Origin of the sequence: Lentibacillus songyuanensis, assembly GCF_039548255.1 — a bacterium.
GTDB lineage: Bacteria > Bacillota > Bacilli > Bacillales > Amphibacillaceae > Lentibacillus_C > Lentibacillus_C songyuanensis.
In genome coordinates this window covers 1-57,671 of sequence record NZ_JBCLVH010000003.1, presented here as the reverse complement: position 1 = coordinate 57,671, position 57,671 = coordinate 1, and the positions used below count along the sequence as shown (strand labels likewise).

The window sequence follows — 57,671 nt, the reverse complement described above, 5'->3', positions numbered from 1 at the left end:
TCCGATTTGCGGCTTTTCCATCAGTGAACTGGAACCGCGCTTGTTTTCGTTTAATAGTCCATATGGTGCATGTCCAACCTGTGACGGATTAGGAACCAATTTAGTAGTTGATTTAGACTTGGTGATACCGGATTGGGACAAGACATTGAATGAACATGCAATTGCAGCATGGGAGCCCATCAGTTCGCAGTATTATCCACAGTTGCTTAAGAGTGTATGTACGCATTATGGAATCGATATGGACATACCGGTTAAAAAAATACCTAAACAGCAAATAGATATTATCTTACATGGCAGTGGAAAAGAAAAAATCCATTTTCATTATGTCAATGATTTTGGGAAAGTTCGTGATAACGATATTATGTTTGAAGGGGTATTAAATAATATAGCCAGACGGTATAGGGAGACTTCCTCAGACTTTATTAGGGAAACCTTGGAAAAGTACATGGCGAATAAAAATTGCCCAACGTGTCATGGGTACCGGCTAAAGGAAGAAGCACTTGCTGTATTAATTAATGGACTGCATATCAGCAACGTTACCGATTTTTCGATTACCGAGGCCAATCACTTTTTCCGTCATCTTGAGTTGACGGAAAAAGAAGAAAAAATCGCCCGGATGATTCTTAAGGAGATTGATAACCGGCTCACGTTTTTAAATAACGTTGGATTGGAATATTTAACACTGTCACGCGCGGCTGGAACATTGTCAGGCGGGGAAGCTCAGCGGATTCGTTTGGCAACACAGATTGGTTCGGCGCTGACAGGTGTATTATATGTTCTGGACGAGCCATCCATTGGACTCCACCAGCGGGATAACGATCGGTTAATCAACACATTAAAGCAAATGCGTGATTTGGATAACACGCTGATTGTGGTAGAACACGATGAAGATACCATGCTTGCCGCTGATTGGCTGATAGACATTGGCCCTGGTGCAGGTGACCATGGCGGCACAATTGTTGCGAGCGGAACCCCGGAAAAAGTCATGGATAACGACCATTCTTTAACAGGTAATTATTTATCAGGCAAAAAATTTGTCCCTGTACCAGCTAAGCGTCGCAAGCCAACCAAAAAGAAAATCGAAGTCGTTGGTGCCGAAGCGAACAATTTAAAAAATGTAACGGCAGCATTTCCAATCGGACTAATGACCGTTGTCACCGGTGTATCTGGTTCAGGGAAAAGTACACTAGTAAACGAGATTTTGTATAAAACATTGGCGAAGCAGCTGAACAGGGCCAAGCTGCTTAAACCAGGGAAACATAAGAAGATAAATGGGATCAATAATATTGAAAAGGTAATTGATATTGATCAATCGCCAATTGGCCGAACCCCTCGTTCCAACCCGGCCACATATACGGGTGTGTTTGATAATATTCGGGATGTATTTGCCCAGACGAACGAAGCCAAAATCCGCGGCTATAAAAAAGGCCGATTCAGTTTTAACGTTAAAGGCGGGCGCTGTGAGGCATGTCACGGCGATGGTATTATTAAAATTGAAATGCACTTTTTACCGGATGTGTACGTGCCATGTGAAGTGTGTCATGGTAAACGGTATAATCGGGAAACGTTGGAAGTGAAGTATAAAGGGAAAAGCATTGCTGATGTATTGGACATGACCATTGAAGAGGCATTGGACTTTTTCGCTAATATCCCAAAAATAAAACGCAAGCTGCAAACCATTTACGATGTAGGCTTGGGCTATATTAAGCTTGGACAGCCCGCCACCACATTATCTGGTGGGGAAGCACAACGGGTAAAGCTGGCGAGTGAATTACACCGCCGCTCCAATGGGAAATCGTTCTATATCCTTGATGAACCAACAACAGGGCTGCATGTAGCTGATATTGAGCGGCTGTTAAGTGTATTACAACGGCTGGTTGATAATGGGGACACGGTACTGATTATCGAACACAATCTAGATGTGATTAAAACCGCCGATCATATTATCGATTTGGGTCCTGAGGGTGGCGACCGTGGTGGAGAAATCATTGCAAAGGGTACGCCGGAACAAATAACTGAAATAGAACAGTCCTATACTGGTCATTACTTGAAACCAGTGCTGGAACGTGACCGCGAACGAATGAAAGTCATGCTAGAAGAGAAGGAAAAGGTAGGGTCAAACTAACGATTACCGACATGAAACACGGAAAAAAGTGTTACATCCGAATGATGATTCAAATTTCCTTATGTGGAATTTGTAATCGTTCGGATTTTTCCTTTGTTCAGAGTTCCAATTAACGTGGGACGGAGTTTGTTTTTTGGCAAACCTGGGATTACCGAAAAATAAGGTGATTTTGGAAGTAAATATAATATATTCTATGGAATGGTAAAAAAATTTTGAAGGAAATTGGTTCCCCTTGGAGAATAAGTTACAGAAAGGCAGGAGATTTTATGTTTATAGGTGATGGTTATGAAGAAATTATGCCTAATCGTAACTTTATTGCTTTCTATATCAATAGGGACTATTGGATGTGGTAACAAAGCACAAGTTTATGGATTAGTGTCAGATCAAAAAGGGAAATACTCTCTTGCAGTAGTAGGTGATGATCAAATAGATAATAAATTAGAAAATGCAAATTTAATGAAATCTATATTTAGAATAGAAACTAATTCTAATTATGATGATGCAAAAGAGAGTATGCCTTTTTTAAAAATAGAAGATAATAAACCTAATTATTTTGTATTTGATACTAAAGATTTAAAATATCAAACTACATCTTTTGAAAAACTTGTAGAATATATAAAGGACAATCCAGATCCGAAATAATACGACTAAGTAAAGTGGACCCCATGTCAAAGACACTTTGAAAAAAACTACTAATTTTTTTGCTTGTTCCTCTTATGCTTGCTTCATAGGAGGAGCGGTGACAAGTCGAAGCACACGCTAAAAACTAAGAACGTGTGCTTTTGTCATCCACCAAATTTATCAAGTTTGGAAGCGTTAGAATTTTTTGTTTTCCGGGATGAACATGCGTTACGAATCTACCCCAATTGGATGGTTAGATATTTTAAATCTCTTAGAGAAGAGGAAAAATGGCAATACTTTCTAGCTATCGAAAGGTTGTCAATCAAATGCTATCCGAATCATACTTTATCGATCAATTAAAATGGATGTTAAAGTATCCATCCATCGAATTAGAATAATTAATGAAACCAGAGTCCATGGAGGAAAAAGCGGGCAAATTTTTTGACGCGCTTCTTTTCGTTCGGTAATGTTAAAGAGTAGGCTTTAGAGAGGAGCAGGTAGATGGTACCGATTGACAAAGAGGCTGTACAGCAGCAACTGGAACAGTTTATTGACAAAGATGTATATATTCATTTAGAAACGACAAATGGTGCCTATGCCAGTCATGTGAATGAAAAGGCATATACAGTTGGCGCATATATTCGCAACGCAAAAGTGAAATTCACACAGGCCAAGCTTATTGGTGATGGTAAATCATATCGTGCCGGATTAAAGATGGAAATTGGCTGGATTTATGCAGAAGGGCTGACCGACTGGACAATCCACCAGGACAACCAGTTATTGCTAGCTGGTCACGATCGAGAAGGACGTTTAATGGTATCACTGGAACTAAGTGAAACCCCATTTCGCTATTAAAATAGGTGGCAAGTATGAACGAGGTCGGTTAACACCTCACTTTGAAAATCCTCTAATGAAAGGATGAGAATGATGGAAAAACACGTGGTGGTAATCTATCCGCATCCCGATGATGAGTCGTTTGGTGCTGCAGGAACTATTACACAATTTCGTGAACAAGGAGTCCCTGTTACTTATCTATGTGGCACATTAGGTGAAATGGGCCGCAATATGGGTAACCCGACATTTGCTAACCGGGAAACATTACCGGAAATTCGTAAAGAAGAACTAATCGCCGCTTGTAACGCACTCGATGTGAATCTGCGTATGCTCGGATATCGTGACAAAACGCTTGAATTTGAAGATCGGCAGCAGGTGGCAAGTCATCTGAAGACTATATTGGAAGAAATCGAGCCGAGTCTCGTTATCACGCATTATCCTGGCTATGCTGTCCATCCTGACCATAATGCCCTGGGGGCGGCAGCTGTGGAGGCTGTCCGGCAAATGGATGAAGCAAAGCGGCCAGTTGTATGGGCCCAGGCGATTTCCAATAATTATGATGAAGACCTTGGCAAACCAGATATACGTAATGATGTAACATCTGTTTTTGCCAAAAAAATGGCGGCCATTATGTCCCATAAATCACAAGCAAATGGTGTGCTCGGTCAATTCCATCATGCTACAGGAAATGACGTTGATATAATGGAACGTGCGAAACAGTCGTTAGGAAAAGAACGATTTTTCATTTGGAATTATTAATGAATTATTAACACTGGAATATCCCTGTCAACACAAAATGGCAGGGATATTTTAAAAAAGAAGAACATTTCGCCTGCTCCAGACCGTATATATGGAGTAGAAGCATAGAGAATGAATACGGAGGAGGGAAAAGAATGTCCAAACGGTTAACTAGGTCGATTCGGAATCGAAAAGTTGCTGGTGTGCTTGGTGGACTTGCGGAATATTTTAATATCGATGCGACGATCATTAGACTGGCATTTGTCATCTTGCTTGTTTTCAGTTTTTTCTCGCTGTCATTGATTTATTTACTGGCAATTATGATTGTGCCGAATGATGGTGAGGTGTATTAATGCTTTTACGATGGCTTTTGTCCATTTTTTTAAATGCGGTGGCACTTATTGCCGTTGCCCAGTTGTTTGAATCCTTTCATTTAGAGGGGTTTGGTACTGCAATTTTAGCAAGCTTCATTCTGGCTATTTTAAATATGCTTGTTAAACCTTTGTTAATCATTTTCACCTTGCCGATTACGATTCTGTCTCTTGGGTTATTTTTGTTTATAATTAATGCGATCACGCTGATGATTGCCCAAGGACTCATGGATGCTTCATTTGTTATCGACGGATTTGGTACCGCCATCATTGCATCGATTGTCATTTCGATTTTAAATCTACTATTGAATCAGTTGATTAAAGATACGATGCGGTAACTGCTTTCCTGATTTTCGGCATCGCAGGTTTTAGCCTGCGATGTTTTGTATTTAAAGGATACAGAATAAATACTAAATGCTCACAATGGAGGGTGTCACTTTTTCGGTTACGGTATTGTAAAAATATGCTACAATGAAAAGCAGTTATCTGTTTTACAATAAGCACATTTCTATCTGAGCAAGTTAAAATAACAGGCTAAAGGCAGATCAGCTCCGTGTACAAGCTGATTTTGGCTCCCTTACGACGCAGTATGGAACCTTAACGGAATGATCACGTTTCATGGCTGCTGATTGGAGGAAGAATATATGGAAATCGTTCGGACCAAAGATTTATTAGCAAATTTTAATTTGACGCTAGTAGCGGGTGAAGATGGCATACATAGAGAAATAACGACAAGCGATATCTCACGGCCAGGCATCGAAATGACCGGCTATTTTAAGTATTATCCAAAAGAGCGCTTGCAATTAATAGGCAAAACAGAAATGGCTTATTTTTTAGATCTTACCAATAGTCAGCAAAAGGATCGAGCCGACAAATTATGTACGGACATAACACCAGGAATTGTTATTAGCCGTGGTATGGATATTCCACTACCTTTAATCGATGCTGCTAATGAGTTTGGGGTACCTATTCTGCACTCGCCTAGGAAGACAACCCGGGTAATCAGCAGGCTGACCAATTATTTAGAAGCAAAATTTGCTCCGTTTACCGCTATCCATGGTGTATTGGTTGACATATACGGAGTTGGTGTTTTAATAACCGGACAAAGTGGTGTAGGAAAAAGTGAAACAGCGCTGGAGTTGGTAAAACGCGGTCACCGACTAGTTGCCGATGATAGTGTTGAAATACGACAGGAAGATTATGATCGGTTAATCGGGAATGCCCCGTCACTCATTGAGCATCTGCTGGAAATCCGAGGCCTGGGTATCATTAATGTGATGACATTGTTTGGTGCTGGGGCCGTGCGAAGTTATAAAAAGATTTCTTTAATTATCAATTTGGAACTCTGGGATGAAAAGAAACAATATGATCGGCTTGGTCTCGATGAAGAAAAAATGAAAATTATGGATGTCGAACTTCCTAAAGCGACAGTTCCGGTTCGCCCGGGGAGAAACCTTGCTGTTATTATCGAGGTTGCTGCTATGAATTTTCGCTTGAAGAAAATGGGGGTAAATGCTGCCGAAGAGTTTTCGGAGCGGTTAACTTCCATGATTGAACAAGAAAAAGATGATCTGGAACAGGAGTGATTTTGTTGACTTGCAATGCACCTGCACTTAACCGTGTGTTTTTAGAAATCGGCTCATTAACCATTTACTGGTATGGCGTCATTATTGCGGCTGGAGCATTTATCGGTTTATATTTGGCAACGAGAGAGGCCGACCGACTTGGGCTTAAGAAGGATATCATTGTTGATTTGGTTGTCTTTGCCATTCCCATTGCCATTATTTGTGCGCGAATTTATTACGTTATTTTTGAATGGGATCAATATAAAGATGGGCCGTGGTGGGGCGTATTCGCAATTTGGAATGGCGGCATTGCGATTCATGGAGCCTTGATTGGTGCCGTATTGACCGCCATCGTATTTTCCCGAGTGAAAAAAGTATCTTTCTGGCAGCTGGCGGATATTGTAGCACCAAGCGTTATTTTAGGACAGGCGATTGGGCGCTGGGGTAACTTTATGAATCAAGAAGCACATGGTGGACCTATCTCAGAAGCTGCCTATCATAACTTCCATCAATATTTACCTGATTTTATTATGAATCAAATGTGTATTGACGGAATCATGTACCATCCGACATTCCTTTATGAATCATTCTGGGATATTCTGGTGTTTATCTTCCTGTTAGTACTCCGTAGATTCAATCCAGTTCGTGGAGAGGTATTCCTGGCCTATGTCATGACCTATTCCGTTGGCAGGTATTTTGTAGAAGGGATGCGCACCGATAGCCTGGTTTCCGGAGGACTTCGTGCGGCACAAGTCATTTCTATTGTCATCATTGTTGTCGGTATTGCCTTGATTGTCTACCGCCGTAAATCTGGAATGGCAAACCATCGTTATGACGGGACGAAATTAACGCCGAAAAAGAAGTAGTTGAACAGACATCTGCAACATGAAGAGAGGGAATGAACATATGAGTATCGAAACAATCTTGTTCGATTTAGATGGAACACTTATTGATACGAACGAATTAATTATTGCTTCCTTTGAACATACATTCGGGCATCATGGACATGCCATAACAAGAGAACAGGCAATTGAATTTATAGGGCCGCCTTTGATAGAATCCTTTGCCAGCGTGGTTCCCGAGCAGCAGGTTCCCGCCATGATTGAAACGTATCGCGAACATAATTTGTTACATCATGATTCTTATGTAACAGCATTCCCATATGTAGTTGAGACATTGGAAGAGCTGAAAAAACGTGGATTAAAATTGGGAATTGTTACAACTAAAATGCGCCCGACCGTTGATAAAGGAATCACATTAACGTCAATAGAATCATTTTTTGATACCATTATCACGCTTGATGATGTTACTCATGCTAAGCCACATCCTGAGCCGGTTGTTCAGGCGATGAAGCGGCTAGATGCACAGGCGGATTCAACGATCATGGTTGGGGATAATTCCCACGATATTGAAGCAGGTCATCATGCTGGTGTCTTAACAGCTGCTGTTGCATGGTCGTTAAAAGGAAAGGATAAATTACAAGCGTACCATCCTACTTATATGCTTGATGATATCAGAGAATTGTTAACGATTATAGAGGTGTAAACGATGCGCAGGACGAAACGGTATGCTGTTAAAAACGCCAACGCCTTATGGCAAATTTATCATACAGTGTCTTTTTGGAAGGTGATGAAAAACTTTATCATCATTCAATTAGCTCGCTATACTCCATTTTTGGCGATGAAGAACTGGTTATATCGAACATTTTTACATATGACCGTTGGCGATAAAACGGCTTTTGCTTTAATGGTCATGCCAGATATTATGTTTCCGGAAAAAATATCGGTCGGAACGAATAGTGTGATTGGCTACAATACAACGATTTTAGCACATGAATATCTAATTAAGGAATATCGAATTGGTGAGGTTGTTATTGGTAATGAAGTAATGGTCGGTGCAAATTCAACGATATTACCGGGAGTGCAAATTGGCGACAGGGCGATTGTGTCGGCTGGGACACTGGTTAACAAGGATGTGCCTGCCGGTGCGTTTGTCGGTGGAAATCCAATGCAGCTTATTTATACAAAGGATGAAATGGAACAGCTGCAGATGGATGAGTGAGTCCAAAATTCTTTTCGAATGCGCATATATATGTTACACTGTAGTTAAGTTAATAGAAGTTGGACGGAGAAACGGAGAAACCACAAATCATTAATGGCTATCATTAGTGTGATTTGTGGTTTTTTTTATGAATAGGATTCCGTCCACTGCAAATAAATTCCAGTTCCTCATAATCCGAAGATAAACGGGTAATGATATCTATAAACGGGAATGGAGTTATAGGGAGTGATGGAACATGACGAATTTTTCTAGCTTTAACCGGGAATCTATTATGGAACGTCTGACTGATAAACAACTTGACGTTTTAGTGATAGGCGGTGGGATCACTGGATCAGGTATTGCCCTGGATGCCGTAACACGAGGATTATCCACAGGTGTGATTGAAATGCAGGACTTTGCTGCAGGTACATCCAGCAGGTCCACCAAGCTTGTCCATGGAGGTTTGCGATATTTAGCACAATTTGAGGTAAAAATGGTTGCTGAGGTTGGTAAAGAACGGGCAATTGTTTATGAGAATGGTCCACATGTAACGACACCAGAATGGATGATGCTTCCATTTCATAAGGGAGGGACATTTGGCCCGTTGACAACAAATATCGGGTTGCGTGTCTATGATTTTCTTGCAGGTGTAAAAAAAGGGGAACGACGAAAAATGTTGAACCCGGATCAAGCGCTAAAGAAAGAGCCACTCATTAAACAAGATGAATTAAAAGGTGCGGGTTATTATGTGGAATATAAGACGGATGATGCACGTTTAACGATTGAAGTCATTAAAAAGGCTGTGCAAAAAGGTGCTCATGCGATTAATTATGCAAAAGCAACGGAATTCATTTATGACGATTCCGGAAAAGTAACCGGTGTACGTGTTCAGGATCAATTAACCGGGGACATGCATGAAATTTTCGCCAAAAAGGTTGTCAATGCTTGTGGCCCATGGGTGGATGATCTTCGTGAATTAGATGGTTCAAAAAAAGGTAAAACCTTACATCTGACAAAAGGCGTTCATTTAGTGTTTTCGAAACAGCGTTTTCCGTTGCAACAAGCAATTTACTTTGACGCTCCTGATGGCCGGATGATCTTTGCGATTCCACGTGATAATAAAACGTATGTTGGGACAACGGATACGAGCTATGACGGGAATATCGCCCATCCAACAATAACGGAGGCGGATCGCGATTATTTAATTGACGCGATTAATGATATGTTCCCAACCATGGATATGAAAGCAACAGACGTTGAATCAAGTTGGGCTGGTTTACGTCCATTAATCGCAGAAAATGGCAAAAATCCGGATGAGATCTCCAGAAAAGATGAAATATTTGTTTCCGATTCTGGTTTAATTTCGATGGCCGGAGGAAAATTAACCGGCTACCGCAAAATGGCCGAAGAGGCGGTAAACACGGTAGTTAAACAACTAAAAGCAGAAGAGGGAATTTTATATTCTTCATCGCAAACGCATGATTTGCCAATATCCGGAGGGGAAGTTGGTGGCTCTAAAGGATTTCAGCGGTTCAAGGAGCGGAAAGTTGAAGAAGCACAAGCGCTAGGCATGGATGAAGAAACAGCGTTAATGTTAGTGAAGAAGTACGGTGCAAATATCGATACGATTTTTGAGATATATCAAGCCAAACAAGCGGAAGCAAAGGAAGAAGCCATTGATCCAATTGTGTTTGCGCAGCTTATTTACGCACTGGAATATGAACTAACCTATAAACCAGTTGATTTTTTCATCCGTCGTACCGGAGGATTATTCTTTGAGATAAACTGGGTTCGGACGCATAAGGATAAAGTGATTTCCTATATGGCAAAGCGTCTAAACTGGACAAAGGAAACGGAAGAAGCATATCGTAATGAACTGGATGAATTACTTCATGAAGCAGTAACACCAGAAAAGTAACACGTATAGAAAAAACTCCTATTGTAAAAAGAAATAGGGGTTTTTCATTTTGTTAGGAAAACTAATCCCTTTCTATGCTTATATATGGTATACTTTGTTCGGTATGTTGTATGTCGATGAAGAATGAGGGAGTAAGTGTGCAGCAATTAAAAAGTAAAATACAAAAAAATAATAAACCAAATAACGTTCTTCCGTTTATACCTGAAGGCGATTTTTATTTTACAAAGGGTGTGGAAGCCTTCCAGAAAAGGAAATTTGATCTTTCCTTAAAATGGTTTCAAAAAGCGATTGAACAGAAACCAAACGATCCGTTATATCATTGTCAAATGTCAATTGTATATACAGAAATTGGTGCCTATCATGCGGCAAACCAGTTATTAACCGAGGTAATACAATTTACCCAAGAAGAATACATGGACTGTTATTATTTATTGGCAAATAATTATGCCCATTTAGGATTGTTACAGGATGCAAAGAAATATGCGTTATCATATCTTGATAAGGAACCAGATGGTGATTTCAGCGAGGAAGCGAAAAGTTTACTTGAGCTGATTGATATCGATGAAGATGAGGAAGAGTGGGACTTAGAGGAAGAGGACGAACTCTTGATTTATCAAGAAACCGTTTTTTATCATATGGAAAATTTGGAATGGGATAAGGCACTGCCATTAATTGAAGAAATGATGACGGTATTTCCAGAGTATACAGCGGTCAGGCATGATTATGCCGAGGCACTGTTTCATAGCGGTTTTCCTGAAAAGGCGATTCAGATCGAACATGATTTATTGAAAGAAGATCCTAACTCATTGGTAAGCCGGTCCAATCTGGCTATTTTTTGTCATGCACATAATCAGCGAGCAGAATGCGAAACATATGTGCAAGCATTGTTACATGTATATCCTATTCAAGAACAGCAAAAGTTACGTATAGCAGTAACGTTAGCAAAAATTGGGTTGCATGCTGATGCGGTACCCCGATTCCACATGCTGGCGAAAGGGATCGTGAAGAACCATCCATCGTATTATCGGTGGTACAGTCGTTCGCTATCTCAAGTAGGAAATACAGAAAAAGCCTTAAAATTGTGGGAAGAAGGCTGTAAAAAACACCCGAAGCTTGTACGTGAAGGTGACCTTGGAAATCGTAATTGAGCAGAATAATAGACGAAAGGTACCGATTCTTATACGATAAGGGTTGGCTGAATTAAATATATATAAAGGGGCTGAATTATATGTCCGAAGAACGAATTTATGATGTAATCATTGCTGGAGCTGGTCCTGCTGGTATGACTGCAGCGGTTTACGCATCGCGGGCAGATTTAGACACATTAATGATCGAACGGGGAATTCCCGGCGGCCAAATGGCTAATACGGAAGATGTGGAGAACTATCCTGGTTTTGAAAACGTGCTAGGGCCGGATTTATCTAATAAAATGTTCGAGCATGCCAAGAAATTTGGTGCGGAATATGCGTATGGTGATATTAAAGATGTAGAAGATCATGGCGAATATAAATTGATCAAAGCTGGTAAACATGAATACAAGACACGTGCCCTAATTATTACAACAGGTGCGCAATATAAAAAATTAGGAATACCTGGTGAAGAGGAACTGGGCGGCCGTGGTGTTTCATATTGTGCCGTTTGCGATGGAGCCTTTTTTAAAGGGAAAGACCTAGCAGTAGTCGGTGGCGGTGACTCGGCAGTGGAAGAGGGGATTTATTTAACCCGCTTCGCCAATAAAGTAACGGTTATCCATCGCCGCGATCAACTAAGAGCGCAAAAGATAATTCAACAGCGCGCATTCGATAATGATAAAATCGAATTCATTTGGGATACAGTTGTGGATACCATTAATGGTCCAGAAGGAAAAGTGAGCAGTTTATCGTTAAGCAATAAAGACAATCGGGAAAAAAGTGAATTCGCTGCTGACGGGGTATTTATTTATATTGGGATGGTCCCATTAAGCGAGCCATTCAAGTCGCTTGGTATAACGAATGAGGATGGCTATATTCCAACAAATGAAAACATGGAAACAAGTGTCCCGGGCGTATTTGCTGCTGGCGATATTCGTGAAAAAGAACTTCGACAAATTGTGACAGCAACCGGCGATGGCAGTATTGCAGCCCAATCGGCTCAAGGCTATATTGAAAATCTGCTGGAAGAATTAAAAACGGCAAAGTCTTAAAAAATCATAAAAAGAAGTAATTTCATTTTAACGCTGTTGTAACACGCTCGAAACATTCTAGGGGTATAATAAAATATAACTAATTGACCCCCTTTTAATAAATAAATTAGTTCTTGCACAGACACTTGTTGTCTGTGCTTTTTTTATCGTCTAGGAAATTATAAATTTTTAAGCCTGTGGTTAACTATTTATAGATAGACGACCACGTCCAGCTCCAAGCGCCAAAAAGAGGCGCCCTGCGATAAGTCAACATCGGCTCAGGGGACAAAGGAAGGCCGACTAAGAACGGGCTTGCCGCCCAAAGTCGGCATATCCCTGTTGCAGGGGCATGTTTCCTTTATCTCAATTACGCCGCTCCAATCTCTACGTTTTTAAACGGCGCTTTCCGCTTTTGTTCTGTACTTGTCCAATTATGTCGTTTTGTCCTCCTCCAGTTAATTCTGTTCTAATCATATTCTTGTTGCTCATTCATCTTTTCCTGTATAATAGAAGTGGTGTATTTAAATGATTCCCTCTAAGAAAGAGGTGTATATATGCAGCGAGTGACAAACTGTATATTAATACATGATGATCATGTATTGGTGATTAAGAAGCCAAGGCGTGGATGGTATGCGATTCCTGGAGGGAAAATGGAGCAAGGTGAATCCATTAGGGAATCGGTAACAAGAGAATTCTTGGAAGAAACGTCATTAGTCTTAGAATATCCACGCTTGACGGGAGTTTTTACATTTAATATATATGAACGGGAGAAGATCGTTCAGGAGTGGATGATGTTTACCTTTGTTTGTTATAACTATAACGGAAAGATCACCTCATACTGTCGAGAAGGTGAGCTTGAGTGGATCCCATTGCACCGGGTGCAGCAATTACCAATGGCCGAGGGAGACCACAAAATCTTTCAGCATGCACTTCGATCGAATGAATTATTATATGGTGCCTTTTCGTATACAAGCGAATATGAGTTGCTTGATATGCGGCTGGATTCAGCCAACCCGACCACATCAAGCAAGGGGGATGCGTAATGAGTGAAATGGAGCAGGAAACAAAATTAGTTGTTATTACCGGGATGTCTGGAGCGGGGAAAACGGTTGCTGTACAAAGCTTTGAGGATCTTGGCTATTATTGTGTTGATAACCTGCCACCAGCTTTACTGCCAAAATTTTTAGAGTTGATGCGGGATGCTACAAATAACATTCGTCGTGTTGCTCTTGTGATGGATTTACGGGGACGCGAATTTTTTGACTCACTATTTGAAGCACTTGATATATTGGGAGAGGCGGATTGGCTACAGGAGCATGTTATTTTTCTAGATGCCAAAGATGAAGCACTGGTGACTCGGTATAAGGAAACACGTCGTTCCCATCCATTAGCGGTTGGTGGTCTGCCGCTGAAAGGGATTAAACAGGAACGCAAGATTTTAGATGAGCTACGAGGGAGAGCGCAGCGCATTATTGATACAACCAATTTAAAGCCACGGGAACTTCGTGAAAAAATTCTTCAGGCCTATGCAGAGGATAAACAGGAGATTTTTTCTGTTCATCTGGTTTCATTTGGTTTTAAATTTGGTGTTCCAATCGATGCGGATTTAATGTTTGATGTGCGGTTTTTGCCGAATCCACACTATGTTCCACATTTACAGCCATTAACTGGACTGAATCAGGATGTAGCTTCATATGTATTTAAATGGACAGATACCCAGAAATTTAATGATAAGGTTCTCGATTTATTACAATTTATGCTGCCACAATACAAAAAGGAAGGAAAGTCACAACTAGTTGTGGCGATTGGATGTACCGGCGGGCAACATCGATCGGTGGCCTTGGCGGAGTATTTTGCCAAGCAACTATCAACTGGGTATATTACCCACATTACCCATCGGGATATTGATAAACGGAAAGGACATCATATATGAGCAGAAATAATCAGCCAAAAGTAGTGGTCATTGGCGGTGGAACAGGAATGCCGGTTATTCTGCGGGGGTTGAAGGATTTTCCAATTCAGTTAACGGCACTTGTAACGGTTGCCGATGATGGTGGTAGCACTGGCCGATTGCGCTCAGAGATGGCAATCCCGGCACCGGGAGATATTCGCAATGTTATTGCTGCCTTATCAGATGCGGAACCAATGCTGCTAGATTTGTTTCAGCACCGCTTTGCAAATGGGAATGGGTTGTCCGGTCATTCGATGGGAAATCTGCTGCTGGCCGCAATGACGTCAATTACCGGTGATTTTTATACCGGGATCAAAGAAATCTCTCGTGTTCTAAATGTGAAGGGGAAAATTTACCCAATTTCGAATGAAAGCATGTCATTGCATGCTAAAATGACCGATGGCTCGATAGTCTCTGGAGAATCTGCTATTCCACTGGCACATAAAAAAATTGAACGGGTATTTTTACAGCCCCAACCGATAAAGCCATTGCCAAATGCAGTAAAGGCTATTCACCAGGCAGATCTAATTGTCATTTCTCCAGGAAGTCTGTATACGAGTATTATGCCAAACTTGATCATTCCACAAATTGATACCGCCCTTCGGCAAGCAAAGGGCCAGGTGGTCTATGTTTGTAATGTGATGACTCAGGAAGGGGAGACAACAGGATATACGGCAAGTGACCATGTCAAAGCAATATATGAGCATGTTGGAAAAGGCTGTGTGGATTCCATCATTGTTCATAATGAACCAATTAGCGAATCGGTGCGTAACGTCTACGCGGAAGAAAACGCGAAACCGGTTATTTATGACATCGATCAGCTGTTGGCCATGAATTTGCAGGTTATTGAAGGAGATATTATCGATCATTCGCGCTTCACGTTAAGGCATGATACCCATAAGATTGCGAAACTGCTTTTTACTATCCTGGAACAATCAAAGGATGCATAGCTACCGTGTGAGGATGTACCGAAAGAGGGAGGTGAGGGGATGTCCTTTGCGTCAGAAATAAAAAAAGAACTGACTTCCATGGAAATAGATCCATGTTGTAAACTAGCTGAGCTTGCAGCATTGATTCGCATGAATGGAGCTATTTCACTTTCAAAACAGGAATATGTGCTTGATATACAAACGGAAAATGCTGCAATTGCCCGGCGGATTTATACATTAATTAAATCTTCCTATGCCCTTCCTGTAGAATTGCTTGTGCGTAAGAAAATGAAGTTAAAAAAAAATAACGTTTATATTGTCAGGTTGAAAGAGGATGTGCAGGAACTGCTGTCTGATCTGGATATCCTTGAGGGGCCATATACATTCGTACGGACGATTTCCGATCAGTTTTTAAATAAGACCTGCTGCAGGAGATCTTATCTGCGGGGAGCATTTTTAGCAGGAGGATCGATCAATAATCCAGAAACATCTTCGTATCATTTGGAAATCTTTAACTTCTATCAGGAGCATAATGATGCATTATGTGGACTGTTAAATAGTTTTGATTTGAAGGCACGTAAACTGGAGCGGAAGAATGGTTATATTACTTACATTAAGGAAGCAGAAAAAATTACCGAGTTCTTAAATTTAATTGGGGCACATAATGCGCTATTTAAGTTTGAGGATGTCCGAATTGTTCGTGATATGCGTAATTCAGTTAATCGCTTGGTAAACTGCGAGACGGCAAATTTAAATAAAACGATTGGTGCGGCATTCAGACAAATTGAAAATATTAAGTTTATTGAACAAACAGCTGGATTAGAGGTCTTACCCGAAAAACTCCGGGAAATAGCGGTTTTACGGATTCAACACGAAGACGTCTCGTTAAAAGAGCTAGGAGAATTAGTCAGGGGTGGAAAAATATCTAAATCTGGTGTCAACCATCGCTTGAAGAAAATTGATGAATATGCGGAAAAACTGCGTAGTGGAGGAAATTTGGGCATGCCAAATAGCTAAATGTCATGCACTTTTCACGTATTTCATGGTATACTATGTGATAATTCAGTAGCATCTTCTTGAAAAAGGGTGCTACGTTCAGATGATGACAGCGTTTACAAAAAAAGAGGAGATGATGGTAGTGGTTGAGAGGTCTGTGACAGTGGAGCTTGAAGCAGGATTACAGGCAAGACCGGCAGCACGTTTCGTTCAGGAGGCAAATCGATATGGCTCACATTTGTTTTTGGAAAAGGATGGAAAACGGATCAATGCCAAAAGTATTATGGGGCTTATGAGTCTGGCTGTTGGAACTGGAGAAACAATTACGTTAATTGCTGAAGGTGCTGACGAGGAATCTGCTATTAATCATTTGGCTTCGTTTGTTACAGTATCAAAATAGAAAAGCTAGGAGCCATGGCTTTTTTCTGTTATAGCGTTTATATCTACAACTATTCATAAAGAAAACAAAGGCAGACCCAATTAAGTAGTCTGCCTTCATGTTTTTATTTCGTTTATTTATCTTTATCTGTGTTTCGTTCCAGCACTTTATCGATTAAACCGTATTCGGCTGATTTCTGTGCGGACATAAAGTTATCCCGTTCTGTATCGTGTTCAATGACCTCTAATGGCTGACCTGTACGTTCGGCCATGATTCGATTCATTCGCTTCTTGATTTCAATGATGCGTTTTGCATGGATTTCAATATCTGTTGCTTGACCTTGTGTACCGCCTAATGGCTGGTGAATCATAATTTCACTATTTGGCAGTGCATAGCGTTTTCCTTTTTCGCCGGCGGTTAATAGGAATGCTCCCATTGATGCTGCCATTCCAGTGCAAATGGTTGACACATCCGACTTAATAAACTGCATAGTGTCATAGATAGCCATACCTGCTGTAATGGAGCCACCTGGTGAGTTAATGTAGATCGAAATGTCTTTTTCCGGGTCTTCAGCCTCTAAGAAGAGTAATTGGGCGACGATGGAGTTAGCTACGTTGTCATCGATGGCGCTTCCCAGCATAATGATTCGGTCTTTAAGTAGTCGTGAATAAATGTCATATGCACGTTCTCCACGATTGGTTTGTTCAATAACTGTAGGGATTAAATTCATGTGTAAATCCTCCTTCATTCAAATTGATCCATTTGGATTGGATAGTTTCATCATAACGAATAGGTCAAAAAAGGTCAAACAAAAACGATCGACTGAAATCGCATTTTTTGCTGAAGCACGTCTTTCTATCGATCTTGGTCAGTTTTACACTGGATGTATTTCTTCGCATGTGATGAACACATGCTGTTGCTGTTACAACGGAAAACTCACCCTTCCATCATTCCCTATTATATGGAATATTAAACTATTTTGGTAAAGTAAAATGTCTAACTATACTTACCTTTTTGACATGGGGGTGGATATATCCTGCATTTCTTGCAAAAAAATACTTATGCTTTTCAAGATATTGTAGGATAATTAATAATATTATTGATTTGCGTGGAATGAAAAGGAAAAGAGACAAATTTGTAAAAAAGACTTGTATCAAAGTGAAAGGGAGGTTATAATAGCAATTGTGCGTTAATTACTTTTGACATGCGCCCGTAGCTCAGCTGGATAGAGCGTTGGTTTCCGGTACCAAGTCTGTCGGGGGTTCGAATCCCTCCGGGCGCGCTTATAATTTATAAAACTGTTGATATGGCGAAAAAAGACATGCATGTTTATTTGCCAGTGTAAATCACAAAGATGGCTGTACCTCCCGATGATTCATCAGGGAGGTTTTTTAATAGGAGATTGGACCTGTCCGTAACCATTAAATGTCTGGAAGTGATTTTCATGAAAGAGCAGCAACAGCCGTACACAATACAATCACATTACTTTTGGAAGATTACTTTTTGCCTTGCTCTGGCATCTTTCTTCATTTTTGCATCGATGTATGCCGTGCAGCCACTGCTGACCGTTTTCGTGGATGAATTTGCAGTAAACGCTTCAACTGCAAGTTTGTCCATGTCGTTTACGATTGCTGGGTTAATTATCGGCTTGATCATACTTGGTTTCCTATCTGATAGAAGTGGCCGTACGATATTTATTAAGCTTTCCTTGCTTGGTTCGGTGATTCCGTTTTTTATCATGCCTTTATTTCCGTCATTTTCATTACTACTTGTTTTCCGCCTTATCCAAGGATTTGCAATGGCTGGTTTGCCTGCTGCAGCATTGGCTTATTTGAGTGAGGAAATTGAGTCACGCAGTGTCGGCGTCGCAACTGCCTTGTATATTTCAAGTAACGCCCTTGGTGGTATGGTAGGAAGGGTGGTCGCAGGGTATATTACTGATCGGTTTTCCTGGGAAGCTGCTTTTTATGTATTGGCTTTTTTGGGTCTGGTTGTATTTCTTGCTATTTTGCTGCTTTTGCCTAAATCACGTTTCTTCACTCCTAGTAATCTTCCTTTTCAACAGGATATTGCGGGATTTTTATATCATTTAAAAAATCCTTCCATGTTACTCGTTTTTGGTTTGGGAATCATATTGCAATTTTCGTTTACGGGCGTTTGGACTTATTTGCCGTTTCATTTGCAAGAAGCACCATATCATCTATCACTGCAAACGATTTCCAATATGTATTTGGCTTATGGCCTGGGTGTCGTCGGTTCACCCATTGCCGGCTGGCTGGCAGGGAGATTTAGCCTTAAAAAGCTGCGCCTTATTGGTATCGTGGTTTTGGCAATTGGTATTTTCATGACGGTTAGCACACCATTGATGATGATTGTCATCGGTTTATGTGTGGCATGCCTGGGATTTTTTACAGCCCATTCCTTGACAGCGACATCCGTCAGCGAGGCGGCGACACATCACAAAGGCAGTGCTTCGAGTCTTTACCTGGTCGCCTATTACATTGGTGTTTCTTTTGGCAGCACTGCAGCCGCACCAATATGGGAAAAAGGCGGCTGGATTGGCTTGGTCTTATTTGCGGGTGTATTGCCAGTCGTTTATATTATTTTTATTCAATTTGTGCAGAAGAGGAATAGACAAGTGGTAGATGAATAGTATCGTATGTTGGAAGACCGCCTGATAAATTACAAAAGGGAGACTGCTAATATAAACAGGTCTCCCTTTTGTATGATTATTTGAACGTATTTGGTATATGTGTCAGGTCAATCCCCCAGACGAGCGGAATGAGTATATATACTGCCGCTGTGACGAGAATGATGCCGAAAATATTCAGTGCAAAGCCAGCCTTGGCCATGTCCGGTATGCGCAGATAACCTGAACCGAAAACAACTGCATTTGGCGGTGTTGCAACCGGCAACATGAACGCACAAGACGATGCAACGCCAGCAGCAATCATGACTGCATATGGATGAATACCAAGTGCTACAGCTAGTGCTGCCATAATCGGGTACATCATATTTGCTGTTGCTGTATTGGATGTGATTTCAGTCAGGAAGATAACCAAGCCAGCAACAATTAGCAAGACAACGATAATGTTCATGCCTTCAAGTCCAGCCAATTGTTTTCCAATCCATTCGGATAATCCAGATTCCGTAAAACCGGCTGCAATGGCCAAGCCACCGCCGAATAATAGTAAAATGCCCCATGGCAACTTGACGGCGGTATTCCAGTCCAGCAAAAAGTCGCCTTTTTTATTTTTGGATGGGATGATGAACAACACAATTGCTGCTGTCATTGCAATGATAGCGTCATCAATATTTGCATTGATTTTGACAAGGACAAATGAACGGGTAATCCATGCCAGCGCTGTAATGATGAAAACGACAAATACCGCTTTCTCTTCATATGAAGCCCCGCCAAGCTTATCCTTCTCAGACTGAATGATTCTTTTTCCTCCTGGCAACGCTTTCACTTTTTGCGGAAAAGCAATTTTAACTAAGTAAATCCATGTAAACAGGATGAAAATCCAGGCAACTGGTACACCGAATAGCATCCAGGTTGCAAATGAAAGATCGATATCATACATTTTTTTTAGTACACCATGAAGTGCGGCATTTGGTGGTGTTCCAATCAATGTAGCGATTCCACCAAGCGATGCTGAGTATGCAATTCCGAGCATCAATGCTTTACCGAAGCCGAAATTTCCTTCAGAAGTGTCGATTGATGGGTTATCTTTTAAGGCATCAGCTACTTGATACGTGATTGCCAACCCGATTGGTACCATCATCATTGCTGTGGCGGTGTTGGAAATCCACATGGACAAGAATCCTGTTGCGACCATGAAACCTAGCACAATCAAGTTCATATTCGTGCCAATGACAGATATAATGGCTAATGCAATCCGTTTGTGCAAATTCCATTTTTCCATAGCTAACGCAACCATGAATCCACCCATGAACAAGAAGATCGTATCACTGCCATAGGAAGATGTTGTGGCGCCTAAATCCAGTCCATTTGTCAACGGAAATAATATAATCGGTAATAAAGATGTTGCCGGGATCGGGATCGCTTCAGTCATCCACCAAATGGCAATCCAGATTGTACTTGCCAATACAGCAAGACCCGGTTTGGACAAGCCCTCCGGTGAAAAAAATAATAATGTCAGTATGAATAGTATTGGTCCAGCAAATAGACCGATCCATTGGGCTGGCTTGTAGCTGCGCTGGTTGCCGTTACCACTACCACCTCCCCCTCTGCTGCCGTTTTGTGTGGCTTGGTTTTGCTTGGCATTTTTGTCTGGCTGTCCATTTGCCAGGCTAGATGAATTGGTCTTGGTGAAAAAACGCAGCATGTCTTTTACCTCATCATGCTTGTCCCAAAGCCAATTCCATGTTGCGGTGACCATATAAAGTTCCTCCTTTAAGTTCATGTTATGAATCTTAAATAGTATAACATATTATATTTTAATGACGTAGCAGAAAAATGATGATAGATTCCAATAATTCAGCTCTTCCAGGAGTGGAATGGAATAATATGGGTCAAGTTTACTAGCAGTTATTGAAAGGGTTTTTAATATGCGAATATTTTCGTGCTCGAAATGTGGACCATTATTTAAATGTTCCATATTGCCTGAGGAAAAGTACAACTAGATTAAGGGGCGCGCATTTTTCAAATTAAATAAAGGCTGGGCATAACGAAAACGGAATGCAAATTCTAATGAAAAAAATGTGCGTCATTGCCCCTGAGGCAGCTGAAAAGGTGACATAGATTCGTTTTGAAAATCTATGTATCTCACACATTTCGTTTTTGCTGTCGCACGATTCGGGCCAGTTCCTGCACGATTCGGGCCAGTTCCTGCACGATTCGGGTCAGCCTTCGCACGATTCGGGTCAGCCCTTGCACGCCACAAGCCAGTTCCCGTACGATTCAGGCTAGCCCTCGCACATTCAGTCCATTTTCTTCCAAATGATTACTTTAGTGGTCTCATCGTCCCAGTCTGTTTACGTATTCACAACAAACCCATCCATATACTACATGCAAATAATAGCCCAAATACCCAATGATGGATGGCAGCTAGTTTCATGCTGTTTGTTTTTTCCGCTTTGCTTGCATTGTTTCGTAAATTCCAGCCCAGTTTAATAGCAATAGGAAGGGCAAGGATGACAACGACCGATAGCCAGGAAACTGCACTGGTTAGAATTAAAGTAACTATCCACAAATAAGCAAGTGCTACTATCATGGCGAGTAGCAATACAGCCTTCTTACGCCCAAAGACGATCGCCAATGTACGGCGGAATGGACGGTCTTTTTCGATATCGCGAATGTTATTTGTCAAGATCATGGATGCGATTAAAAGTGCAAAGGGTAATGATACGGAAAGAATGTCGCTATCCATTGGAAACCCTTGAACCACATATGCCAAGCTAGTAGTCATAAATCCCAGGAAGATGGCGGCAACAAACTCTCCCAAACCTAGTGAACATAATGGACGTGAGCCGGCCGAATACAAATAACCAAAAATGATGCCACATACTCCGGCGAGAATAATCCATGGTGTACTGTGGATTGCTAGCCACATGCCAAGTAAGGCGGCAATCACAAGCAATGTTCCCGCTATTACTGGAACCGCTTGATGGGCAGGCCCAGTTTCGGATTTTACCGTCCATTTTTCTTGATCCTGCCCGTTTCGGAAATCGTAATAATCGTTAAGCATGTTGGTAGCAGTTTGAATCAAGAGCGTGGCAAGTAATAAGATGATGAAATTGCCCAGATTGATCTGTCCTTTTAACGCAGCTAAACCAGTCCCGGCAAGTATGGGGGAGATCGTTCCAGTAAAGGTCATCGGTCTGGCAAGCTGTATCCAGGAAAATCGGTAAACGTATGGTTCCTTTTCCACCTTGATCAGATTCATTTCTTTCTTTATAGATAACATGTAAACCACCCCTTTAACTTCCTAGTAAAACCATACAAACAATCAACGCTATAAATCCAATGATTTCAACAGATTCCAATGCTGCAGTGATAAGCATGGCTTTCGCAAGCGGTTTTGTGTCTCTATGTTCCGCTCGCTCCCAAAGGGCGTCATTTGTGAAAACGTTCATCGATTGCTTGTAACCAATAAATATGCCCCACAGTAAGGTGACAACCGCAATAATCAATGCTGTCAGCCAAATGTGTCCATAGTTTGTTTCCCATACATGGCGCCATTGCTGAATTGGTCCCAACACCGTTCCAAGTAAAATTCCTGTAATAATAACCCCAAGTCCTGCCGCAGTAAACAGCCAGTGGGTCCATTGCATTAAAGCTTGAAGCCAATGTCGCTGTTGTGGATATGGAAACTTCTTCGCGACAGGGTAAACACCCCAACCAACAAATAAAATACCGCCCACCCAAACAATTGCTAAAAGAATGTGTAGCACTAAAAGGATTTGGTGCATTATCCAAGTCATCCCAAATCACCTGTTTTCACTTTGTTTTGTCTTCATTGTAATCCTGTTAAACATCTGTTGTAGTGACAAATATCACGAAATTGGGATGTTCACCAAAATGTGATGAGTTTGATTTGAATGGTTTGGATGAGTACATCATTTGAGCTTAAAAGCATATCACTATATATATATCTGGTTATGTGTCACAATAACAAGTGGAGATTATGGAAATAGTTGCAGCCATAATAAATCATTGGAGGAACGATGATGAGCCATGTTATTTTTTACACGAAGAATAATTGTCCATTATGTGAAGATGCACGTGCACTTTTAAAATTGTTACAACAAGACTATTCCTTTACCATGGAAGAACGGGATATCTATACAAATGATGAATGGCTGGAAAAATATCAATTGCTTATTCCATATGTGAAGGTAAATACGGTTGAATTGAATTGTGAGCAAATAAATTACGATACGCTTGAGGATGCACTTCAATTGATGAGGTCTAAAAGTTGAAATAATCGTGTATTATGGTAAAATTAAATTATACAAAGTTACTTTGTGTAATTTTTTTGCTCCATGTGGGACATAATATGACCTGCCGGGACATTTTTTATCCAGCAAAGGAGCTTAGCCATGCGAGCATTAATCGATTTACAAAAACAATTATGCCCAGACATGCTTGAGGTGATGCAACAACGGTATACTATCTTAAATAGTGTATGCTTATTGCAGCCAATTGGCAGGCGAGGTCTTGCAGAACAGTTAGGGATTACCGAACGAGTCGTGCGGGCTGAGGTAGACTTGCTGCACGACCAGGGTTTACTTTTCGTAACGACAAAAGGAATGCTTATTAGTGAAGAGGGAAAAGTAGTAGTGGATCAACTAACTGCTTTTATGAAAGAAATGGCAGGTGTAACCGTATTAGAAGAACGCCTGCAAGACGCATTACATGTCGGTAAAGCCATCGTGGTACCTGGTAATAGTGATCATGAGAACGGGGTAAAGCTAGAAATGGGAAAAGCATGTGTCTCGTTTTTGAAGAGTTTTATCACGGAGCAACAGACTATTGCTGTGACTGGTGGTACGACAATGGCTGCTGTTGCCCAAGCGATGTATCCGATTGCCAATGCTCACACGTGTTTGTTTGTACCTGCCAGGGGTGGAATCGGTGAAAAAGTGGAAAATCAGGCAAATACCATTGCCGCTGAAATGGCGCAAAAAGCGGATGGAGATTATCGGTTGCTTTATGTTCCCGATCCGTTAAGTGAAACGTCGTATCAAACGATGCTTTATGAACCATCCATTCAAGAAACGCTAAAACTGATTCGTCATGCCGATATCGTATTACATGGAATTGGCGATGCACTCACCATGGCAAAACGACGGAAGACTGCCGATGATATTATGCAGCAGTTAGTTGTCAAAGAAGCAGTTGGTGAAGCGTTTGGTTATTATTTTAATAAGTTGGGTAAAGTTGTTCATAAAGTACGAACGATCGGCATCCAGATTGATGATTTACAGAATGCGAACTATGTCATCACTGTAGCTGGTGGCCGTTCGAAGGCCCAGGCAATTACATCTTACTTTGAGCATGACAAAAGCGATCTATTTATTACGGATGAGGCCGCAGCAGAAGCGATATTGAGGGAGAAATCCCTTTAAATATATTTAAATATAAGTTCATGGGAGGACTATCATATGACGGTAAAACTAGGTATTAATGGATTTGGACGTATTGGACGCAATGTGTTTCGCCAGGCATTAAAAAATGATGCAGTAGAGGTCGTAGCAGTAAATGATCTAACCGATGCGAACATGCTTGCACATTTATTGAAGTATGATTCTGTTCATGGAAAATTGGATGAAGAGGTTACGGTGAATAACGGGAACTTGGTTGTTGGCGGTAACGAAATCAAAGTTTTATCAGAACGCGACCCAGCAGACTTAGGCTGGGGAGATCTTGGTGTTCAGGTTGTTATCGAATCGACAGGCCGTTTCACACAACGCAATGACGCCCAAAAACATCTTGATGCCGGTGCGAAAAAAGTAATTATTTCCGCTCCTGCAAAAGAAGAAGATTTAACGATGGTAATGGGAGTCAACGAGCAGGATTACGATCCGGCAAAACACCATGTACTATCAAATGCATCCTGTACAACAAATGGAATTGCACCGCTGGCCAAAGTACTTCATGAGAAATTTGGTTTGAAACATGGCTTGATGACTACGGTTCACTCTTATACCAATGATCAGCAGATTCTTGATTTACCGCACAAAGACTATCGTCGTGCCCGTGCAGCAGCACAGAATATTATTCCAACAACAACCGGGGCAGCCAAAGTAGTTGGAAAGGTATTGCCAGAACTGAATGGCAAGCTGAACGGTATGGCTATCCGTGTACCAACCCCAGATGGCTCCATCATTGATTTGGTAGCCGACCTGGAGAAAAACGTAACAGTTGAAGAAGTGAACAAGGCGTTTGCAGAAGCAGCAAACGGGGAATTGGAAGGTATCTTGGAGTATACAGAAGATCCGCTTGTATCGTCAGACATTGTTGGTAACCCGCATTCGTCTATTTTCGATAGCTTATCGACAATGGTTCTGGAAGATAATATGGTGAAGGTTGTATCCTGGTATGATAACGAAATGGGATACTCCAGCCGCTGCGTTGATATGGCAGCATTTATAGGTGAAAAAGGACTATAGGATCAAGTTAGGATATAATGGGGGGAGGATAATGTTTCCTCTCCCTTTTCTTATAGGTTAAAATGAGAAATTAAGGGAACAACAACATCGATACATATTTTTCGAGGGAGGCACGATGCTGTGAATAAGAAAACATTGAAAGACCTTGATGTGCAAGGGAAAAAGGTCTTTTGTCGTGTGGATTTTAATGTGCCAATGCAGAATCGGGAAGTGACGGATGACACAAGGATGAAGGCTGCATTGCCGACGATTAACTATTTAACCGAACAAGGAGCTATTGTTATTCTAGCGAGCCACCTTGGCCGCCCTAAGGGGAAAGTAGTTGAAGAACTGCGCTTGGATCCAGTTGCTGAGCATTTAAGCAATTTGACAGGTAAACAAGTGCTGAAAACGGATGCTGTCTATGGGGACGAGGTCGACGAAGCCCTTTCCCAGCTAAAAGCGGGCGATTTGCTACTAATCGAAAATGTTCGTTTTGATCCAGGTGAAGAAAAAAATGATCCTATATTAGTTGATGCCTTTGCTGCAATGGCTGATCTGTACGTTAATGATGCCTTTGGAGCGGCTCATCGTGCCCATGCATCAACTACAGGTATTGCCAAAAAGCTACCTGCTGCGGCTGGATTTTTAATGGAAAAGGAACTTCAGGTATTAGGAAATGCATTGGAAAATCCGAAACGACCATTTACTGCAATTATTGGCGGGGCAAAGGTAAAAGACAAAATTGATGTCATTGACCATTTACTGGATAAAGTTGATAACTTAATTATTGGTGGTGGCCTTGCCTACACATTTATCAAAGCAAAAGGGTATGAAATCGGCAAATCCTTACTGGAAGAAGATAAACTGGATCTGGCCAAGCAATTCATGAAAAAGGCAGAAGATAAAGGGGTTCACTTTGTCTTGCCGATCGATGCAGTAGTCGCCGATGACTTCTCAGAAAACGCCAACACAAAAATCGTGGCTATCGAGCAAATTCCTGCTGATTGGGAAGCACTCGATATTGGTCCGAAAACAAGAGATTGGTATAGTGAGATTGTTGCGGATTCCAAACTAATTATTTGGAACGGGCCGATGGGGGTATTTGAGATGAATGCCTTTGCCGGGGGAACGATGGCAGTTGCAGCAGCATTGGCTGAAACGAAAGGCTACACAGTAATTGGTGGTGGTGATTCCGCAGCCGCTGTTGAGAAATTCGGCTTTGCTAAAGACATGGATCATGTTTCAACAGGTGGGGGAGCATCATTAGAGTTTATGGAGGGAAAAGAACTCCCTGGTGTCGAAGCACTAGATGATAACTAATTTTATGAGGTGATAATATGCGAAAAAAAGTAATTGCTGGTAATTGGAAGATGCATAAGATCTTATCTGAAGCCGATCAATTCCTTGATGAAATAGCTGGAAAAACACCAATCGATCAACAGGCGGAAGCAATTGTCTGTGCTCCATTCCCATTTTTGGCGTCTCTTGTCGAAAAGGCAGCCAATTCACCTGTGAAAATTGGCGCTCAAAATATGCACTTTGAAGAGAATGGAGCGTTTACTGGTGAAGTTAGCCCGGTTATGTTGAACGACTTGGGAGTAACCCACGTTGTCTTAGGGCATTCCGAACGCCGGGAATATTTTGCTGAAACGGATGAAACGGTGAATAAGAAAACGCACGCGGCTTTCAGGCATCATCTCGTTCCGATTGTTTGTGTTGGGGAAACACTTCAGCAGCGGGAACAAAATGAAACGATGGCCCACGTCAAAGGTCAAGTCGAAAAAGCACTTGCTGGTTTAACGAATGACCAGGTTGCAGAAACGATTATTGCCTATGAACCAATTTGGGCGATTGGTACGGGAAAGACAGCAACAAGCGATGAAGCGAATGAGGTATGCAGCCATATTCGCAATGTGATTAGCGAGATGACATCGACGGAAACAGCTAAAAAAGTTGTCATTCAATATGGTGGGAGCGTCAAGCCGGCAAACATTGATGAACTGCTTGGCAAATCGGATATTGATGGCGCCTTGGTTGGCGGTGCAAGTCTAAAAGCTGATTCCTTTTTAGAGCTCGTGGAGGCTGGTACAAAATGAGTAACAAACTAGGGGCGATTATTATTCTTGACGGATTTGGGATTCGTCAGGAAGAGCAAGGAAATGCGGTCAAACAGGCAAACAAACCAAATTTTGACATGCTTTGGAAGAAGTATCCGCATAATCAACTGCAAGCAAGTGGAAAAGCAGTAGGACTTCCCGAAGGACAAATGGGAAATTCGGAGGTCGGACACTTAAATATTGGTGCAGGACGTATTGTTTATCAAAGCTTGACACGCGTGAACCTGTCCATAGAGGAAGGGGACTTTTTCGAAAACAGTGCATTTGTCAAATCAATGCAGCATGCAAAAAAACATGATAAGCAATTGCATATTTTTGGTTTATTATCTGATGGTGGTGTGCACAGTCACATTAATCATTTGTTTGCTTTATTGAAATTGGCCAAAGAACAAGAACTCGATCAGGTCTATGTGCATGCGTTTTTGGATGGACGTGATGTTGGTCCGCAAACGGCGAAGCAATTTATTAAACAAACACAGGATAAAATGAACGAATATGGGGTTGGAGCGTTTGCGACGATCTCCGGCCGTTATTATTCCATGGATCGGGATAAACGCTGGGATCGCGTTAAGAAAGCCTATGACGCCATGGTCTATGGCGAAGGTCCGAAATATGAAGACCCTTATGAACTAGTTGATGATTCCTATAAAAATGGGATCTATGATGAGTTTGTTATCCCATCTGTTTTGACCGATGAAAATGGCAATCCTGTAGCAACGGTCCAAGATGAGGACTCCATCATTTTTTACAATTTTCGTCCAGATCGGGCGATCCAAATTTCCCGCACATTCGCGGATGAAGATTTTCATGACTTCGACCGGGGAGACAAGGTGCCAAAGAATCTTGATTTTGTGATGCTGACGAATTTCAGTGAATCGGTTGATGGCTATGTTGCATATCAACCGGTAAACCTGGATAATACCATTGGTGAGGTATTGGCCCAGCATGATATGAAACAACTGCGAATTGCGGAAACCGAAAAATACCCGCATGTCACGTACTTTATGAGTGGCGGTCGTGAGCAGGAGTTTCCGGGGGAAAAACGAATATTAATTAATTCGCCAAAAGTAGCTACCTATGATTTACAACCGGAAATGAGCGCCTATGAGGTAACGGATGCCTTGCTGGAGGAACTTGATAAGGGTGAGGAAAATGCGGTTATCCTCAACTTTGCTAATCCTGATATGGTCGGCCATTCCGGAAAGTTGGAGCCAACGATTCAAGCAATTGAAGCAGTTGACGAGTGTCTTGGCAAAGTAGTGGATAAAATTACAGAGCTGGGCGGATATGCGATTATTTTTGCTGACCATGGAAACTCAGATGAAGTGGTGACACCAGAAGGCGATCCAATGACTGCTCATACAACAAATCCGGTGCCGGTTATTGTGACGAAAGAAGGCGTTGAACTAAGAAACGGCGGAATTCTCGCCGATGTTGCACCAACATTGCTTGACTTATTAGATGTGGACAAGCCAAAAGAGATGACGGGTACATCACTGATCAAAAAATAAGATGAATTTCAAAAACAAAGGAGAGTTTTTCATGCCATATATTACAGATGTATATGCTCGCGAGGTACTAGATTCGCGTGGCAATCCAACCGTTGAAGTAGAAGTATTTACCGAATCAGGCGCATTTGGTTCGGCAATCGTTCCAAGTGGAGCCTCTACAGGGGAACACGAAGCAGTGGAATTACGTGATGGGGATAAGGAACGCTATCTTGGCAAAGGAGTTACCCAAGCGGTTAAGAATGTCAATGAAGTGATTGCCCCTGAATTACTTGGCTTAGACGTTACCCGGCAGAATATTATTGACCGGCTAATGATTGAGTTGGATGGGACCGAAAATAAAGGCAAATTAGGCGCCAATGCCATCTTGGGTGTATCAATGGCAGTCGCCCATGCCGCAGCCAATTATTTAGAAGTATCCTTATATAATTACTTAGGCGGTTTTAATGCGAAGACACTTCCAACCCCGATGATGAACATTTTAAATGGCGGGGAGCATGCGGATAATAATGTAGATATCCAGGAATTTATGATCATGCCCGTTGGCGCACCTTCATTTAAGGAAGCTTTGCGGATGGGAGCAGAAATTTTTCATTCATTAAAAGGCGTACTGAAGGCTAAAGGCTATAATACAGCGGTCGGTGATGAGGGTGGATTTGCTCCAAACCTTGGTTCCAATGAAGAAGCATTGCAAACTATTGTGGAAGCAATTGAGGCAGCTGGTTATCAACCAGGTGAGGAAGTAAAGCTGGCGATGGATGTTGCCTCATCGGAAATCTATGAGGATGGTAAATATAATCTTAAAGGAGAAGGTGTTGTCCGTACATCAGATGAAATGGTTGACTGGTATGCTTCATTGGTGGAAAACTACCCAATCATTTCGATTGAAGACGGATTGGACGAAAACGATTGGGAAGGTCATAAAAAGTTAACGGATCGACTCGGTGATCAAGTTCAATTAGTTGGTGATGATTTGTTTGTTACAAATACTGTCCGGCTTGCTCAAGGAATCGAACAGGGAGTAGGCAATGCCATTCTCGTCAAAGTAAATCAAATTGGTACGTTAACTGAAACCTTTGAAGCGATTGAGATGGCAAAGCGTGCTGGCTACACGGCTATTATTTCTCACCGTTCAGGAGAAACCGAAGATGCAACCATTGCCGATATCGCCGTTGCAACAAACGCCGGGCAAATCAAAACGGGTGCCCCTTCTCGTACAGATCGCGTGGCGAAATATAATCAGCTGCTGCGTATTGAAGATGAATTGGCTGGCATGGGTGAATATGCTGGAGTTACCGCGTTTTATAATTTGAAGAAGTAAAGAAAGCATACTAGTCGCTGAGTGCTATAGCCGGACGAGACTACTCGGGCGAAAGTAGTTAAAGCGTAAATTATCCATAGATTTTTTCACTAAACACCACTTATCTGATAGGTGGTGCTTTTTCTTTGGTCTAGATAATACCGATGTGTAATAAATTGTAAAGAAACATAATACTTACAAAAATAGGGGGATGTGCATGTCGGTAAAAGTGCTGCTTTTTGGGGATGTTGGGATTGATGACACAATGGCCTTGATTTATGCTTATTTTAAAGAAGAGGTAGAACTGGTTGGAGTGGTGGCAGACTATGGAAATGTGCCAAGAAAGCGGGCTGTATTGAACGTTCGTTATTTATCACGTTTATTTGGTATTTCCGAAAAAAAGGTTAAAATTATTGGTGGAGCGGAGAAACCTTTCTCCGGGGAAACACCAGCATATTCACCGGAAATTCACGGTAAATATGGGCTGGGGCCAATTGTACCGCCAGATTTACCAGATGGTGTGATCGAAAACTTTTTTGAAATTGTCAATATAATTAAGCAGCATCAAGAAGAACTGGTGGTGGTTAACATTGGAAGGCTGACCTCATTAGCGACAATGTTTATTTTATATCGGGAATTAATGCGGACCATTAAGTCGTTTTATATTATGGGCGGTGCATTTTGGGTGCCTGGTAACATAACTGCTGTAGCGGAGGCGAATTTTTATGCAGATCCCATTGCAGCCAAAACCGTTTTAACGCATGCACATAACGTAACCATTATTCCGATGAATGTCACCGAAAAAGCCATTGTCACTCCAGAAATGGTCGATTATATTGCTTATATAGGAAAAGCAAAAATCGTCAAGCCGTTGCTGGATTATTATTATAATTTCTACAAAAAACGAAATCCCCATGTTCAGGGTAGCCCTGTCCATGATGCGTTAACATTAATGGCGACAATCAATGAGGAGATGTTTGGCTTTCGCAATCTTCCAGTGCAAATCGTCCAGGATCAAAAGGGAGCTGCACGGGGGCAAAGTATCGCAGACATTCGACCATATCTAAACCCTGAAAATGGAGGAGGAAAAGAGCACCGTATTGCCTTTACATTGGATTATCCCAAATTTTACCGGGAGTTTATGTCAATTATGACGGGAGAGGCGTTTTAATGGGTAAAGGATCCAGGGATGTGCTAATCTAAAAAGAACGTTAGATTAGCGAGGTGTTTGTTATCAACATACTTCAAGCAATTAAAGAAAGAAGAAGTACACACAGTTTTTACGAAAAAGAAGTAGACGTAACGATTTTAAAAGAGATTTTGACCTATGGAACATGGGCCCCTACTCATTATATGAAGGAATCCTGGAATATAAAAATGTATCAAGGCAATGGAAAAACGGCATTCGTGAACGCAATTATTGCCAGTTATCAGCGGATTGGAATGCTGAAGCAGGATAATGATCCAAAGACTGAAAAGATGATTGTCTCCATGAAGCAATTTTTGCTGGGGATTCCCCATCACGCAGTCATTTATTTTGCGATCGATCAGGATCCGATTCGCTATGAAGAAGAATACTCTTCCGTTTGTGCTTTTATTCAAAATGTGCAACTGGCAGCATGGTCGTTTGGAGTTGGCATGTTATGGACCATCACCCCCTATATGCATGATCCGGGATTTGCCCGAGATATTGGGTTGAGTAGTGACCAAATAAAGATAGCAGCCGTTATGCAAATTGGCTATCCCAAAAAGGTGTCACGAAATAAAGGTCGAACAGCAATAGAAGAAAAACTTGAAATCATAACGGAATAAAAGGAATATAGGTCTAAGGTATCGCCGTGTTTTGGAAATTGATGGTTGGAGATTGAAAGTTGATCGAGAGCCAGGAAAAGTTGATCGAGAGCCAGGAAAAGCTGCTCAAGCAAGCGTGAAAGTTGATCGAGAGCCAGGAAAAGTTGATCGAACAGGCGTGAAAGCTGATCGAGAGCCAGGAAAAGCTGCTCAAGCAAGCGTGAAAGTCAATCGAGAAGGCCACATTACCCTCCCGATCACTACTTGGTGTGGCTGTCGATCGGTTGCCCCGCGTTCTCGATCGATTAGCGTACTTATCGAATAAAAAGCACCAACTAATAAAATCCACCTGTAAAATTTAACCCAGGTGGATTCTTTTTAATCTGTTTTTTCCTTCACGAATTCAACCACTTCTTCGGCCGTGGCCATCTTCAGGAGTTTGTCCTTATAGGAAACTAATTTTTCCTTGGATAAGTTAGCAAGCTGTGTCCTAGCCGGTAAGATGGATGTTGCACTCATACTAAATTCATCAAGTCCGAGTGCTAAGAGAATGGGGATCGCAATTGGGTCTCCAGCCATTTCGCCACACATACCTACCCACTTGTCTTCCTCATGTGCAGCTTCAATAACATGATTGATCAAATTCAGTATTGCAGGATGGTATGGCTGGTAAAGGTACGAAACACGTTCGTTCATCCGATCCGCTGCCATTGTATATTGAATCAGGTCGTTTGTTCCGATGCTAAAAAAGTCTACTTCTTTGGCAAATTGTTTTGCGATAATGGCAGTTGATGGGATTTCCACCATGATACCAACTTCGATCTTATCAGAAACCTGTTTTCCTTCGTTTTTCAAGTTTTCTTTTTCATCTATTAAAATGGCCTTTGCCTGTCGAAATTCTTCCAGTGTTGCAATCATAGGAAACATGATTTTTAAATTACCATGTGTACCGGCACGTAACAATGCACGCAGTTGTGTCCGGAAAACCGATTCATTCTCCAAACAGAAACGAATCGCACGAAATCCTAGGAATGGATTCATTTCTTTCGGTAAATCAAAGTAACTAATTGCTTTATCCCCACCAACGTCAAGTGTTCGTATGACGACCGGTTTATCATCAACTTGTTCCAATACAGATTTATATGCTTCGTATTGCTCCTCCTCGGTTGGCAACTCGGATTTACCCATATACAAAAATTCAGTCCGGTAAAGCCCGATCCCTTCACCGCCATTTGTCAACATTCCCGTAACATCTTGAGGTGTACTAATATTGGCAGCTAACTCGACCTGCGCTCCATCAGCAGTAATTGTTGGCTCGTCTTTTAATTTGGCCCATTCTTTCTTCTGTTTGGCAAAATTCGCTTGTTTTTCTTGATACGCTTTCAATGCATCATCGGATGGATTCACAATAACTTGTCCCTTCAAACCGTCGACAATAACGATGTCATCATGTGAAACCAAATTCGTGATTTCTTTTGTACCGACAACGGCAGGAATTTCAAGTGACCGTGCCATAATGGCTGAATGGGAAGTGCGGCCGCCAACATTGGTTGCGAATCCTTTTACAAATGCGCGATTTAATTGGGCGGTATCGGACGGCGTTAAATCATGTGTGATGATGATGACTTCTTCGTTAATCAACGCAGGATCCGGAATGGTGACGCCTAACAAATGGGCCAAGACTCGTTTGGTTACATCCTGAATATCAGCAGCACGTTCACGCATGTATTCGTTCTCCATTGTTTGAAACATGTCGATAAACATGGCAGCTGTTTCTTCTAAGGCCGTTTCCGCCATAACATTTTCGGTTTTGATTTTATCTTTAATTGGCTTTACTAATTCCGGATCACTCAGTACAAGCAAATGAGCGGCGAAAATTTCTGCATGCTCTTCGCCAATTTCTTGTTTAGCGTATGCCTGTATTGTTTCTAATTCCTGCTTGGATACTTCTAATGCTTGATCCAAGCGCCTTATTTCATCATTTGGATTATCAGTTGGTTTTTTTTCAAACGCCAAATCAGGAGTAACAAGCTGATAGGCCTTTGCAATTGCAATTCCGTTTGCTGCAGCTATTCCGTCAATAAATGACATAATTTAACGACCAGCCTTTCAAAAGAAATAATGTAATGTCTTTTTCTATTTTATGCTTTTTTGTGTAGTGGATTCAAGCTCTTCAAAAGAGTGTCTTGTGTGTTTGAAAGGTTCTATTTTCATTTAAATAAATGCTCTATTTACGCAGGTAAATGCTGATTAATCCATGTAAGCAGCCATTGGTACACATCTGCTTGATTTCGTTCATTTAATAGTTCATGCCGTGCGTCTTTTACCAGATGGACAGTAATCTGGTCAAGCCCTACCTGGTCATACATGTTGGCAGTTTTCCATACGCCATCTCCGTAACTCCCAACTAGATCCGCATCCCCGCTGATCAGTAACATGGGAAGGTCATGGCGGATCCATTTGTTATCTTTCTGGTTATGGATGGCCATTAGTCCATTCATCAAGTCAACAAAAAACCTTGCTGTTGGGATATAGCCGCAATACGGATCATTCATATACGCTTGGACCGCCACCCGATCGGTGCTTAGCCAATCAAAAGGGGTTTGGCGATCGGTAATCCGATTATTATATGTATGAAAAGCGAGATAATTCATTAGCTTGCTCGGTTTTTTTGGTGGGAGCAGTGAAGCGATCACTCGGCCAAACTGGGAAGTCACATTCGGATAAAATCCCGTGCCAGATAAAATCACCCCAGCTGCCATATCACTGTGTGTTTGCAGGTAATAACGTACGAAGAAGGAGCCCATGCTATGCCCTAGTAAAAATAGTGGTGTGTCAGGGAATTGCCGCTTGATATGTTTCGTAAGACTGTACAAATCGTCAGCTGTTTTTGCAAAACCATCATTAGCAGCTAAATACCCAAGCATACCTTGTCTTTCACCAGTTCTTCCATGGCCACGATGATCATTCCCAAAAACAATGATGTTATGCCGCGTTAAAAATGTGGCAAAATCATGGTAGCGGCTGACATGCTCCACCATACCATGGGCCAGTTGAACAATTGCTTTCGGTTTAGTAATTTCTTCGCCCCACTCTTTTACATAAATCTCTGTTGCATCACTTGCAGATAGCCAATAGTCCTTCATCATTGCCCCTCCGTTTACATTTACTTTACTTCTATCATATGATTTATTCGGCTGTCCGTCCAAGGTTTTCATCAGAGAAAATATACTTGCTATTTGAAATAGAATTATGCTACAGTTACTAGTAGGCTATTGTTCGTTCAGGAGGTGCTATCGTAATGTTAGGGGTTGTACACGTATTATTAGTAATCGATGCAATTATTATGATTATTTTAGTTCTATTGCAATCCGGAAAAAGTGAAGGATTATCCGGAGCTATATCTGGCGGCGCAGAACAATTATTCGGGAAACAAAAAGCAAGAGGTGCTGATCTTGTTTTACATCGAAGCACGATCGTAACAGGAGTTCTTTTCTTCGTCTTGGCTTTTTTAAGTGCATATGTATTACAATGAAAAATGACCCTTACTGCAAATCAACAGTAGGGGTTATTTTTTGTTTGAGCAGGAAGGGATAGGAAAGGATGTTTGCTGCGATTTCATGTACAATAGGTGGTAAAGGATTTTTAAAAGGAGTTTGAACAAGCATGAAAATAAAACAACCAGAGCCGTTTACGTTTGAAGCAGGGCCACGTGCGGTATTGTTATTACATGGGTTTACCGGGCATTCGGCAGATGTACGGATGATGGGACGGTTTTTGGAAAAGCGTGGATACACGGCCCATGCACCAATTTATCGGGGACATGGCTTACCGCCGGAGGAATTACTTCAGGCAACCCCGGAACAGTGGTGGGAAGATGTTGAAAATGCACTACAGCATTTACACGATCTCGGTCATGAGGAAATTGCTGTTGCCGGATTGTCACTTGGAGGCGTATTAGGACTCAAGCTTGCGTATTCGGAAAAAATAAAAGCAATCATCCCGATGTGTGCCCCGATGTTTTTTGATAATAAAACGCAATTGACTCGTGGATTTAAGACGTTTGCCAAAGAATATAAGCAACTGGAGGGCAAAGACGTTGCCACAGTCAAACAGGAAGTGGAGGATTTATTCGAAAACTCGGCTGATTTGTTTAAACAATTAGGCTCATTCATAACGGACGTAAAGAATAATATAGATACCATTTATACCCCTACATTTGTGGTCCAGGCGCGAAAAGACGAAATGATTAATACCAAAAGTGCGGATTTTATTTATGACAGTGTGGAAACGGATGAAAAGCATATCACGTGGTATGAAGAATCAGGACATGTCATTACGTTGGACAAGGAAAAAGATAAATTGTATCAGGACGTGTATCAATTTCTTGAATCACTTGATTGGGAAGAATAGGTATGGGGTTTATAAAACATGCAAATAGGTAAATAATAGAAAAGAAAGAAGGTGAACGTATGGATGAAATAAAGCAGCAGGTACTTGATTTTTTTCATGAAAATGGGACAAGGCCGTTGTCAGTGGAAGAATTAGAGGAAGAATTGAATTTGGAGGATTCTGATAGCTTTAAAGAACTTATTAAATCATTGAATGAACTGGAAGAAGCGGGTGAACTTGTTCGTACCCGGAAAAATCGGTTTGGACTGCCGGAAAAAATGAATTTAATCCGTGGGCATATTCAGATGCATGCGAAAGGATTTGCGTTCTTAATCCCGGATGATGATGAACAGCGGGATATCTACATCCATTACTCCGATCTTGCTTCGGCAATGAATAATGATAAGGTACTCGTTCGATTGGAAAAGAAGAGCGAGGCTGGTAATCGACCAGAAGGAAAGGTGATTCGGATCTTAGAGCGTGCGGTCCATACGGTAGTTGGAACGTATGAGGATAACCGTTCATTTGGATTTGTCATTGCCGATGATAAACGCATTCCCAATGATATTTTTATACCCAAAAATATGACAAACGGTGCAGTAAGTGGACATAAGGTCATTGTATATATCACGAAATACCCTGAGGGAAGAAAAAGTGCAGAAGGGGAAGTTATACAAATCCTCGGCCATAAAAATGACCCTGGTATCGACATTATTTCGATTATTTATAAGCATGGTATTAAAATAGATTTTCCTGAAGAAGTGTTAGCTCAGGCTGGAGAGGCACCGGAAAGTATTCATGAAGAAGAACTTTCCCATCGACGTGATTTGCGAGATGAAACCATTGTTACCATTGATGGAGCCGATGCCAAGGACCTTGATGATGCTGTCACCGTGAAACAATTGGATAATGGAAACTACAAGCTTGGTGTCTATATTGCAGATGTCAGTTATTATGTAAAAGAAGGCACCCCGATGGATAAAGAGGCCTTCGAACGGGGAAATAGTGTCTACTTAGTGGACAGGGTTATCCCGATGATTCCGCATCGCTTGTCAAATGGTATTTGCTCATTAAATCCCAAGGTGAATCGGTTAACACTTGGCTGCGAAATGGAGATCAATACCAAAGGGGAAGTCGTGGAACATGAAATTTTTCAAAGCGTGATTAAGACTACAGAACGAATGACGTATTATGATGTCAATCAAATGTTAGTTGATAAGGCGGAAGATGTTCGTCAGCAGTATGCCTCTCTCGTTCCGATGTTTGAAAAAATGGAAGAACTGGCAGCCATATTACGAAAAAAACGGATGTCTCGGGGCGCGATTGATTTTGATTTTAAAGAAGCACAGGTATTAGTGGATGAAAATGGCAAAGCAGAAGATGTGGTGTTACGGGAGCGTTCCGTTGCTGAACGGCTGATTGAAGAATTCATGCTGGCAGCAAATGAGACCGTTGCTGAGCACTTCCATTGGATGGATGTACCGTTTATTCACCGGATCCATGAAAATCCGGATGAAGGAAAATTGCAGAACTTTTTTGAGTTTCTAGCGGGGCTAGGCTATACAGTAAAAGGAACGGCTAATGAAATTCACCCAAGAAGCTTACAGCAGGTCATTGAAGAAGTCCAAGGGAAACCGGAAGAAATGATCGTATCAAAGCTGATGCTGCGTTCGATGAAGCAAGCAAAATATGACCCGCAGAGTATTGGTCACTTTGGCTTGGCAACCGAATTCTATACCCATTTTACCTCGCCCATACGTCGCTATCCGGATTTGATCGTGCATCGATTAATTCGTACCTACCTGCTTAATAAACAAATGGATAAACGGACGATAAAAAAATGGAAAGAACGCTTGCCGGAGATTGCCAGACATACATCGTCAACTGAGCGTGCAGCGGTGGATGCGGAACGGGATACGGATGACTTGAAGAAAGCGGAATATATGAATGATCGGATTGGAGAAGAATACACAGGTGTGATCAGCTCAATCACTAATTTTGGTATGTTTGTTGAGCTGGAGAACACTGTAGAGGGACTTGTCCATGTGAGCACATTGACGGACGATTTTTATCATTATGATGAGCAAAGTCATGCACTTATTGGTGAGAGAACTGCGAACATCTATCGAATCGGCGATGAGGTAGAGGTTAGAGTAACGAGTGTGAACCTTGATGAATATAAAGTTGATTTTGAAATGATTCAATCGTACAGTAAACCAAAGCGAAAAAAGCGCAAAAAAAATAATTAGCTTGAAGCTGTTTAAATTTAAATATGTATAAAAAGGGTATTCTCAAAAAGGATATCCTTTTTTGTTATTTATTGAACCATAAATAAGCAATCTGCATAGTTTATTAAGTAAAGTTGCATTAAGGCAATTTAATTGTTGACAGCTAATTAAATGTCATTTATACTACACAATATAAGTAGCGCAAATTAAGTGCATGTACACAATGTTGAGATAGCTGAACTAAGTAGGGAAAAGTATCTAATTAAAGGAAAATAGCTCATTGTAATAGCATTAGAAAATGAAAGTGAAAAAACCTTAATTTAGGTTGAAAGGGGTGCATGGTATATGGGTTCTGCTTTAACGGTAAAGAACTTATTTGTTTCGTATCATGGAAATGAAGCGTTACATGATATTAATTTTAATGTGGATCAAGGAAAACTGGTAGGAGTTATCGGACCAAATGGAGCGGGAAAGTCTACGCTGTTAAAGTCGATGCTAGAATTGATCTCAAGGGATCATGGAAGGGTTGAGATGTTTGGTCAATCAATGAATAATGTTCGGAAAAAAATCACATATATCCCACAACGTTCCGACATTGATTGGACGTTTCCGATAAATGTTATCGATACGGTTCTACTGGGTACTTATCCGGAATTAGGTGTGTTTCATCGCCCGAAAAGAAAGCATAAGGACTGGGCGTACGAATGTCTTAAAAAGGTAGGGATGGAGCAATATAGTAAACGTCAAATTGGAGAGCTTTCTGGCGGTCAGCAACAGCGCGTGTTTATGGCCAGGGCATTAGCACAGAAAGCGGAGCTATTTTGTTTAGATGAACCGTTCGTCGGGATTGATGCGACAAGTGAGGAAACAATCATGAATATCTTGAGGGATTTAAGAAATAAAGGAAACACCGTGCTTGTAGTCCATCATGACTTAAGTAAAGCCAATGCTTATTTTGACGACGTGATTTTATTGAACAAGCAGCTTATTGATGAAGGTCCTGCTGAACAAGTATTACGTCCAGAAGTCATGATGAAGGCTTACGGTTCACAGCTTCCTTTCTTACAAAAGGGTGGGGTGACGGTATAATGGAATTTTTACATGCGATCATGGAATATGGATTTTTGCAAAAGGCATTATTAACGTCGGTGATGGTCGGAATTATAAGTGGCGCGATTGGAAGTTTTATCGTTTTGCGGGGGATGGCTTTGATGGGTGATGCCATTTCACACGCGGTATTACCCGGGGTTGCAATCTCATATATGCTAGGGATCAATTTTTTCTTTGGCGCAGTTGTTGCAGGCGTGCTCGCTGCTTTAGGGATCGGCTATGTTAACAATAACAGTAATATAAAGAACGATTCAGCCATCGGAATCATCTTCACAGCATTTTTGGCACTGGGAATCATATTGATAACATCTCTCAAGAGCTCAACGGATCTCTACCATATATTATTTGGAAATGTATTAGCGGTTCGTTCTTCTGATATGTGGATTACACTGATCATTGGTGCCGTTATTCTCTTATGTGTATTTCTGTTTTATAAAGAGCTTCTTGTGAGTTCTTTTGATCCGACGATGTCAGCGACCTATGGATTACCGAACCGTTTGATTCATTATTTTCTAATGACATTATTGACATTAGTTACGGTTGCTTCATTACAAACGGTTGGTGTCATATTGGTTGTAGCTATGTTAATTACACCTGCCGCGACCGCCTATATGTTAACGGACCGACTATCAATAATGATTTATTTAGCGATGGTATTTGGTGTTATTGCAGCCATTGTCGGACTGTATCTAAGTTTTACCTACAATCTATCGTCGGGAGGATCCATTGTTCTTGTCTCGGCCATGTTGTTTGCAATTATTTTCATCTTCTCACCAAAACATGGTGTACTCGTTAAAAAATTGGCAGCTAGAAGAAAACGAAGTGAAGTACAATTAGGAAACAGGCAGGTTAATGGTTAGGATTTATCTACACAGACAATTATTATAACGTGAAAGGAAAGAGGGGAAATATGAGAAATCTTATGAAAACTGGTTTATTAACACTATTTATGCTAGTCATCGTTGTCGGTTGTTCCTCTAACGATAACAGTTCAACCAAAGAAGGGAATGGTTCCGCAAAAGATAAACTGAAAGTGGTGACTACCTATTCCATTCTCTATGATATGGCTAAGGAAGTTGGAGGAGATCGGGTTGATGTATATTCCATTGTCCCGGTAGGAAAAGACCCACATGAATACGATCCGTTGCCAGAAGATGTTAAAAATACAGCTGATGCCGACGTCATTTTCTATAACGGTCTTAATTTGGAAGAAGGTAATGGATGGTTCGATCGATTGTTGGAAACAACTGATAAGGATAAAAAGGACTCCCCCGTGTATGTTTTGAGTGAAGGAGTTGAGCCGAAATACTTAACAACCAAAGGGAAGGAGGATGAACAGGATCCGCACGCTTGGCTTAACGTTGCAAATGGGATTAAATATGTGGAAAATGCACGCGATTATTTAATAAAAGAGGACCCGGACGGTAAGGATACGTATACAAAAAACGCTGAAGCGTATATTGAAAAATTGCAGAAATTACATGATGGTGCCGTTGATCGCTTTAAAGATCTTCCAGACGACCAGCAGGCGCTAGTCACAAGTGAGGGTTGCTTCAAATACTTTGGAGAAGCTTATCATCTTGATGCCGAGTATATTTGGGAAATCAATACAGAAAATGAAGGAACCCCTGATCAGATGAAACGTATTGTTGATATCGTTAAAAAGAAAGATATTCCTGCTTTATTTGTGGAAACCAGTGTAGATCCACGCAGTATGGAAAGTTTGTCCAAAGAGACAGACGTGCCAATTAAAGGAAAGCTTTTCACGGATTCGACTGGAAAACCTGGTGAAGAAGGGGACACCTACTATGACATGATGAAGTGGAATTTTGATACGATTTATGAAGGATTGGAAGAAGATTAAGCAATGAACAGCCGCATTCCCTTTGGGAAATGCGGCTTATATATTTTTAGAAATAAAGAGCTGCTGCTTCGCGAAACAGGTTTTTACTTGCTGATCTGTTGTAAGTATTGGCTTTTTTTAATTTCTTTGCTAAAATGATGACCATGTAGACAGTAGGAGGACGCCGTATGCCAAAAGGAATCGGAAAAACAATTGCGCAGAATAAAAAAGCATCACATGATTATTTTATTGAAGAAACATATGAGGCAGGAATTGTATTACAGGGGACGGAGATCAAGTCAATTCGTAATGGACGAGTGAATTTAAAGGATGCGCATGCCCGTATCAACCATCGCGGTGAAGTCTATTTGCTCAACATGCATATTTCGCCTTATGAACAGGGGAATCGCTTCAACCATGATCCTACAAGGTCCAGGAAGTTATTGCTGCATCGCAAGCAGATTGATAAACTGATTGGACTTACCCAGCAGCAAGGGTATGCACTTGTTCCATTAAAAGTGTACATCAAAAACGGTGTTGCGAAAATATTAATAGGTCTTGGACGAGGTAAGAAAAAGTACGACAAGCGGGAAGATTTGAAACGCAAGCAAATGAAACGCGATATTGATCGGGCCATCAAAGACCGTGATCGGATGTAAAACCTTCCAGCCCTTGATTTTACTGTAGTTTGTGATATAATAAGAATTGTCGTTAGGAAGACATGATCCATTTAATAACAGCTCAATATATTCCCGAGCGTTACTCTTCTATGGGGACGTTACGGATTCGACAGGGATAGTTTGAGCTCAGGTTGCACGTCGAGGTTACGGCTCGTAAAACGTTATTCGCCTAAATATAACTGGCAAAACTAACAATCAACCAGCTTTAGCTGCTGCGTAAGTAGTACTAAAGCGATCCTTCCTGCATTCGCCCGTGATGCAGATTGAAGGGTCTCAAATGAAGCGGGCTATACTGTCATTCGCCGTCTGAGGATGATAGTTGAAACCAATCAGACTAGCTACTCGAAAGCCTGTTGGTAGGCTGACGATGTAGCGAAGGATAATATACCAACTACGCGTGTAGAAGCCTGAGTGGCGATATCTCTGGACGTGGGTTCGATTCCCACCGTCTCCACCAATACATATGTTGGTGGTTTTTTTGTATTCTGTGACGTAAAGCATAAAATTTCCGTTTGGAAGCTTTATGCTTTATTTTATTTTAGGAAATTTTATGCTTGATTCTTCAACTTTCATAGCTAATATATTAAGAAATCATCATTTATGCCGTCAATAAAATCTAATTTCAAGGTAAAATTGTAAATCACTTTACACTTTTTAATGTGGTTCAATTCATTATGAACACAAAAAATACTTTATTGGTAATTGAATTATAGGAATTTCAATGTTGTGGTAATAAATGAATGGTATTGAAGAATTTATATAGGATTTTATATTACGTCTTCTAGATGAGAAAAATGGAATAGTTAAAAGGAAATCATCAAATCACTTCTAATTAAAGAAAAGTTTATTTGATAAAATAAAGCTTAAAGAGGAGGGATTGCATAAAAAAATGAGGAAGGTAAATATTTCCTCACTCTTTATGTCTAAAATACAAATTGCACTAACATATTTTATTATTTCCAAAGATATATAATTTATTCAAAAATAATAAAAAAAGGTTTGGAGAGCAGAAATGATATGCTCTCCTTTAAATTTTTTATACAAAGGCGTTGGAAACTCTCTAATTAATAAATGGAAAGAAGTGTGCTATGTATTTAGTCTTTATAGAAGCAATCGGTATCGTATCTATTACGATTTCCGATTTTTTTGTAATCGTCACCTAAATGCCTTTTTCTTTAGTGAAAAGTCGGTATCTATCATTATATAGTTAATCCCCAGACAAAAGGTGTTTTCATGTTAAAAAGTTCTTATCTACCTCTAAATTGTTGTACATTGGAAGTAAGAGTATGTAGAAGATGGAGGGCATTATTCAATTAGAATCAATAGCTTTTTAATCATAGCTCAAACGTTTATTTTAACTAAATTTCAATATTAAATTCAGGCTGGTTCTAATATTAATTCAGTTTGATATTATAATAAATTGAATTTACGATTTAAAGTATTCTTTACTCAATGTACTTACATGATTGACAATCATTGGTATCATCCTTTTCTATGAGTAATTAAAGTAAAAGGGCCTCTAAACGAAGCCCTTTTGCAATAGTTGCAAGTTTTGACCTTCCTTATTAAGCCTCTTTCCGTTGCTTATTAGTGTTCTCCTTTGAAGATCCGCAACAGCTGTTGTTTTCAGTTTGTTTGACTTCTTCGATTTCAATGCTGCAGCAATTGGGTTTAGAGAACAACTTTTTAAGACCAGACTTTTTTTCTGCCATGAATATCACCTCCTTAAAAGGGTGATTTGTGATGCAAGCGCAACAACTATTTTCTTTTTAAACCTAAAGAATTAAATTAACGATAAGACCTGTACCTATAGCCACAATTAAAATAGCTGAAATAAATGCAACTAAAAATTTCTTCTTAAATAGTTTAGACAACATAACTACTTCAGGAATACTTGCACCTGCACCACCAATAACTAAAGCAATTACAGTACCCATTGACATACCTTTTGAAACAAGTGCTTCTGCAATTGGTAACATTGTTTCGGGACGAATATACATTGGAATACCAATGACCGAAGCAATCATTACGGAGAAAATGCCGTCACCACTTGCATATTTTGTAATAAACTCTGCTGGAACAAATCCATAAATAAATGCACCAATAAAGACCCCTATGAATAAGTAAGGAAGCATTGGATAAAGAAATGCCCATGCATCATTTAAAGCTTGCTTAACTCTGGACCCTTGTTTATTACTGAAAAAGCCATCACCTTTAACAGTTACACCTTTATACGTCCCTGCTAAATTAAGTTTTGAAAATATAAGCCCCGTTAAAATACTAAAAATACTTAGCACGATAAAATATACTAGCGCAATTTCCCAACCCAACAATGCCCAAAGCATGAAAATCATAACCGGATTCATTAAGGGTGAAGCAATTAAAAAACTCATTGAAGGTCCAAATGGTACTTTGGAATTTAATAACCCTGCTAGTATGGGTATTGTTGAACAGGAGCAAAATGGTGTAATTGCACCAAACAATGTACCTAATAAATAATTAACAGCTTTGTTTGGGCGACTTAAAAATTTTTTAATTTTTTCCTCTGATATTATTTGTTGAATTAAACTCACAATAAAGCTCACTACAATAAATAAAGCAAGCAATTCAAAAAATAGCATGAAAAAGGTTTTTATAAATTCTAAAATTGAGTCTGTCATATATATAACTCCTTCACATTTTATGTATCAACTTTTTTTGATATATAAATCAAAAAAAGTTGATTTATATAATAAATAACTAAGATACCCGTTAGAAAATTTTACAACAAGTATCTTCAGATAAGACAAACTGTATTTGTTCTTCATTAATTTTATAATAATTCCATGTACCATGTTTTTCTGGAATCAGAATATTAGCATTTACTAATTTTTTTAAGTGATAAGATAGTTTTGATTGCTTTAACTCTAATTTTTCTTCTAAATCACAGACACACAAAGATTTATTTGGACTTTTACTAATTTCATTTATAATTTTTAATCTTATTTTATCAGCTAATGCATTAAACATATTTTCATAAAAATCAAGTGCCTCATCTTCACCTAATTCATTTACCTTTTTAATTAATTCCATTATTTCACCTCCAACTAATACATCAATTCTTTTTGATTTATTAACAAGTATATTATCCATAACATTAAATTGCAACCTTTTTAATCAAATTTATTTGATGAATTCCCCCATATCTCCCTTTTAACACGATGTTCCGCATGAGAGTTGTTCGAAAAGAACTATAAAATTGGCTTTGTTTTTAACACTAGGATTGTAGAAAAGCCTGCTGGATTACAGGAACGGTGGAAGAAAAGTAAGTATGAAATTAAAATTCCAAAAATTAATGCATGTGTATAAGGATTTTGTTTCTAAAAATAGTAGTAGGGAGTAAAATAAAATGATTTTTTAAAATTTCATGTTTCTGTGTATTAACCCATTGAATATATAAGCAAATAGTTATATACTAATTTCATAATAAATAATAAAAAGGGGGATTTAAATGCTGCAAACATCTTTTGAAATAGACAAAGCTGCGAACATTTTAAAACTGCTTGGTGACAAGACACGTCTAACGATGATGAAATTAATGGATAATCACGCTTGTTGTGTATGTGAATTTGTAGAAATATTTCAGTTTAGTCAACCAGCTGTTAGTCAACACTTGCGTAAGCTTAAAGATTTAGGACTGGTATTGGAAGAAAGGAAAGGACAATGGATTTTCTACTCAGTAAATAAAAATAATGAGTTTTATTCATTTATTCAACCAATTCTTGATCAACTTCCGAGTCAGGATTATAAAATAAAAGAACTAGAAGAAAAAGGTACACGAATTAATTGTTGTTAATATTGGAGGTATTATTTTGTCAACAACGCTTATACTCGCAATACTCATATTTGTAGCAACCCTCGTCCTAGTCATTTGGCAACCAAAAGGTTTAAATATTGGTTGGTCTGCAATGGGAGGAGCAGTTATAGCTCTAATTGTAGGAGTCGTAGGGTTTAGTGATGTAATCGAAGTAACACAAATCGTTTGGAACGCCACATTGGCATTCGTAGCAATCATTCTTATTTCTTTAATTTTAGATGAAATTGGATTGTTCGAATGGGCTGCCTTACATATGGCCCGTTTTGCAAAGGGTAATGGAATAAAAATGTTTGTCTATATCAGTATATTAGGTGCTATTGTTGCTGCCTTGTTTGCGAATGATGGTGCAGCGTTAATTCTTACACCAATCGTACTTGCTATGGTACGTAATTTAAAATTCAAAGAAAAAATGATTTTTCCGTTTATCATGGCGAGTGGTTTTATCGCTGATACAACATCATTGCCATTCATTGTAAGTAACTTAGTAAATATTGTGTCTGCGGACTTCTTTGGTATCGGATTTGTTGAATATGCTTCACGAATGATTATTCCAAATTTATTTTCATTAGTTGCAACCATTACCGTGTTACTGATTTATTTTAGAAAAAGTATTCCAAGGTCGTATGATGTTTCTAAATTAACCGAACCCAGAAATGCTATTAAAGATCATAAAATGTTTCGTCTATCATGGTATGTCCTTGGCTTATTAGTAATTGGATACTTTACTAGCGAATTTATCAATATACCTGTTTCCATTATTGCAGGAACCATTGCTATCTTCTTCATTATTATGGGTAGACAGAGTTCCGCAGTAAATACAAAAAACGCTATTAAGGGAGCGCCGTGGGATATTGTGTTCTTTTCCATCGGAATGTATGTCGTGGTATATGGATTAGGAAATGCGGGACTCACCACTGCTCTAGCAAGTGTCATTCAAACGGTTGCCGAAGAAGGCTTATTTATTGCTACCGTTGGAATGGGATTCATTGCTGCTTTTCTATCATCCATCATGAATAATATGCCAACGGTAATGATTGATGCTTTAGCAATTGCGGAAACAAATACATCTGGTGTGTTAAGAGAAGCACTTATTTATGCGAATGTTGTCGGATCAGACTTGGGTCCAAAAATAACACCAATTGGTTCTTTAGCAACATTAGTATGGCTTCATGTTCTTTCACAAAAAGGAATTAAGATTTCTTGGGGAACGTATTTTAAGACTGGTATTATTCTAACTCTACCAATCCTGTTTATCACGTTACTAGGTCTATATTTAACATTAACAATATTTTGATAAAGGAGTATTTATATGGGTAAAAAAACAATTTATTTCTTATGCACAGGTAACTCTTGCAGAAGTCAAATGGCAGAAGGTTGGGCCAAAAAGTATCTTGGAGATGAGTGGGAAGTGAGAAGTGCAGGTATTGAAGCACATGGATTAAATCCCAATGCCGTAAAAGCTATGAAGGAGGTTGGTATTGATATAACAGATCAAAAATCGGAAATCATTGACCCAGAATTTTTAAATAACGCAACAATAGCTGTCACCTTATGTGGTGATGCAAAGGATCGTTGTCCAATGACGCCTCCTCATGTAAAAAAGGAACATTGGGGATTTGATGATCCAGCAAAGGCGGAAGGTACAGAAGAGGAAGTATGGCAAGTATTTCAGCGTGTTCGGGACGAAATTGGTGAACGAATTAAACGATTTGCAGAAACTGGAGAGTGATTGGTAGTTAAGCCATGAGAATATACTCAAGGCTTATCTATCTGATATCATATAAGTATATAGTTATATATCAATAAACTGGAGGTATTACCTATGAAAAAAGTAGAAATCTTTGACCCAGCTATGTGCTGTTCTACAGGAGTTTGTGGACCAAGTGTTGATCCAAACCTAACAAGAGTGGCTTCTGCAGTTTATTCAATGGAACAAAAAGGTGTGGACATCAAGAGATTTAATTTAGCAAATGACCCTGCAGATTTTGCAGACAATGTAACGGTTAATCAAGTACTTCAGGAAAAAGGAGTAGATGCACTTCCTATAACACTTCTAGATGGGGAAGTCGCAAAAGTAGGTGTTTATCCAACTAATGAGGAATTTGCGGAGTGGCTGGAAGTAAGTGCTGAAGAATTAACCCAGAAACCTCGTGTACGTGTTTCTGTAAAACTCGACTAAAGGAGAATCATAAAATGCATACACTTTATAATCCAACACAGCATGTCGAAACACCATACCTATTTTTCACAGGAAAAGGCGGAGTTGGTAAGACATCCGTAGCATGTGCAACAGCAGTCGCACTTGCTGATCAAGGAAAAAAGGTTTTGTTAGTCAGTACAGATCCTGCCTCTAATTTGCAGGACGTATTTGAAATAGAATTATCTCGTGAGCCAGTTGAAATTCCAAATGTGAAAAACCTATTTGCCAGTAATATTGATCCAGAAGAAGCAGCCAGAGTATATCGTGAGAAAACGATTGGACCGTATCGCGATAAACTTCCAGAGTCGGTAGTCAATCAGATGGAAGAACAGCTTTCCGGAGCATGTACCGTAGAAATTGCCGCATTCGATGAATTCTCGCATTTATTAGCAGACGAAGAGATATTTAGCGAATACGACCATGTTTTATTTGATACAGCTCCAACGGGTCATACCCTTCGTTTATTATCCTTACCTACAGCATGGTCAGGTTATTTAGAAGAAGCTACACATGGAGCTTCTTGCTTGGGTCCATTAGCAGGCCTTGGTGATAAGAAGGATATGTACCAAAAAGCAGTTGAGTCTCTTTCTGACGGACAAAAGACAACATTAACCTTAGTTGCAAGACCAGAGGAATCAACACTGATTGAAGCGAACCGTGCATCATTAGAGCTTGGAGAGATTGGCATCCAAAAACAAATGCTCGTCATAAATGGGTTATTACAGTCTTATGAACAAAATGATGATGTATCTACTGCTTTTTATGAAGGGCAGCATGAAGCACTGACGAAAACGCCAGATGAATTGAAAAAGATTCAAACCTTCTCATTACCTTTTGTATCGTATTCGTTAACTGGTATTGATCGCCTTCGTCAGATTGTGAGTGATGCTCCTTTAGTTGAATTCAAGGAGGACGATCAGGGTACTGAACTTGCACCACTTTCTGAACTAAAGGATGTAATTGATGATTTTTCATCTAAAAATACTCGTGTTATTTTTACAATGGGTAAAGGTGGAGTTGGAAAAACATCTGTTGCTGCAGCAATTGCAGTTGGATTGACGGAAAAAGGACATAAAGTTCATTTAACAACAACTGACCCAGCAGCACATCTGGATTATATGTTCCAAAACGGTACTGTTAATGAGAATCTATCCATCAGCAGTATTAACCCAGAAGTAGAAGTGGAAGCTTACAAAAAAGAAGTAATCATTAATGCTGGTGAATTGAATGATGACGAACTTGCCTACTTACAGGAAGACCTTGAGTCTCCATGTACGGAAGAGATTGCGGTGTTCCGTGCTTTTGCCGATGTAGTAGAAAGGTCTGAACAAGAAATTGTTGTTATTGATACTGCACCAACCGGGCATACGTTGCTTTTACTTGATTCATCGGAGGCTTATCACAAGGAAATGAGCCGTTCTACAGGTGAAATTCCAGAAAGTGTGAAAAAGTTATTGCCAAGACTGCGTAACCCAGAAGAGACAGGGGTAGTCGTTGTTACATTGCCAGAAGCAACTCCTGTTTTTGAGGCAACACGCTTGCAGGATGACTTAAAGCGAGCAGAGATAACTCCAAAATGGTGGGTCATCAATCGAAGTTTATCTGCAACAGGAACAACAGATAAAGTATTAAAAGCACGTGCAGCATCGGAAAGGCAATGGATTAAGAAAGTACAAGAAGAATTAGCTGATAATAGTGCGTTAATCCCTTGGATGAAGGAAGTAAAAATAGGCTATGACCAATTGAAGGAATTTGTTCAACTTTAAAAAATAAGAGGAGGAATTATAATGAATATCACAGAAAAGGCTAAAAATAAATTACAGGTGCTTTTTCAAGAAAAGGGTGCAGAAGGTATTCGCTTCTACTCGATGGGTGCGGGATGTTGTGGTCCGCAATTAGGTATTTCCCTAGATGCACCAGAGGAAAACGATATTGTTGAAGAAGTTGAAGGAATTAAAGTCGCCATTGATAAGGATGTTAAAGATACAGTACAAGAATTAACTTTAGACAATGATGAAACACCAAATGGTTCACAATTTGTATTATTAGGCATGGATCAATGCTGATAGACTTACAACAAGAGATGTTACGGAGGAATATAATAATATGAAAATCATAATTATTGGTTCGGTAGCAGCCGGCACATCAGTTGCTGCAAAGGCACGCAGAAACGATGAAAATGCAGAAATTACGTTATATAATGCAGACTATGATATCTCTTATTCCATTTGTGGAATCCCCTACTTTTTAGGGGGAGAAGTGGATGAATTAGAGACATTAACACCGAGAAGTGCTGCGTGGTTTAAAAAACGTTACAACGTTGATATTCATACCCGTCATGAAGTTATCGAGATAGACCCAGATAAGAAAATAGTTACAGTTAAAAATTTGGATACCAGTGAGACGAAAGAAGACAATTACGATACCTTGGTATTTGCAACTGGTGCGACTCCAATTACACCAACAATCAAAGGGGTAGATATGAAACACGTCTTTCATGTCCGTAATATCCAAAACACAGCATCTATAAATTCGTTTATGGTTTCTAATAATCCGAAAAAGGTGACTATCATCGGTGCAGGTTTCATCGGACTTGAAATGGCAGAACAGTTGACTCATAAAGGATTAGAAGTAACCATTGTTCAGCGCAGCAATCAGATCATGCCACATTTGGATAAAGATATGGCATTCCGTGTAGAAGAACATATTAGAGATAACGGAGTAAATTTGTTACTAAACGAAGAAGCAACTGTGATCTCGGAAAAATCTGTGGAAACGAAAAGTGGAAATGTCATTGATTCTGATATGGTTATTTTAGCAACTGGTGTGAGACCTAATACCAAACTGGCGGAAGAGATTGGCGTAGATTTGGGTACATCTGGAGCAATTAAAGTAAATCAGAAAATGCAAACGAATCTTCATGATATTTATGCCGTTGGGGATGTAGCAGAAAGCTTTTCAATTATAACAGGAAAACCTATTTATCGTCCGTTAGGCTCTACAGCCAATAAAATGGGACGTATCGCTGGAGATGTAATTACTGGTGGTGATTTGGAACATCGCGGGATTTTAGGTACAGGAATTTTAAGGGTGTTTGAATTAGCGGTAGGCTATACTGGTTTAAGTGAAAAAGAGGCTAAGACAGAAGGGTTTGATATCGAGGTATTACACAATATTAAACCTGCGAGAGCAGAATATCTGGGTGGAAAAGAATTAATAATCAAGGCGATTGCAGATAGAAAAAAAAGCCAAATTTTAGGTGTACAAATCGTTGGAGAAGATGGAGTCGATAAGCGAATTGATGTATTCGTAACGGCAATCTCCTTTAAAGCGAAAGCGGAAGATTTGTTTCATTTGGATTTAGCATATGCACCACCTTTTAGTACAACCAAAGATCCTGTTATGTACACGGGTATGGCTTTACAAAATGCGATTGATAAGAAAAATAAACTGATTACCCCACAAGAATTAACGGACCGAATTGATAACGGAGAAAGCTTCCAAATCATCGATACAAGAGCAAGGAATCAGTATGAAGTATCGAAAGTGGATGGAGCAGTAAATATTCCATTAGCAAAGTTGCGTGAGGAAGCGAAAGAATTGGATCCTAATATACCTACAGTAACGTATTGTAATAAAGGTGTAACCGGTAATGCCGCTCAGAATGTGTTAATAAATATGGGATTTAAAGATGTATTTAATCTTTCTGGTGGGAATAAGAATTACCAGAGTTTTAATAAGGGGAGATAATAGAAAAAAGCTGTTCAAAGCAACAGCTTTTTTAAATTTTACTAAAATAAAAATAGACTTAATAAATGTATTATCGCCTCCGTCATTAACTATTCATATCAATTGGCCCATTTTCTGAAGGCAGCTAAGACTGTAAAGTAAGGAATTTATTAATATGAGTTTATACAAGTCTTTTAAATAACCAAATTTGTGTATTTTATTCAAACAATCATTTGACTATTTGGTTATACAGTTATAAAATAAACAATGTGAATTATCGTTCAAAGGTGTATTTGAACATATGGACATGATTAATAAGTTTAAGATGTGCCTGAATATAAACATATATTTCAGAGAGGAGGTAGGTTTAATGTAATGGCTACGATTATATCTGCTATTTTCTCTTACATAGCGACAAGCATTGATTACATTGTGATTTTAGTTGTTTTATTTGCGCAAATGAAAAAGCAAAAAGGCTCGATTAGAGACATAGTATTAGGCCAATATTTAGGCTTTACCATACTTATAGTAGTTAGCCTTTTAGCAGCTTTTGGCCTTGCTTTAATTCCACAGCAATGGATTGGATTACTTGGTTTGGTTCCAATATTTATCGGTTTGAAGGTTTTGTTTGAAAAAGAAGACGATGAGGATGAAGAAAATGAAGAAGTTTTAAAGTCTACCAATCGTTTCAGTAGTCTTATATTTAGTGTAGCGGTCATTATGTTAGCAGCCGGTGGAGATAATTTGGGTGTCTATATTCCTTATTTTACTACCTTAAACAAAATTGAATTAGCCGTTACAATCGTAATTTATTATATTGCTGCGGGAGTGTTATTATATTTCTGTCACCGTATATCAGCTGTAAAAGGTGTATCCGAAACAGTAGAAAAATACGAGAAAATTATTGTTCCAATTGTTTTTGTGATTTTAGGAATCATGATTATGTCTGAAAATGGAACTTTTAGTATGATATTAAATTGGTTTAATTAATTAAGAAAATGGCTATAAACACTTTTAATTAGTTATTAACTAAAGGCGAATTACATTAAATTGTCGAAAATAATTTTTTGAATTTAATCAAATAATTGTTTGACTATTTGTTTATAGAAGAATATATTATAAATATAATCATCATTCAAGTGTTTATTTGAATATATAAGGGGGATAATATGACAAAAGATATTTGTGAAGTGACGTGTATCAATCAAGAGAAGGTAACCAGAGCTAAAAATAACCTTACTAAACAAAATCCTATGGACGTAGCTAAAGTTTTTAAGGCTCTGTCAGACGATACTAGGGTTAAGATTGCCTATGCTTTGTCTTTAGAAGACGAGTTATGTGTCTGCGATGTGGCGAACATTGTAGGATCTACTACTGCTACAGCATCTCACCATTTAAGATTGTTAAAAAATTTAGGGTTAGCCAAATACCGCAAAGAAGGAAAATTAGTATTTTATTCATTAGATGATGAGCATGTAAAGAAGCTTATAAATTTAGCCTTCGAACACCAGAAGGAGGTTGTCGAAGTTGAGTGAGGCAGTAAAGTCATTAGAGGATAAAAATGTATATCGCGTGGATGGATTTTCATGTGCGAACTGTGCAGGTAAATTTGAAAAAAATGTTAAGCAACTTCCGGGAGTTCAAGATGCGAAAGTGAATTTTGGCGCATCTAAAATTTCTGTTCAAGGTAATGCAACAATTGAGGAGTTAGAAAAGGCTGGCGCTTTTGAGAATTTAAAAGTAGCTCCGGAAAAGCCAAAACGTGAACCAAAAATAGTTGAAAATGTATATCGTGTAGAGGGGTTTTCATGTGCAAATTGTGCAGGTAAATTTGAAAAAAATGTTATACAACTTCCGGGAGTTCAAGATGCAAAAGTAAATTTTGGCGCATCTAAAATTTCTGTTCAAGGTAATGCAACAATCAAGGAATTGGAAAAAGCTGGTGCATTTGAGAATCTAAAAGTGTCACCAGAAAAACCAGTAAGGCAAGCTACACAAGAAACTAAAGAGGTTAGAGAGGTTAAAAAAGAAGAAAAAGTTCCTTTTCATAAAAAGCATAGCACTTTATTATTTGCTTCTCTATTGATTGTCTTTGGCTACCTTTCCCTGTTTGTGAACGGGGAAGAGAATCTTATAACTTCATTATTATTTGTATCATCCATTGTGATCGGAGGATTCTCACTCTTTAAAGTTGGTTTTCAGAACTTGTTACATTTTGATTTTGACATGAAAACCCTCATGACAGTGGCTGTTATAGGAGCTGCTATCATTGGAGAATGGGCTGAAGCATCTATTGTCGTAATTCTTTTTGCGATTAGTGAAGCCCTTGAACGATTCTCTATGGATAGAGCAAGGCAATCCATTCGTTCTTTAATGGACATTGCACCTAATGAGGCGCTCGTTAGACGGAATGGGCAAGAATTGATGATCCACGTTGATGACATTGATGTTGGTGACATAATGATTGTTAAACCCGGTCAAAAGATAGCTATGGATGGTTTGGTTGTAAGCGGAAACTCCGCTGTTAATCAGGCTGCTATCACTGGTGAATCAGTCCCAGTTGAAAAAACAATTGATGATGAAGTTTTTGCAGGTACGATAAATGAAGAAGGTTTACTTGAGGTAAAAATCACCAAACTTGTAGAAGATACAACGATTTCTAAGATAATTCATCTTGTTGAGGAAGCACAAGGCGAACGGGCCCCGTCTCAAGCATTTGTTGATAAATTTGCAAAATATTACACGCCGATTATCATGGTCATTGCAGCATTAGTAGCTATCGTTCCTCCTTTGTTCTTAGGTGGAAGTTGGGAAACGTGGGTTTATCAAGGTTTAGCTGTGTTAGTTGTTGGTTGTCCTTGTGCATTGGTAATTTCAACTCCGATTTCTATCGTTTCAGCAATTGGAAATGCGGCTAAAAAAGGTGTACTTGTAAAAGGTGGAGTATATTTAGAAGAAATGGGAGCCTTGAAGGCTATTGCATTTGACAAAACAGGTACATTGACCAAAGGGGTTCCAGTTGTAACTGATTTTGAGGTATTAGACAATAATACGAGTAAAAAAGAATTGTTGTCTGTTATTACTGCGTTAGAGTATCGTTCCCAACATCCTCTTGCTTCGGCAATTATGAAGAAAGCGGAAGAATCAAACATTTCCTATTCCGATGTAGTGGTTGATGACTTCTCTTCTATTACAGGTAAAGGAATTAAGGGTATTATAAATGGAATGATCTACTATGTTGGAAGTCCAAAACTATTTAAAGAATTATTAGGATCAGTTTTCAATAAAAAAATAGATGAAAATGTTACAGAACTTCAAAACCAAGGAAAAACAGTGATGGTTGTTGGAACTGAAAATGAATTACTTGCTGTCATTGCAGTAGCTGATGAAGTTCGTGAATCAAGTAAGGAAGTCATTCAAAAACTACATCAACTTGGCATCGAAAATACGATTATGCTTACAGGTGATAACAAAGCCACCGCAAATGCCATCAGCGGTCATGTCGGGGTATCGGACTTTCAGGCAGAACTGATGCCACAGGACAAATTAGACTATATTAAACAATTAAGATCCAAGTATGGTAACGTTTCTATGGTCGGGGATGGTGTCAATGACGCCCCTGCACTGGCGGCTTCCACCGTTGGAATTGCAATGGGTGGTGCAGGTACTGATACAGCACTGGAAACGGCAGATGTTGCCCTAATGGGAGACGATTTAACAAAACTGCCGTTCACTGTAAAATTAAGCCGTAAAGCATTAAATATAATCAAGTCTAACATTACCTTTGCGCTAGGTATTAAATTAATTGCCTTACTATTAGTGATACCAGGTTGGTTAACGCTATGGATTGCTATTGCTTCTGATATGGGGGCAACTCTACTTGTAGCGTTAAATGGTTTAAGGCTTATGAGAGTTAAAGAATAAAGTAAAAAGGGGTTTTCCAGTAGATGGGAAACCCCTTTCTAAAGAGTAATCTATTGCGTCTTTGGGTCAATATATAGAGGGAAATTAGATTTGGTTATATATATGAGTTTAGTAACACTAGTGTGGTTCAAACACAATACCAATAGGCAAAGATTTACTATTCTACTATGAATTGAATAGTTTAATAATAATTAAGCACATAGTATACCGCTAGGAGGTGATGAAATGTACAATACGATTGTTATTGGTGCTGGACAAGCCGGACTCGCAATAGGTTATTACCTAAAGCAGTTTAATCATTCCTTCCTCATATTAGATAAAAGTCAAGAAGCAGGGGAAGTATGGGATAAGAGATATGATTCCTTAGTTTTATTTACTCCAAGAGCATACAGTGCGCTACCGGGGCTAGATCTCAAAGGGGATCCTCAAGACTTTCCCACAAAGGATGAAATCTCACAATATCTAAAAGTCTATGCGGAATCTTTTAACCTACCAATTAAATATAAAACTAACGTGACGGATGTTCAAAGAAAGAATAATATTTATTATATTTCTACTGAGTCTACGGAGAATATGGAATATAAAGCTGAAAATATCATAATAGCTACTGGTCCCTTTCAGAAACCAAAAATTCCTGACCTTGCGAATAAATTATCAAAGGATATTGTTCAGTTACATTCATCTGAATATCAAAACCCATCTCAGTTAAAAGAAGGTAAGGTTTTAGTTGTGGGCGGTGGAAATAGTGGAGCGCAAATAGCTCTGGAACTTTCACAGGAAATGAAAACTTTTCTATCTACCAGTCAACATTTAACGTTTCTACCAATGAAAATTAGAAATAAAAGTATATTTTGGTGGTTTGATAAGTTTGGTGTTCTAAAAGCAACTTCCAATTCACTCTTTGGTAAACTAATTCAAAAAAGAGGGGACCCAATCTTTGGTCTCGAATTGAAGTATGCGATTCGAAATGGTGACGTTGCTATTAAAGAAAGAACAATTGGTGGTAAGGAAAATAAAGTTATATTCCAAGACAACACTTTTCTAGATGTAGATAACATAATTTGGGCTACTGGTTTTAAACCTGATTATTCATGGTTAAATGTATCAGGTGTATTAGGTGGGAAAGGAAAACCTATACATAATAGAGGTATTACCAATATGGAAGGTTTAAAGTGGACCCCATTGTCAAGACACAAATTTTTATAAGTTAAGGTGGGCTTTATATATTATTTGCCCGTGGGAGTA

General features: G+C 39.7%; 56 protein-coding genes, 1 tRNA gene and 1 other RNA gene (1 of these 58 running past the window's edge). 49 read left to right on the top strand and 9 right to left on the bottom strand.

Annotated elements, in window-relative coordinates:
• The 18 genes from uvrA to WMZ97_RS04275 all read left to right on the top strand — a co-directional run.
• On the top strand, positions 1-2,125 hold the 3' portion of the coding sequence (gene uvrA, locus WMZ97_RS04360; RefSeq protein ID WP_343270852.1) for an excinuclease ABC subunit UvrA. Its footprint begins 755 nt before the window's first position; the window shows 2,125 of its 2,880 coding nt (coding positions 756-2,880); the start codon falls outside the window, past its left edge; it ends in the stop codon at positions 2,123-2,125.
• A 276-nt stretch (positions 2,126-2,401) separates the two neighbouring features.
• Positions 2,402-2,767, top strand: coding sequence for a hypothetical protein (locus tag WMZ97_RS04355; protein ID WP_343270851.1), 366 nt, complete (start codon positions 2,402-2,404; stop codon positions 2,765-2,767).
• Between the two features lie 480 nt (positions 2,768-3,247).
• Positions 3,248-3,601: a YojF family protein gene (locus tag WMZ97_RS04350; RefSeq protein ID WP_343270850.1), complete on the top strand. Its 354-nt coding sequence runs from the start codon at positions 3,248-3,250 to the stop codon at positions 3,599-3,601.
• Between the two features lie 72 nt (positions 3,602-3,673).
• Positions 3,674-4,339: a bacillithiol biosynthesis deacetylase BshB2 gene (bshB2, locus tag WMZ97_RS04345; protein ID WP_343271092.1), complete on the top strand. Its 666-nt coding sequence runs from the start codon at positions 3,674-3,676 to the stop codon at positions 4,337-4,339.
• A 134-nt stretch (positions 4,340-4,473) separates the two neighbouring features.
• A complete protein-coding gene (locus WMZ97_RS04340) occupies positions 4,474-4,671 on the top strand; it encodes a PspC domain-containing protein (protein ID WP_343270849.1) in 198 nt (65 codons plus the stop codon).
• Positions 4,671-5,027, top strand: a complete 357-nt coding sequence (locus WMZ97_RS04335; RefSeq protein WP_343270848.1) for a phage holin family protein — start codon at positions 4,671-4,673, stop codon at positions 5,025-5,027. Before WMZ97_RS04340 ends, WMZ97_RS04335 begins: the two co-directional genes overlap by 1 nt.
• A 306-nt stretch (positions 5,028-5,333) precedes the next feature.
• Positions 5,334-6,275 carry an HPr(Ser) kinase/phosphatase gene (hprK, locus tag WMZ97_RS04330; protein ID WP_343270847.1) on the top strand — a complete coding sequence of 314 codons (942 nt, stop codon included), beginning with the start codon at positions 5,334-5,336 and terminating at the stop codon, positions 6,273-6,275.
• Between the two features lie 5 nt (positions 6,276-6,280).
• Positions 6,281-7,120 carry a prolipoprotein diacylglyceryl transferase gene (lgt, locus tag WMZ97_RS04325; RefSeq protein WP_343270846.1) on the top strand — a complete coding sequence of 280 codons (840 nt, stop codon included), beginning with the start codon at positions 6,281-6,283 and terminating at the stop codon, positions 7,118-7,120.
• 40 nt (positions 7,121-7,160) lie between these two features.
• On the top strand, positions 7,161-7,799 hold the full coding sequence (gene ppaX / locus WMZ97_RS04320) for a pyrophosphatase PpaX (protein WP_343270845.1): 639 nt from the start codon (positions 7,161-7,163) through the stop codon (positions 7,797-7,799).
• Positions 7,800-7,802: 3 nt separating this feature from the next.
• Positions 7,803-8,315, top strand: coding sequence for an acyltransferase (locus WMZ97_RS04315; RefSeq protein WP_343270844.1), 513 nt, complete (start codon positions 7,803-7,805; stop codon positions 8,313-8,315).
• Between the two features lie 235 nt (positions 8,316-8,550).
• Positions 8,551-10,212: a glycerol-3-phosphate dehydrogenase/oxidase gene (locus WMZ97_RS04310; protein ID WP_343270843.1), complete on the top strand. Its 1,662-nt coding sequence runs from the start codon at positions 8,551-8,553 to the stop codon at positions 10,210-10,212.
• A 137-nt stretch (positions 10,213-10,349) separates the two neighbouring features.
• On the top strand, positions 10,350-11,360 hold the full coding sequence (locus WMZ97_RS04305; RefSeq protein WP_343270842.1) for a tetratricopeptide repeat protein: 1,011 nt from the start codon (positions 10,350-10,352) through the stop codon (positions 11,358-11,360).
• 80 nt (positions 11,361-11,440) lie between these two features.
• Positions 11,441-12,394 (top strand): thioredoxin-disulfide reductase, encoded by a 954-nt coding sequence (trxB, locus tag WMZ97_RS04300; protein WP_343270841.1) that lies wholly within the window; start codon positions 11,441-11,443, stop codon positions 12,392-12,394.
• 533 nt (positions 12,395-12,927) lie between these two features.
• On the top strand, positions 12,928-13,416 hold the full coding sequence (locus tag WMZ97_RS04295) for an NUDIX hydrolase (RefSeq protein WP_343270840.1): 489 nt from the start codon (positions 12,928-12,930) through the stop codon (positions 13,414-13,416).
• Positions 13,416-14,306, top strand: a complete 891-nt coding sequence (rapZ, locus tag WMZ97_RS04290) for an RNase adapter RapZ (protein ID WP_343270839.1) — start codon at positions 13,416-13,418, stop codon at positions 14,304-14,306. Before WMZ97_RS04295 ends, rapZ begins: the two co-directional genes overlap by 1 nt.
• On the top strand, positions 14,303-15,274 hold the full coding sequence (locus WMZ97_RS04285; RefSeq protein WP_343270838.1) for a gluconeogenesis factor YvcK family protein: 972 nt from the start codon (positions 14,303-14,305) through the stop codon (positions 15,272-15,274). The genes rapZ and WMZ97_RS04285 overlap by 4 nt, the downstream gene beginning before the upstream one ends.
• Before the next feature lie 39 nt (positions 15,275-15,313).
• Complete coding sequence (whiA, locus tag WMZ97_RS04280) at positions 15,314-16,270, top strand: DNA-binding protein WhiA (RefSeq protein ID WP_343270837.1); 957 nt, start codon at positions 15,314-15,316, stop codon at positions 16,268-16,270.
• Positions 16,271-16,391: 121 nt separating this feature from the next.
• On the top strand, positions 16,392-16,649 hold the full coding sequence (locus WMZ97_RS04275; RefSeq protein ID WP_343271091.1) for an HPr family phosphocarrier protein: 258 nt from the start codon (positions 16,392-16,394) through the stop codon (positions 16,647-16,649).
• Positions 16,650-16,761: 112 nt separating this feature from the next.
• Here WMZ97_RS04275 and clpP read toward each other — a convergent pair whose 3' ends face one another.
• Positions 16,762-17,358 carry an ATP-dependent Clp endopeptidase proteolytic subunit ClpP gene (clpP, locus tag WMZ97_RS04270; protein WP_343270836.1) on the bottom strand — a complete coding sequence of 199 codons (597 nt, stop codon included), beginning with the start codon at positions 17,356-17,358 and terminating at the stop codon, positions 16,762-16,764.
• Between the two features lie 476 nt (positions 17,359-17,834).
• On the opposite strand from clpP, the gene WMZ97_RS04265 reads away from it, so the two are divergent.
• Both WMZ97_RS04265 and WMZ97_RS04260 read left to right on the top strand, forming a co-directional pair.
• A tRNA-Arg gene (locus tag WMZ97_RS04265) sits at positions 17,835-17,910 on the top strand.
• Between the two features lie 162 nt (positions 17,911-18,072).
• The gene (locus WMZ97_RS04260) at positions 18,073-19,281 is read left to right on the top strand and encodes an MFS transporter (RefSeq protein WP_343270835.1); all 1,209 of its coding nucleotides are present in this window, start codon (positions 18,073-18,075) and stop codon (positions 19,279-19,281) included.
• Between the two features lie 76 nt (positions 19,282-19,357).
• On the opposite strand, the gene WMZ97_RS04255 is transcribed toward WMZ97_RS04260, so the two are convergent.
• The 3 genes from WMZ97_RS04255 to WMZ97_RS04245 all read right to left on the bottom strand — a co-directional run bounded on the left by WMZ97_RS04255 (position 19,358) and on the right by WMZ97_RS04245 (position 23,063).
• Entirely contained in the window at positions 19,358-21,031 is a 1,674-nt protein-coding gene (locus WMZ97_RS04255) for an SLC13 family permease (protein ID WP_343270834.1), read from the bottom strand.
• A gap of 603 nt (positions 21,032-21,634) precedes the next feature.
• Positions 21,635-22,558 carry a 1,4-dihydroxy-2-naphthoate octaprenyltransferase gene (gene menA, locus WMZ97_RS04250; RefSeq protein ID WP_343270833.1) on the bottom strand — a complete coding sequence of 308 codons (924 nt, stop codon included), beginning with the start codon at positions 22,556-22,558 and terminating at the stop codon, positions 21,635-21,637.
• A gap of 13 nt (positions 22,559-22,571) precedes the next feature.
• Positions 22,572-23,063, bottom strand: a complete 492-nt coding sequence (locus WMZ97_RS04245) for a hypothetical protein (protein ID WP_343270832.1) — start codon at positions 23,061-23,063, stop codon at positions 22,572-22,574.
• A gap of 258 nt (positions 23,064-23,321) precedes the next feature.
• Here WMZ97_RS04245 and WMZ97_RS04240 point away from each other — a divergent pair, with 258 nt between their 5' ends.
• From WMZ97_RS04240 to WMZ97_RS04195, 10 genes are all read left to right on the top strand, one after another.
• The gene (locus WMZ97_RS04240) at positions 23,322-23,573 is read left to right on the top strand and encodes a glutaredoxin family protein (protein ID WP_343271090.1); all 252 of its coding nucleotides are present in this window, start codon (positions 23,322-23,324) and stop codon (positions 23,571-23,573) included.
• Between the two features lie 120 nt (positions 23,574-23,693).
• Positions 23,694-24,722: a sugar-binding transcriptional regulator gene (locus WMZ97_RS04235; protein ID WP_343270831.1), complete on the top strand. Its 1,029-nt coding sequence runs from the start codon at positions 23,694-23,696 to the stop codon at positions 24,720-24,722.
• 36 nt (positions 24,723-24,758) lie between these two features.
• A complete protein-coding gene (gene gap / locus WMZ97_RS04230) occupies positions 24,759-25,766 on the top strand; it encodes a type I glyceraldehyde-3-phosphate dehydrogenase (protein WP_343270830.1) in 1,008 nt (335 codons plus the stop codon).
• 120 nt (positions 25,767-25,886) lie between these two features.
• Positions 25,887-27,068, top strand: coding sequence for a phosphoglycerate kinase (locus WMZ97_RS04225; protein WP_343270829.1), 1,182 nt, complete (start codon positions 25,887-25,889; stop codon positions 27,066-27,068).
• A gap of 17 nt (positions 27,069-27,085) precedes the next feature.
• Complete coding sequence (tpiA, locus tag WMZ97_RS04220) at positions 27,086-27,844, top strand: triose-phosphate isomerase (RefSeq protein ID WP_343270828.1); 759 nt, start codon at positions 27,086-27,088, stop codon at positions 27,842-27,844.
• Positions 27,841-29,376 (top strand): 2,3-bisphosphoglycerate-independent phosphoglycerate mutase, encoded by a 1,536-nt coding sequence (gene gpmI, locus WMZ97_RS04215; RefSeq protein ID WP_343270827.1) that lies wholly within the window; start codon positions 27,841-27,843, stop codon positions 29,374-29,376. Before tpiA ends, gpmI begins: the two co-directional genes overlap by 4 nt.
• A 31-nt stretch (positions 29,377-29,407) precedes the next feature.
• Positions 29,408-30,694 carry a phosphopyruvate hydratase gene (gene eno, locus WMZ97_RS04210; RefSeq protein ID WP_343270826.1) on the top strand — a complete coding sequence of 429 codons (1,287 nt, stop codon included), beginning with the start codon at positions 29,408-29,410 and terminating at the stop codon, positions 30,692-30,694.
• Between the two features lie 196 nt (positions 30,695-30,890).
• Positions 30,891-31,844, top strand: a complete 954-nt coding sequence (locus WMZ97_RS04205; protein WP_343270825.1) for a nucleoside hydrolase — start codon at positions 30,891-30,893, stop codon at positions 31,842-31,844.
• A 53-nt stretch (positions 31,845-31,897) separates the two neighbouring features.
• Positions 31,898-32,485 carry a nitroreductase family protein gene (locus WMZ97_RS04200; RefSeq protein ID WP_343270824.1) on the top strand — a complete coding sequence of 196 codons (588 nt, stop codon included), beginning with the start codon at positions 31,898-31,900 and terminating at the stop codon, positions 32,483-32,485.
• Between the two features lie 52 nt (positions 32,486-32,537).
• Positions 32,538-32,789, top strand: coding sequence for a hypothetical protein (locus WMZ97_RS04195; protein ID WP_343270823.1), 252 nt, complete (start codon positions 32,538-32,540; stop codon positions 32,787-32,789).
• Positions 32,790-32,842: 53 nt separating this feature from the next.
• On the opposite strand, the gene ptsP is transcribed toward WMZ97_RS04195, so the two are convergent.
• The gene (gene ptsP, locus WMZ97_RS04190) at positions 32,843-34,555 is read right to left on the bottom strand and encodes a phosphoenolpyruvate--protein phosphotransferase (protein ID WP_343270822.1); all 1,713 of its coding nucleotides are present in this window, start codon (positions 34,553-34,555) and stop codon (positions 32,843-32,845) included.
• Positions 34,556-34,695: 140 nt separating this feature from the next.
• Positions 34,696-35,613, bottom strand: coding sequence for an alpha/beta hydrolase (locus WMZ97_RS04185; protein WP_343270821.1), 918 nt, complete (start codon positions 35,611-35,613; stop codon positions 34,696-34,698).
• A 152-nt stretch (positions 35,614-35,765) separates the two neighbouring features.
• On the opposite strand from WMZ97_RS04185, the gene secG reads away from it, so the two are divergent.
• The 8 genes from secG to ssrA all read left to right on the top strand — a co-directional run bounded on the left by secG (position 35,766) and on the right by ssrA (position 43,174).
• Positions 35,766-35,999: a preprotein translocase subunit SecG gene (secG, locus tag WMZ97_RS04180; RefSeq protein WP_343270819.1), complete on the top strand. Its 234-nt coding sequence runs from the start codon at positions 35,766-35,768 to the stop codon at positions 35,997-35,999.
• Positions 36,000-36,130: 131 nt separating this feature from the next.
• Positions 36,131-36,877, top strand: a complete 747-nt coding sequence (locus WMZ97_RS04175) for an alpha/beta hydrolase (protein ID WP_343270818.1) — start codon at positions 36,131-36,133, stop codon at positions 36,875-36,877.
• 59 nt (positions 36,878-36,936) lie between these two features.
• Positions 36,937-39,105 carry a ribonuclease R gene (gene rnr / locus WMZ97_RS04170; protein WP_343270817.1) on the top strand — a complete coding sequence of 723 codons (2,169 nt, stop codon included), beginning with the start codon at positions 36,937-36,939 and terminating at the stop codon, positions 39,103-39,105.
• Between the two features lie 324 nt (positions 39,106-39,429).
• Complete coding sequence (locus WMZ97_RS04165) at positions 39,430-40,173, top strand: metal ABC transporter ATP-binding protein (RefSeq protein ID WP_343270816.1); 744 nt, start codon at positions 39,430-39,432, stop codon at positions 40,171-40,173.
• Positions 40,173-41,054, top strand: coding sequence for a metal ABC transporter permease (locus WMZ97_RS04160; RefSeq protein WP_343270815.1), 882 nt, complete (start codon positions 40,173-40,175; stop codon positions 41,052-41,054). Before WMZ97_RS04165 ends, WMZ97_RS04160 begins: the two co-directional genes overlap by 1 nt.
• 50 nt (positions 41,055-41,104) lie before the next feature.
• A complete protein-coding gene (locus WMZ97_RS04155; protein WP_343270814.1) occupies positions 41,105-42,058 on the top strand; it encodes a metal ABC transporter substrate-binding protein in 954 nt (317 codons plus the stop codon).
• Positions 42,059-42,225: 167 nt separating this feature from the next.
• Positions 42,226-42,696: an SsrA-binding protein SmpB gene (gene smpB / locus WMZ97_RS04150; protein WP_343270813.1), complete on the top strand. Its 471-nt coding sequence runs from the start codon at positions 42,226-42,228 to the stop codon at positions 42,694-42,696.
• Positions 42,697-42,808: 112 nt separating this feature from the next.
• Positions 42,809-43,174: a transfer-messenger RNA gene (gene ssrA / locus WMZ97_RS04145) on the top strand.
• Between the two features lie 1,108 nt (positions 43,175-44,282).
• Here the strand turns inward: ssrA and WMZ97_RS04140 are convergent.
• From WMZ97_RS04140 to WMZ97_RS04130, 3 genes are all read right to left on the bottom strand, one after another.
• Positions 44,283-44,429: a hypothetical protein gene (locus WMZ97_RS04140; RefSeq protein WP_153834510.1), complete on the bottom strand. Its 147-nt coding sequence runs from the start codon at positions 44,427-44,429 to the stop codon at positions 44,283-44,285.
• A gap of 63 nt (positions 44,430-44,492) precedes the next feature.
• The gene (locus tag WMZ97_RS04135; RefSeq protein ID WP_343270812.1) at positions 44,493-45,377 is read right to left on the bottom strand and encodes a permease; all 885 of its coding nucleotides are present in this window, start codon (positions 45,375-45,377) and stop codon (positions 44,493-44,495) included.
• Between the two features lie 91 nt (positions 45,378-45,468).
• Positions 45,469-45,789, bottom strand: a complete 321-nt coding sequence (locus WMZ97_RS04130; protein ID WP_343270811.1) for an ArsR/SmtB family transcription factor — start codon at positions 45,787-45,789, stop codon at positions 45,469-45,471.
• Between the two features lie 418 nt (positions 45,790-46,207).
• On the opposite strand from WMZ97_RS04130, the gene WMZ97_RS04125 reads away from it, so the two are divergent.
• The 11 genes from WMZ97_RS04125 (at position 46,208) to WMZ97_RS04075 (ending at position 57,632) form a co-directional block, all read left to right on the top strand.
• On the top strand, positions 46,208-46,552 hold the full coding sequence (locus WMZ97_RS04125) for an ArsR/SmtB family transcription factor (RefSeq protein WP_343270810.1): 345 nt from the start codon (positions 46,208-46,210) through the stop codon (positions 46,550-46,552).
• A 16-nt stretch (positions 46,553-46,568) separates the two neighbouring features.
• Positions 46,569-47,867: an arsenic transporter gene (locus WMZ97_RS04120; RefSeq protein WP_343270809.1), complete on the top strand. Its 1,299-nt coding sequence runs from the start codon at positions 46,569-46,571 to the stop codon at positions 47,865-47,867.
• 15 nt (positions 47,868-47,882) lie between these two features.
• Entirely contained in the window at positions 47,883-48,302 is a 420-nt protein-coding gene (gene arsC, locus WMZ97_RS04115) for an arsenate reductase (thioredoxin) (protein WP_343270808.1), read from the top strand.
• Between the two features lie 93 nt (positions 48,303-48,395).
• Positions 48,396-48,752 carry an arsenite efflux transporter metallochaperone ArsD gene (gene arsD, locus WMZ97_RS04110; protein ID WP_343270807.1) on the top strand — a complete coding sequence of 119 codons (357 nt, stop codon included), beginning with the start codon at positions 48,396-48,398 and terminating at the stop codon, positions 48,750-48,752.
• Between the two features lie 14 nt (positions 48,753-48,766).
• On the top strand, positions 48,767-50,539 hold the full coding sequence (gene arsA, locus WMZ97_RS04105) for an arsenical pump-driving ATPase (protein ID WP_343270806.1): 1,773 nt from the start codon (positions 48,767-48,769) through the stop codon (positions 50,537-50,539).
• A 21-nt stretch (positions 50,540-50,560) separates the two neighbouring features.
• Positions 50,561-50,839: a HesB/IscA family protein gene (locus WMZ97_RS04100; RefSeq protein ID WP_343270805.1), complete on the top strand. Its 279-nt coding sequence runs from the start codon at positions 50,561-50,563 to the stop codon at positions 50,837-50,839.
• A 40-nt stretch (positions 50,840-50,879) separates the two neighbouring features.
• A complete protein-coding gene (locus WMZ97_RS04095; RefSeq protein ID WP_343270804.1) occupies positions 50,880-52,523 on the top strand; it encodes an FAD-dependent oxidoreductase in 1,644 nt (547 codons plus the stop codon).
• A gap of 354 nt (positions 52,524-52,877) precedes the next feature.
• The gene (locus tag WMZ97_RS04090) at positions 52,878-53,492 is read left to right on the top strand and encodes a CadD family cadmium resistance transporter (protein WP_343270803.1); all 615 of its coding nucleotides are present in this window, start codon (positions 52,878-52,880) and stop codon (positions 53,490-53,492) included.
• A 179-nt stretch (positions 53,493-53,671) separates the two neighbouring features.
• Positions 53,672-54,037, top strand: a complete 366-nt coding sequence (locus tag WMZ97_RS04085; RefSeq protein WP_343270802.1) for an ArsR/SmtB family transcription factor — start codon at positions 53,672-53,674, stop codon at positions 54,035-54,037.
• Complete coding sequence (locus WMZ97_RS04080; protein ID WP_343270801.1) at positions 54,030-56,426, top strand: heavy metal translocating P-type ATPase; 2,397 nt, start codon at positions 54,030-54,032, stop codon at positions 56,424-56,426. The genes WMZ97_RS04085 and WMZ97_RS04080 overlap by 8 nt, the downstream gene beginning before the upstream one ends.
• A gap of 225 nt (positions 56,427-56,651) precedes the next feature.
• Complete coding sequence (locus tag WMZ97_RS04075; RefSeq protein WP_343270800.1) at positions 56,652-57,632, top strand: flavin-containing monooxygenase; 981 nt, start codon at positions 56,652-56,654, stop codon at positions 57,630-57,632.
• Positions 57,633-57,671: the final 39 nt, after the last annotated feature.

Excerpts from the sequence above, each read along its gene's own strand:
- WMZ97_RS04350 (WP_343270850.1), top strand. The coding sequence starts at position 3,248 with ATGGTACCGATTGACAAAGAGGCTGTACAGCAGCAACTGGAACAGTTT.
- bshB2 (WP_343271092.1), top strand. The coding sequence starts at position 3,674 with ATGGAAAAACACGTGGTGGTAATCTATCCGCATCCCGATGATGAGTCG.
- WMZ97_RS04340 (WP_343270849.1), top strand. The coding sequence starts at position 4,474 with ATGTCCAAACGGTTAACTAGGTCGATTCGGAATCGAAAAGTTGCTGGT.
- WMZ97_RS04335 (WP_343270848.1), top strand. The coding sequence starts at position 4,671 with ATGCTTTTACGATGGCTTTTGTCCATTTTTTTAAATGCGGTGGCACTT.
- hprK (WP_343270847.1), top strand. The coding sequence starts at position 5,334 with ATGGAAATCGTTCGGACCAAAGATTTATTAGCAAATTTTAATTTGACG.
- ppaX (WP_343270845.1), top strand. The coding sequence starts at position 7,161 with ATGAGTATCGAAACAATCTTGTTCGATTTAGATGGAACACTTATTGAT.
- WMZ97_RS04315 (WP_343270844.1), top strand. The coding sequence starts at position 7,803 with ATGCGCAGGACGAAACGGTATGCTGTTAAAAACGCCAACGCCTTATGG.
- WMZ97_RS04310 (WP_343270843.1), top strand. The coding sequence starts at position 8,551 with ATGACGAATTTTTCTAGCTTTAACCGGGAATCTATTATGGAACGTCTG.
- trxB (WP_343270841.1), top strand. The coding sequence starts at position 11,441 with ATGTCCGAAGAACGAATTTATGATGTAATCATTGCTGGAGCTGGTCCT.
- WMZ97_RS04295 (WP_343270840.1), top strand. The coding sequence starts at position 12,928 with ATGCAGCGAGTGACAAACTGTATATTAATACATGATGATCATGTATTG.
- rapZ (WP_343270839.1), top strand. The coding sequence starts at position 13,416 with ATGAGTGAAATGGAGCAGGAAACAAAATTAGTTGTTATTACCGGGATG.
- WMZ97_RS04285 (WP_343270838.1), top strand. The coding sequence starts at position 14,303 with ATGAGCAGAAATAATCAGCCAAAAGTAGTGGTCATTGGCGGTGGAACA.
- whiA (WP_343270837.1), top strand. The coding sequence starts at position 15,314 with ATGTCCTTTGCGTCAGAAATAAAAAAAGAACTGACTTCCATGGAAATA.
- clpP (WP_343270836.1), bottom strand. The coding sequence starts at position 17,358 with ATGAATTTAATCCCTACAGTTATTGAACAAACCAATCGTGGAGAACGT.
- WMZ97_RS04260 (WP_343270835.1), top strand. The coding sequence starts at position 18,073 with ATGAAAGAGCAGCAACAGCCGTACACAATACAATCACATTACTTTTGG.
- WMZ97_RS04255 (WP_343270834.1), bottom strand. The coding sequence starts at position 21,031 with ATGGTCACCGCAACATGGAATTGGCTTTGGGACAAGCATGATGAGGTA.
- menA (WP_343270833.1), bottom strand. The coding sequence starts at position 22,558 with ATGTTATCTATAAAGAAAGAAATGAATCTGATCAAGGTGGAAAAGGAA.
- WMZ97_RS04245 (WP_343270832.1), bottom strand. The coding sequence starts at position 23,063 with ATGCACCAAATCCTTTTAGTGCTACACATTCTTTTAGCAATTGTTTGG.
- WMZ97_RS04240 (WP_343271090.1), top strand. The coding sequence starts at position 23,322 with ATGAGCCATGTTATTTTTTACACGAAGAATAATTGTCCATTATGTGAA.
- WMZ97_RS04235 (WP_343270831.1), top strand. The coding sequence starts at position 23,694 with ATGCGAGCATTAATCGATTTACAAAAACAATTATGCCCAGACATGCTT.
- gap (WP_343270830.1), top strand. The coding sequence starts at position 24,759 with ATGACGGTAAAACTAGGTATTAATGGATTTGGACGTATTGGACGCAAT.
- tpiA (WP_343270828.1), top strand. The coding sequence starts at position 27,086 with ATGCGAAAAAAAGTAATTGCTGGTAATTGGAAGATGCATAAGATCTTA.
- gpmI (WP_343270827.1), top strand. The coding sequence starts at position 27,841 with ATGAGTAACAAACTAGGGGCGATTATTATTCTTGACGGATTTGGGATT.
- eno (WP_343270826.1), top strand. The coding sequence starts at position 29,408 with ATGCCATATATTACAGATGTATATGCTCGCGAGGTACTAGATTCGCGT.
- WMZ97_RS04205 (WP_343270825.1), top strand. The coding sequence starts at position 30,891 with ATGTCGGTAAAAGTGCTGCTTTTTGGGGATGTTGGGATTGATGACACA.
- ptsP (WP_343270822.1), bottom strand. The coding sequence starts at position 34,555 with ATGTCATTTATTGACGGAATAGCTGCAGCAAACGGAATTGCAATTGCA.
- WMZ97_RS04185 (WP_343270821.1), bottom strand. The coding sequence starts at position 35,613 with ATGATGAAGGACTATTGGCTATCTGCAAGTGATGCAACAGAGATTTAT.
- secG (WP_343270819.1), top strand. The coding sequence starts at position 35,766 with ATGTTAGGGGTTGTACACGTATTATTAGTAATCGATGCAATTATTATG.
- WMZ97_RS04175 (WP_343270818.1), top strand. The coding sequence starts at position 36,131 with ATGAAAATAAAACAACCAGAGCCGTTTACGTTTGAAGCAGGGCCACGT.
- rnr (WP_343270817.1), top strand. The coding sequence starts at position 36,937 with ATGGATGAAATAAAGCAGCAGGTACTTGATTTTTTTCATGAAAATGGG.
- WMZ97_RS04165 (WP_343270816.1), top strand. The coding sequence starts at position 39,430 with ATGGGTTCTGCTTTAACGGTAAAGAACTTATTTGTTTCGTATCATGGA.
- WMZ97_RS04160 (WP_343270815.1), top strand. The coding sequence starts at position 40,173 with ATGGAATTTTTACATGCGATCATGGAATATGGATTTTTGCAAAAGGCA.
- WMZ97_RS04155 (WP_343270814.1), top strand. The coding sequence starts at position 41,105 with ATGAGAAATCTTATGAAAACTGGTTTATTAACACTATTTATGCTAGTC.
- smpB (WP_343270813.1), top strand. The coding sequence starts at position 42,226 with ATGCCAAAAGGAATCGGAAAAACAATTGCGCAGAATAAAAAAGCATCA.
- WMZ97_RS04140 (WP_153834510.1), bottom strand. The coding sequence starts at position 44,429 with ATGGCAGAAAAAAAGTCTGGTCTTAAAAAGTTGTTCTCTAAACCCAAT.
- WMZ97_RS04135 (WP_343270812.1), bottom strand. The coding sequence starts at position 45,377 with ATGACAGACTCAATTTTAGAATTTATAAAAACCTTTTTCATGCTATTT.
- WMZ97_RS04130 (WP_343270811.1), bottom strand. The coding sequence starts at position 45,789 with ATGGAATTAATTAAAAAGGTAAATGAATTAGGTGAAGATGAGGCACTT.
- WMZ97_RS04125 (WP_343270810.1), top strand. The coding sequence starts at position 46,208 with ATGCTGCAAACATCTTTTGAAATAGACAAAGCTGCGAACATTTTAAAA.
- arsC (WP_343270808.1), top strand. The coding sequence starts at position 47,883 with ATGGGTAAAAAAACAATTTATTTCTTATGCACAGGTAACTCTTGCAGA.
- arsD (WP_343270807.1), top strand. The coding sequence starts at position 48,396 with ATGAAAAAAGTAGAAATCTTTGACCCAGCTATGTGCTGTTCTACAGGA.
- arsA (WP_343270806.1), top strand. The coding sequence starts at position 48,767 with ATGCATACACTTTATAATCCAACACAGCATGTCGAAACACCATACCTA.
- WMZ97_RS04100 (WP_343270805.1), top strand. The coding sequence starts at position 50,561 with ATGAATATCACAGAAAAGGCTAAAAATAAATTACAGGTGCTTTTTCAA.
- WMZ97_RS04095 (WP_343270804.1), top strand. The coding sequence starts at position 50,880 with ATGAAAATCATAATTATTGGTTCGGTAGCAGCCGGCACATCAGTTGCT.
- WMZ97_RS04090 (WP_343270803.1), top strand. The coding sequence starts at position 52,878 with ATGGCTACGATTATATCTGCTATTTTCTCTTACATAGCGACAAGCATT.
- WMZ97_RS04085 (WP_343270802.1), top strand. The coding sequence starts at position 53,672 with ATGACAAAAGATATTTGTGAAGTGACGTGTATCAATCAAGAGAAGGTA.
- WMZ97_RS04075 (WP_343270800.1), top strand. The coding sequence starts at position 56,652 with ATGTACAATACGATTGTTATTGGTGCTGGACAAGCCGGACTCGCAATA.